We start from the raw sequence: 57,671 nt of genomic DNA on the forward strand, positions 1-57,671 counted from the left end.
TACCGGTACCTATGATGGCTTGCCAGTAAATATAGACATGTCTATCCCCACATTTAGAATAAGCGGTGTACTTGGTGATAAAATAGAAGGGGTAATGAGCGCTTCTGTTATTAATGGCGATACGCGCTTAGATGTTGATGTAAGTGAATTGCTGGTGGAATTTGATGGGGTAAGTGAGCAAAGTGAATTATTACCCGATGCACAAACAGGCATTGCTAATATTACCACTGATGTAGTTATTGCTAAGCAATCAGGCGAGCTTACTGGTGAGATATCATTAGATCTAAATCGATTTGTTACTGCGTTTGCACAGGAAGTTACGTCTTTATCTGCCTTTGATTTTGCTGGCCAATATCAAAGTGATATTCAAACTACGCCTTTTCATATTACAGCATTAGAAGCTTCGCCACTGACGGGTGAGGAAAACGATGATTTAATGTTTGGCCTAGAACTGGCTCTGCCATTAGGTGGTGCGAGTGACTTTAGCTTAGCGTATGTAGGTGATGTTATTGATTTATCGCAGCTTACCAGTAGTGATGTATTTATTAGCGTAAAGCAAAAAGCTTTAGATTTACGCATTAGAGAAGTAAATAGCAATATTAGTTTAACCGCAAAAGGTGAAAACGGTCGCTGGCTTGATGTAAAACAAGCTGGCAGCAACTACAGCGGTGGCTTGTATTTAGGCGATACAAAAATTGCGGATGTAACCGCAGTACGTGGTATTCCTGGGGTATTATTTCCTAATGGTGATTTTGAGTCGTTATTTTAATAGCGGTTTAAACCTAAACTTAAGCCCAGCAAGTTGAACATACTTGCTGGGCTTTTTTATTACTCGTGCTTATATACTACCTAACTAAGCAAATTGGCATAAGTTATAGTAGCTCTATTTCTACGGTTTCGTCTTTTGCAATATTGCCACTTTCGGCGGGCACCACAATAAGGCAGTTAGCGTGGCTAAGCGATGAGAGTACCCCTGAACCTTGCTTATTTATAGGCGTTACCAGTAGGTTATTGTTTTCGTCGGTACTGGCAATACCGCGTTGAAAGTCGGTACGGCCGGGGCGCTTTTTAATCAGCGCTGTGGTGGTTGCTTTTAAACGTAACTTAGCAGTATGTTCATTTCCTGAAAGCTTTGTAAGGGCTGGCTTTACAAGTCGCTCAAGCGTAACGGCTGCCGATACGGGGTTACCTGGTAAACCAAAAAAGTAGCTGTTAGGTAATTTACCAAAAGCAAAGGGTTTGCCCGGCTTCATGGCAATTTTCCAAAAATGGATATCGCCAATTTCATTTAATACTTCTTTAGTAAAATCGGCTTCGCCGACTGATACACCACCAGAGCTTATTACGGCATCGGCTTGCTCGTTTGCTTTTAAAAACGTATTTTTAATGAGCGTTTTATCATCGGCAATTATCCCCAAATCAATCACTTCTATATTGTTATCATTAAGCTCGCTTAATATAACAGCGCGATTACTTTCATAAATAGCACCTGCTGGAAGTGAATTGCCAGGCTCTATAAGTTCATCCCCTGTAGAAAAAACCGCGACCTTTAGTGTCTCATATACACTTACTTGGTTAATACCAATAGAGGCAAGTAAGCCTACATCGACTGCTTTTAGTTTTCTGCCTGCTTTAAAAACAACACTATTTTTTGCAATGTCTTCACCTGCAAAGCGCACATTATTTTTGAGCTCAATATGACCTGTAAACGATATTTTATCATTATCTACGCTGGCGTTTTCTTGCATAACTACCGCATTAGCGCCAGGGGGCAGGGCAGCGCCGGTCATAATTCTAACGCATTGCCCAGGTGTTAAGGTGTTTTTAAAGGTTTGCCCAGCAAATACACTGCCTACTTGCTGATAAGTTGTTAACCCTTCGCTTAGGCAAAGTGCATAGCCATCCATTGCCGAATTATCGTGAGCAGGCACATTTATATTGGATTTAATATCGCTTGCTAAAACACGGCCAACACTGTGCATTATTGAAATGGTTTCTGCGGCTTTATTAAAGTTAATAGCGCTTAGCATGTTACTAATTGCGGTTTCTACTGGTAATAAACCAGGTGCATTGCATACATCGTTCATATATATTGTTTTTTATAATGTGTCTGATTTTTAAAACAATACTTATAATGTTAAAGCTTTACAATACATGGTGTGGTTATTTGTTATTACTGTTAGTGGTATTTAGCAATCCTCTTAACGCAAAAGAAACGCTGCATATAGCCGTTGCGAGCAATTTTAAACCTGTGCTGCAAACGCTGGTAACTAACCCAGCCCTGAAAAATATTAATATTAAAATATCAGCTGCTTCTAGCGGCGTATTACACTCTCAAATTATGCACGGTGCACCGTACGATATATTTTTATCAGCCGACGCTGCACGCCCACACGCACTGATCAAAGACGGCTTTGCACTCAAAAATAGCTTAACCACCTATGCGATAGGTTTATTAGCCCTGTGGCAGCCAAGCAGCTCAGTTATTAATAATAAATTAGCCATTGCTAATCCGCGGTTTTCGCCATATGGGCAATCATCGGCGCATTATGCTAAAAACTATATAAAAACACCGTATGAATTTGTGTATGCAAATAATATTACCCATGCGTTTCAATTTGTAGAAACAGGCAATGCCGCTAAAGGCTTGGTCGCGCTATCTACGTTAAAGTCGGCGTATCGCAAAACTAAAAATAAAAAATATTTAAATTACACGCTTATCGAACCTGAAAAACACCCTGAAATAACGCAGCAAGGCGTTATCATAAGCGCGACTAAGCATTTAACGACAGCTAAAAAGTTTATGGCTTTTTTAAATGACCCCTCAACCGCAAAAACATTATTAGAGCTTGGTTATAAAGCAAAGGAAAGTGATGTTAGCAAGTGATGTAACAGCGCTGTGGCTTACAATTAAACTTGCCTTTATAACGGCTGCTATTTTGTTGATTATATGCATTCCGCTTGCATGGCAGCTAGCCAGTTATAAAGGTAAGTTAAAGCCTATATTAGAAGCACTTATAGCAATGCCTTTGGTGCTGCCGCCTACGCTAATGGGCTTTTATTTATTGGTATTGTTTTCACCTACTCATGCATTTGGCCAGTTTTGGTTTTGGCTAACGGGTACACAGCTCGCGTTTAGTTTTCAAGGGGTGGTTATTGGCTCGTTATTTTACTCTCTCCCTTTTGTGATGCAGCCGTTACTGGCGGGCTTTAAACAAATAAATACTACTTATAATCAAGCTGCTATTGCCTTAGGAATAAGTCCATTTAAACGTTTTATGTATTTAACGTTACCGCTATTAAAGCCAAGCATAGGCAGTGCCTTTGCACTGGGCTTTGCCCATACATTGGGAGAATTTGGTTTAGTGCTAATGATTGGTGGCAATATACAAGGCGAAACCCAAGTGGTGTCTATTGCGTTGTACGACCATGTAGAGTCGCTTAATTATGGGGCTGCGCATCAATTGTCGTTGGTATTGCTAGCAATCTCGTTTGCGTGTTTAGTGTTGTTGTTTAAATTTAATAAAACCGTGATAAACGGAGCTGCTAATCGTGCTTAAAATACAATGCCATCAACGTTTGGAGGATTTTGAATTACATGTTGATTTAGCTATAAATCAATTTGATATTTTAGGGGTGTTTGGCCCTTCGGGCTCGGGCAAATCTAGCTTATTACAGGCGATAGCAGGGCTTACTACGGCGCAAAATGTGTGTATAAATAATCATAATATTACCCATTTAAAGCCCGATAAACGCCTACTTACTTTACAGCTGCAGTCGTGCCCGTTATTTCCACATTTAAATGTGATGGGTAATTTACTGTTTACTCACAAGCATTGTAAAAATAAAAGTAACAACCTAACGCCTGATCAGGTAATTGATTTATTAGCACTAAACCCATTACTAAATCGTGATGTGTCGGGGCTTTCGGGCGGGGAGAGCCAGCGCGTAATTTTTGCAAGAACACTACTAAGTGGGCAATCTGTTGTTTTACTTGATGAGCCATTTAGCGCCTTAGATTGGTCAACGCGTTTTACTATGTTGGGGGCTGTTCAACAACTTAATAAATCCCATGGTATTAAATTTATTATTGTTAGCCACTCTTTAAAAGAGCTACTTTATTGCAGCGATACATTACTTCATATAGCGAAAGGCAACGTGCTCCAGTGCGGTGCAACACAAGAAGTGGTGCAAAGTATTTATACAAATAAGAGCCAAACGCCACTTAGTATACTTAGTTATAGTAAGCCTGAATTTAATGAGGCTTTTGGTCTTTACCAGCTTACTCTTAGTAATAGCCAACAGCATTTATATGCAGTGCCTTCGCTGGTAAAACAAAACCATAAGTTAATTATAGAAAGCAGCCAAATAACCTACAATAAAGTAAAACCAATTAACGAGAGCAGTGCAAACGTGCTAAAAGGTATGCTTGAAAATGCCCAGCAGCTTGATGAGCAATGGCTGCTAACTGTTAACGTAGATACGCAATTACTGTATTGCACGGTGTCTAAAAGGCAATGGCAGCAAAGTGCTGTAAGCCTAGGCGAGCAGATTTATTTAACAATAAATAACCTAGAAACGCTAAATTAGGCTCTAAAAAGCAGTCATGTATTTACCATGTACTAAATTAAGCACTGCAAACAGGGCAGTGCTTATTTTTAACAATGTTAAAACGGTTAAACTCCATACTCAAACCATCTACAAGTAATAGCTGCTCGGTAAGTTTACTAGGCAGTCCTGCAATAATTTTAAGTGCTTCAGTCGCTTGAATACTACCAATAAGCCCCACAATAGGAGAGAGCACGCCTGACTCTGAACAGCTTTGAGTTTGTTCGCCAAAAAGCTGTGACACACACCCGTAGCAATGGCTATTAGGCGCCATTGTAAAGCAAGCTACTTGTCCCTCTAACCTTATGGCAGAGCCAGAAACCAAGGGCGTACGGGTGTTATAGCAGGCGCTGTTGAGCAGATTACGTGTTGCTAAGTTATCAGTGCAGTCAATAACTACATCTACTTTGCTAAGTAATTGTTCAAGGTGCGAATTTTCATTTAAAAATTCATCAATAGTATGGATCTCTATTTCATTATTTAACTGAGTTAACTGTTTTTTTGCACTGTGGGTTTTAAAGCACCCAACATCACTTTGTTTATAGAGCACCTGCCTTTGCAAGTTAGTTGCATCAATCACATCGTTATCTACAAGCGTTAACGTACCTACGCCCGATGCTGCTAAGTACTGCGCAACTGGGCAGCCTAATCCACCTAACCCCACAATAAGAGCATGACTTTGCCAAATTTTTTCTTGTCCATCTATATCAAGCTGAGGAAGCATAATATGGCGAGAATAGCGTAATTGCTGCTGATACGTTAAAGGGGGTTTTTGCATTAAAGAGTTCTCATAATTTTTTTTAACAATACCAATTAGTTAAAACCTAGAGCAAGTAAAGCTTAAAAATTCTTTGCACTGTTTACGCCCAACAAAGCTGCTTAAATAGTGCAAAGCGAAATAAATATTAATTCCCAAAAATATAAGTAACTGAAAAACCTACCTATTAATTGTTGGCTTAGTAATTGCTGAAGGCGGTTAACGTTAATTTAACAATCGTCGCAGTGTTATTACTACCAAAGTCGTACTCACTGCTTAAAATAATAATCGTTACAAGGAAAAAAACATGCAACCGAGTTCTGGGTTTAATCTCATATCGTTTAGCGGAAAAATGAAAATACTACATTTAAGCTGGATGGTGTTTTTTATCTCTTTTTTTGTATGGTTTAACCATGCTCCATTATTAGGGGCAATAGCGGGCTCGCTAGGTATAACTATGGCACAGGTAAAAACGCTGCTCATTTTAAATGTGGCCTTAACCATTCCCGCGCGTGTTGTTGTTGGCATGCTGACAGATAAATTTGGCCCGCGTATTGTTTATGCCGCTTTACTTATTTTATGTAGCATACCGTGTTTTATGTTTGCTATGGCCACCACATTTGAGCAAGCCGCTATCGCGCGTTTTGCACTAGGCTTTATTGGAGCAGGCTTTGTAGTGGGCATTCGTATGGTGAGCGAGTGGTTCCCGGCTAATGAGCTTGGTACGGCAGAAGGTATTTATGGAGGCTGGGGTAATTTTGGCTCGGCTGCCGCTGCCATGTTACTACCTGTATTAGCGCTTATGTTTGGCGGCGACGATGGCTGGCGTTATGCCGTTGGTTTAACGGGCGTACTTAGCGTTATTTTTGGTGTTATTTGGTACATAAACGTAACCGATACACCAAAAGGGGGGACGTACTTTAAGCCTAAAAAAGTAGGCGCAATGGAAGTAACCAGTAAAGGTGACTTTGTATTATTGCTTATTATGAAATTACCTATGTATGGCGCACTGGCTTTACTTACTTGGAAGTTGTCTCCTACAGGCGCTAATTTAATTTCTGCCAATTTTGTTTTAGCCGTTTATGCATTTTTAGTGCTGTTATACGCCTACGAGGTATATAAAACCTTTGATATAAACGGACATATATTTAAACAACCCGTGCCAGAATCACACCGCTACGAATTTAAACAAGTAGCTGTACTTAATATTTTATATTTTACCACCTTTGGCTCAGAGCTGGCCGTTGTATCTATGCTGCCATTATTTTTTATGGAAGTGTTTGGCCTAGATATGGTGTACGCAGGTTTACTCGCCTCTGCTTATGCGTTTATGAATTTGGCCTCGCGCCCAGGTGGTGGTTGGATCTCAGATAGAATGGGCCGTCGTAAAACACTTATTGTTCTTACCTCAGGGTTAGCTGTTGGCTACTTTGTTATGGGCTTAGTTGACGCTAGCTGGCCACTTTGGCTTGCTGTAGCTGCTGCCATGGCGTGTTCGTTCTTTGTGCAAGCTGGTGAGGGAGCGGTTTTTGCTGCTGTGCCACTTATTAAACGTCGCTTAACAGGGCAAATTGCAGGTATGACAGGCGCTTACGGTAACGTTGGCGCGGTGGTGTATTTAACGGCGCTCTCATTAGTGGATTACCAAACTTTCTTTATGATTATTGCTGCCAGTGCATTGTTAGGTTTAGGGGCGTTATTTTTCATGAAAGAGCCAGATGGGCACATCACAGAAGTAAACGAAGATGGCTCTGTTGAACTTATTTCAGTGACTTAAGGCAGCGTTAACCATGTTTGATGAAACCCAACACGCTCAAGTTCGTAATAATACGCTAGATGTTTCTTTTGGTGGGCACAGTGCCGCGGGCATAAAAGATGAAAATCAAGATGCGTTTGCTGCTTTAAATACTGAGCACGAACAACAAGAAACAAAAGGCGCTATTGCGTGCTTAGCAGATGGGTGTTCATCAGCTAAAAATGCCAAACAAGCATCGCAGCTAAGTGTTACTCATTTTATAAATGAGTATTTAAATACACCCGACAGCTGGGCGGTCAAAAAATCGGTTTCTAAGGTTTTAGCTAGCTTAAATCAGTGGTTATATTCGCAATCAGTCAACTATAACCACTTAGGGCAACGCCAAGCAGATTGGATGACCACCTTTACGGCGCTTATATTAAAATCAGCTACGGGGTATATATTTCATTTAGGCGATACTCGCATTACGCGTTTACGCGATAATCAAATGGAAGCGATAACGCGGGATCATAAAGTAAACGATACGCTCACTCGTGCTTTAGGCGCGCAGTCACATCAAGAAATTGATGTTTACGAAGTTGATCTAAAAGCCGGTGATATTTACATACTGACTTGCGATGGTGTGCATGATGTATTGCCCTATAGTGAAATTGCCAACGAAATAAACGCCCATAACAACTTAGAGCAGGCAGCAAGTGCCATTACCTCACGCGCTATAGCACAAGGCAGTGATGATAATGTGAGTTGTTTATTAGTGAAGGTAAATAGCATTGCACAGCAAAATCTAGATGAGCTTTATCAATCGTTAACGCAGCGCAAAATACCACCCGCATTAGAGGTTGGCCAAATAATTGATGGATATACGGTTATTCGTAAAATCAACGAAAGCAGCCGATCGCACATTTATTTGGTACAACAAGCACCTGATGCACCCCCCGTTGTATTAAAGGCACCCTCGGTTAATTTTGAAGACGATATACACTACCTTCAAGGGTTTATACGCGAAGGGTGGGTAGGGCAACGTATTAATCATCCTAATGTAATGAAGGTTTTAAATACGCAATCGCAAAGCCGATTTTTATATCATATTTGCGAGTACATGGACGGACAAACCCTCAGTGACTATAAGCACGACGTCCCTTATTTAGAAATAGCGCAAGTGCGCAGTATTGTAGAGCAAATAGTGCATGCGCTAAGGGCATTTCAGCGATTAGATATGGTACATCGTGATTTAAAGCTCGATAACGTGATGATAGATGCTCACGGTAAAGTTACGTTAATTGATTACGGTACTGTAAGTGTTGCGGCTATGGATGAGTCGGTTAAGCAAATAGCCGATGAATGCCCGCAAGGGACTATAGATTATACGGCTCCTGAAACACTTATTTCGCTGCATGCCGATTTTAAAAGCGATATGTTTTCACTTGGGGTGATTGCTTATGAGTTATTGTGCTCGAAGCTGCCTTATAAAACATTACCGGCAAGTCATACCCCTATTGATTACAGCCACTGGCAATACATAAGTATTCGCAAGTACCGAGCAGATATACCCTTTTGGTTAGATCAGGCTTTAATGAAAGCACTTGCGCCAAAACCAGAGCTCAGATACCACGCATTTTCTGAGTTTTTAACAGATATTAGTAAACCTAATCCACATTTACAGAGCTCAGCCAACAAAATTTCAATAATGAAACGCGATCCAGTATTACTCTGGAAGAGCATTTCGCTGTGTTTATTTATTATTTTATTGTGCGTGCTCATAATTAAAAACTAAGAGACCAACATGTTAAATTATAAAAATAACTTACCTATTATTTTAATGATAGGGTGCATTGCTGCGCCTTCAATTAGTGTTGCAGCGCAAACCGACCTTAATTTTAGGCTGCGTTATGAAAGTGCAGAGCAAGATAACGCACTAAAAGATGCCAGTAGCTTAACGCTGCGTACACGCCTTACTCATAAAACCGATGAAGTGAATAGCTTTTCTGCTTTATTAGAGGTCGAAGATAGCCGAAGCCTATTAGGTGTAGACGATTACAACAATACACTGGGTAAAAATACAAATTACTCAGTAATAGCCGACCCTGAAACCACAGAGGTAGATCAGGCTTTTGTTAAATACGCAAAAGATGCTTTATCAATTAAAGTAGGTAGGCAAGTAATAGCGCTTGATGGACAGCGTTTTGTAGGTCACGTTGGCTTTAGGCAAGACAGGCAAACCTTTGATGCTGCAACAGTAAATTACACCTTTAATGATATTAACTTGCACTATAGCTACATAAGTAAGCGCAACCGTATATTTGCCGATAGCAAAGATATTGATGCATCCGATCATCTTATCAATGCAAGCTTTAAAACAAGCCTAGGTATGATGGTTTTATACAGCTATTTATTAAGTGACGACGCAATAGATAATGACAGCTTAGATACTTATGGTGTTTCTTTTAATGGTAATAAAACGCTCAGCGATATTAAATTTTACTATAAAGCACAGTACGCCACGCAATCAGCATCAACGAGCATGAGTGATTTTGACGCTGATTACTATGCATTTGAAGGGGGGATAGATTTAGGCGGTTTAGGCATTGAAACCGTTACATTAAAAGCCGGTATTGAGTCACTGGGTTCTGATAACGGCGATTATGGTTTTGCCACGCCGCTTGCCACAATGCATAAATTTAATGGCTGGGCCGATACGTTTTTAGCAACCCCAGCACAAGGGCTTGATGACACTTATATAAGTTTAAATGGTAAAGCATACGGCGGTAAATGGCTGTTGGCGTATCACAGCTTTGATGCCAACGATAGCGCCAATGGCGTTGATGATTTAGGCACAGAGCTAAACGTACAATACGTAAAGCCTATTAATAAAACCTATGCCGTAGGCGCAAAATATGCCGATTATTCAGCAGGCGATAGCGCTGCAGGCAAAGTTGATACCCAAAAACTGTGGGTATGGGTAAGCGCTAAATTTTAAGTATTTAACCTAAACCCTCGTTATTTAATTTAAAGCGTTACAAGTTGGTGCAATAGCGCCAGCTTGTGGTGCTTTCACTTCTTTTTCACTGTATTAAATTAGTTAAGTTGTTGAAATATATTGTTTATATATCTGGCTTGCATATTGCTATAACCAACACATAATAAATTATACATTTAAAGTACCCATCTAAAGTTAAGTGTATTTTAAATCAAACAGGTGATTTTAATGCCAAGCAAGCAGCGTGTTGTAGTTGTCGGAAATGGAATGGTTGGCCATCATTTTGTACAACAGCTAGTATCACAACAAGGTGATACTCAAAATATGGAGATTACCGTACTCAGCGGTGAAGACCGACTCGCTTATGACCGCGTACAGCTTTCGTCTTTTTTTAAAGGCAAAACCGAAGATGATTTAGCGCTTACCTGCAGTAAAACCTATCAAGATTGGCAAGTGTGCTTTCATACTCATTCTAAAGTGATTGATATAAACCGCGATGCAAAAACAGTCACTACTGCAAAAGGCAAAACATTTGAATACGACAAGTTAATATTGGCTACCGGTTCATTTGCATTTGTACCACCCATTCCAGGAAAAGACCGTGAGCATTGCCTAGTTTACAGAACCATTAACGATTTACACGCCATAAAAAAATCTGCACATGCCAGCAAAGTGGGCGTAGTAATTGGCGGCGGTTTATTAGGGCTTGAAGCAGCCAACGCGTTAAAGCAGCTTGGCTTGCAAACCCATGTAATAGAATTTGCACCACAACTTATGGGCGTACAAATAGATGGTGCTGGTGGTCGATTGCTTAAAAATAAAATTACCGAGCTGGGCGTTACAGTGCATACATCAGTGGCGACAGAGCAAATTATAGAAGGTGAAAACAGCCGTTATAAAATGTGCTTTAAAGGGGGGCAAACCCTAGAAACAGACATGATTGTATTCTCGGCCGGCATTCGCCCATACGATAACCTAGCTCGTGAGTTTAATTTAGAAATAGGTGAGCGCGGCGGCATCGTAATAAACAACCATTGCCAAACGAGTGATAAAAACATATACGCCATAGGCGAATGCGCCCTTTGGAATAACTTTATTTTTGGCCTTGTAGCACCGGGCTACGCGATGGCAAAAGTAGCGGCGGGGCATGTTTTACAACAGTGGTCTTCAAACAAAGCTTTACACACTACCTCTAACAATTCCTCAAATAGTGCTGATGAATTTAGCGGTGCCGATATGAGCACCAAGCTTAAATTAATGGGTGTTGAAGTAGGCTCAATTGGTGATGCCCATGCACGCAGTGAAGGCGCAATTAGCTATTACTTTGAAGATCAACTAAGCGGTATTTACAAAAAAGTAGTCACTAATGAGCAAGGGAATAAGCTCATAGGTGCTGTACTGGTTGGCGATACCAGTGATTACGATAATTTATTGCAGTATCACTTAAATGGCATTGAGCTTAGTGTGCCCGCAGAGTCATTAATAATGCCGCTTGCAGGTGACGCGGGCGAGCTAAACGCTGATGATTTGCCACGTGATGCCATTATTTGTGCGTGCCACAAAGTGACAAAACACACTATTGAACAAGCGGTTATACAAGGTTGTAGCGATTTAAATAAAGTGCAGCAAGCCACTAAAGCAAGTACTGGTTGTGGAGGCTGTGAAAAACTAGTGCAAAGCGTTATTAGCAGTGCACTTAATAATAAAATAGCCACGCTAACCCCAGTAGATGAGCCAGTATCACAGAGCGCTTAACGCAAATAATAAGAGAGCAGTATGGAAACATTAAACACATGTTCAAACACACCTTTGCTTAAACAAACCACCTGCGCTTATTGTGGTGTAGGCTGTGGGGTTGATATTTCATTATTAAATAATACCCCAACAAAACTTGAAGGCACGCGCGAGCACCCCGCTAATTTTGGCCGCTTGTGTGTTAAAGGCACGCATTTGCTTGACACCACCGGCAGTGATAATCGCTTAACATCGCCCCTTATTGATAACGAACCCGCCAGCTGGGATACGGCAACTGATTACGTTGCCAAGAAATTTAACGCCATTATTAAAGAGCATGGACCGGAGTCGGTTGCGTTTTATGTATCGGGGCAGTTACTTACTGAAGATTACTACGTTGCCAATAAATTAATGAAAGGCTACATAGGCTCAGGCAATATAGATACAAACTCAAGGCTGTGTATGTCATCGGCGGTTGCCGGTTATAAACGTGCGTTTGGAGAGGACGTAGTACCATGTACCTACGACGATTTAGAGCAAACGGAGCTACTTATTTTAATTGGCTCAAATGCAGCGTGGACACATCCGGTGCTTTACCAGCGTATGGAGCGCGCAAAAAAGCTTAATCCAAACATGAAAGTAGTGGTTATCGACCCGCGAAAAACAGATACAGCCGAACTTGCCGATACCTTTTTAAATATAAAACCAGGCAGCGACGGAGCTCTTTATAACGGCTTACTTACTTATTTAAGTGAACATAACTATTTAGATACGCAATTTATAAACGCGCATACAAACGGCTTTGAAACAGCGCTTGCAGAGGCTAAAAAGTGGAGTATTAAAGCGGTCAGTGATTTTTGTGATATTGACGCGCAGCTAGTCAGTGACTTTTACGCCTTATTTGCACAAAGCCCAACCGCTATTAGTTTTTATTCAATGGGTATTAACCAATCAAGCTCAGGGGTTGATAAGTGTAATGCCATTATAAATGCGCATTTAGCGTCGGGTAAATTGTTAAAACCTGGATGTGGCCCGTTTTCTATAACTGGGCAGCCTAATGCTATGGGTGGGCGTGAAGTAGGGGGGTTGGCAAATCAATTAGCAGCACATTTAGACATTGAAAACGACGCGCATCAACAGTTAGTGCAGCGTTTTTGGCAATCGCCAACAATAGCTAAAAAAGCAGGGTGTAATGCGATTGATATGTTTGATGAAATCGCCAAAGGGAAAATAAAAGCTATTTGGGTAATGGCAACCAACCCGATGGTGAGCCTACCTAATAACGCAGCCATACAAAATGCACTTGAGCAATGTGAGCTGGTGGTTGTGTCTGACTGTATTGCTAAAAGTGATACGCTAAAATTTGCTGATGTGGCGTTCCCATCAACCGGATGGGGCGAAAAAAACGGCACAGTGACTAATTCAGAGCGAAGAATATCGAGGCAGCGCCCGCTAGTTGAGCCATTTTCGGGGGCTAAAAACGATTGGCAAATCATGTGTTTAGTTGCTCAAAAAATGGGTTTTGAAGGATTTGACTTTACAGACCCAAGTGGTATTTTTGAAGAATGGGCACAACTGACTGATTTTGAAAATAACGGTGATAGGCTATTAAATTTATCAGCCTTAGTTGGGCTTTCGCAGCAGCAGTACGATAACTTAAAACCGGTTATGTGGCCGGTACTAAAAAATGAGCCATATAAAAACGGGCAGGTTTTTGTTAATAATCAATTTAGCACCGCAGATAAAAAAGCCCGCTTTATACCTATAACGCCCAAACTTCCTGTGCAGCAAACATCAAGCGATTACCCGTTTGTAATGAACTCAGGGCGAATACGCGACCAATGGCATACAATGAGTCGCACTGGGAAAAGTACAGCCCTTTCTACTCATATAACGCGCCCATATATTGAAATAAACCCCATAGATGCCTGCAAATTAAACATAAAAGCAAACGATTTAATAACTGCCAATGCTAAAACTGGGCAAGTGACGGCTCATGCAAAAGTGACGAAGGCCGTGCGAAAAGGCGAATGTTTTATGCCTATTCACTGGAACAAGCAATTTGCCTCATCCGCTACGGTAAGTGGGCTCTATCAATCGGTTGTTGACCCTATTTCGGGCCAGGCTGAGTGTAAGCATGGTGCTGTTAATTTAGTTAAAGCGCAGTTTGCTCAGTACATGCAAGTTTTTAGCAAAACAGAGCTTAAAATAACCAGTGATTTTTGGCTTAAAGTTAACGCAAGCAAATGTATTAACTACCAGTTAGCGCTCAATGAGCCGCAAAATGATTTGCTTTATTATTGTCAAACACTGACAGGGTTACAAGGGCAGTGGTCGGCAATGGGCAGTGCAAAAGCAATGCATGTTCAATGTATTCAAAACCAGCAGTTAGTGTTTGTTGCGGTTATTTCGTTAGCTCAAAAAGACATATCACTTGAGTGGATAAATCACTTATTTGCAGAGCCTTTAATAACCTTTAGCCAATTACAGTCATTGTTGTATGCCACGCCTGATGAAGAATTTACCCAAGGCGCACAAGTATGTAGTTGCTTTAAAGTACGTGAACAACCCATTATAAACGCCATTAAAAGTGGTGAAAATACAGTAGAACAATTGGGGTCTAAACTAAAATGCGGCACTAACTGTGGGTCGTGTAAAACCCAGTTAAGCCAATTAATAAAGCAGCATACTACGCAAAACGCTAACAGTATTGATGTTGCAGTTGAAATGTAAATAAATAAGGAAGCATATGCTTTATGATCAATTTGGTCGGCAGTTTAACTATTTGCGCCTCTCAATTACCGATGTGTGTAACTTTAGTTGCACCTACTGTTTACCAAACGGGTATCAGTGCGATACCCCGCGTAACTTTTTAAATAAAAGCGAAATAAACACCTTAGTAAGTGCGTTTGCGCAATTAGGCACAAAAAAAGTGCGCATTACGGGCGGTGAGCCGTGTTTACGCAGTGACGTAACCGACATTATAAAGCAGTGTAAAAACACCCCAGGCATAGAAAAAGTCGCCATAACAACCAATGGTTTTAACTTACTTAATAAAATTGATGAGTTTTACAGTGCTGGCCTAGATGCGCTAAACATTAGTATAGATAGCTTAAACCCGAGCATGTTTAAATTAATTACAGGACACGACAAGCTAACTCATATTTTAAAAGGGATAGACCGGGCAATTGAGCTGGGCATAAAAGATATAAAAATAAATGCAGTGCTGGCTAAACAATTTAATAAAAACCAATTAAATGATTTTTTAGACTGGGTAAAACATAAAAAAGTAACGGTACGCTTTATTGAATTAATGGAAACAGGTAATGGTGCCACCTTTTTTGAACAAAACCATTTAAGCGGGCAAAGTGTTAAAACGCAGCTTTTAGCACAAGGTTGGTTACAGGTAGTAAGAGGTAAATTAAACGGCCCTGCAGAGGAGTTTTGTCACCCTGATTTTGAGGGGCGCATTGGCTTAATTATGCCCTACAGTAAAGGTTTTTGTAAAAGCTGTAACCGATTAAGAGTATCGTCACTAGGCAAACTACATTTGTGCCTCTTTGCCGAGCAGGGTATAGATTTACGCCCGCATTTAAATGCGCAAGATACGGCAGCCACTGTAAACGCAATTCAAGCAGCAATGGGCAATAAAACCATTAGCCATGAGCTTGATAAGCGCTTAACGGGCGCCACAACCCATTTAGCTATGTTGGGCGGCTAAAATGAGTAATAAAGCCGTGTTTACAGGGGTTGTACTCGCTGGTGGGCAATCATCCAGAATGGGCAGCGATAAAGCTAACCTCATTTTAAAAAATAAAACCTTACTGCAAAATGCATGTGAGTTATTAACAGCAGCAGGAGCAAGTGATGTACTTATAAGCCGTAATGTACAAAGTGCTACTGCGCAATACATAGCTGATATATACCCAGGTTCTGGCCCGCTTGGGGGGATTTATTCAACCTTAATGGCAACGGAGCAGGATATACTTGTAACTGCTGTTGATATGCCATTGCTTACTTGCACGTTGTTATCGCAAATTGCATCAGCAGCAAGCGATAACCCCCACTTTCAAACAAATCAGCCACAAATACATGCGTGGCACTTTGAAAATGAGCCGTTACCCCTGTATATTCGTAACACCCAAAGCGTTAAACGTCATTTAAAACAATTACTCATAAACGTAAATAGTCATAAATCAATTAAACAGTTTACCCGTAGTATTGGTGTGCAAACGCTAAAATGTAATAAAGCGCACGCACTTGTTAATACCAATACACCGGCGCAATTTAAAGCTGTTAACGAGCAATTTGACCAACACAAATCTAATTTATTGAGAAGAACCCTATGAGCCACACAACTGAGTCACAAATAGCATTAAACATTGCCGTAATGACAGTAAGCGATACACGCGATGAAATTACGGATACTTCAGGCCATTATTTAATTAAAGCCCTTACTGAAGCAGGCCATCACTTAGCGGATAAAGACATAGTTAAAGATGATGTTTACCAAATGCGAGCAGTTGCATCGCAGTGGATTGCCGATGACACCATTCACGCCATTTTAGTAACCGGAGGTACGGGCTTTACCGAGCGCGACTCAACACCAGAGGCATTTGCACCGCTGTTTGATAAAAGCGTAGATGGATTTGGAGAGCTATTTAGGCATATTTCGTACGGTGAAATTGGTAACTCAACTATTCAATCGCGTGCGTTGGCGGGTCTTGCCAATAACACCGTTATTTTTTGTATGCCTGGCTCTACGGGCGCATGTAAAACAGCCTGGACAGGTATTATAAAAGATCAGTTAGACTCAATGCACAAGCCATGTAACTTTGCCCCGCATATTACTATTGGTAAAAAATGCGAATCGCGAGAGCAATAATATGCTGAGCCACGTAGATGAAAACGGCCAAGCAAACATGGTTGATGTATCGCTAAAAGAGGTCACTCTGCGCGATGCATCTGCCGAGGCCTACATTAAAATGAGCAAACAGGCTTTTGAGCAAGTGTTGCTTAATCAAAATAAAAAAGGTGACGTGTTAGGCGTAGCCCGAATTGCGGGTATTCAGGGCGCTAAAAAGTGCGCTGATTTAATTCCGCTTTGTCACCCGCTGGCACTGAGTAAAGTAGCCGTTGATTTTGAACTTGATGAAGCAAATAGCCAAATTAAAGTTACTAGCTACTGTAAATTGGCGGGCAAAACGGGCGTTGAAATGGAAGCACTCACCGCTGTATCTGTAGCGACCCTTACATTATTTGATATGTGTAAAGCCGCCGACCCGCTTATGGAAATACACGGTATGCGTGTAACGCAAAAAGCAGGAGGCAAACATGGTAGCTGGCAGCGAGACTAATTTAAATGATACTGATGCAGCGGCAGGGCATGTAAACGTACTGTTTTTTGGCCAACTAAAAGAGCGCCTAAAGTGCGATAAGTTAACCGTTGATATAGCGTATACCCTTAGCATTAAAGCGTTTAAACACATGCTGGTTGAGCAAAACCCACATTGGCAGGCATGGCTTGAAGAGCGTGATGTATTGTGTGCGCTTAATCAAACTATGTCATCAAGCGATGAGCTTGTAAAAGCAGGGGATGAACTTGCTTTTTTCCCACCAGTGACAGGTGGCTAATGAGTATAAGCATTAAAGTACAAACGCAGGATTTTTCAGTAGGCGAGCAACATGACGCACTTTGCAGTAATAACAAAAGTGATGGTGCCGTAGTGACGTTTACAGGGCTGGTGCGAGAATTTAGCAGCGGCGATAACGTAATCGCCCTTGAGCTTGAACACTACCCAGGGATGACTGAGCAACTACTGAAATCTATAGCTGAGCAAGCCCAAACACGCTGGCAACTTGCCCACATAAGCATTATTCATCGAGTAGGTTATTTAGCTCTTGGTGAGCAAATTGTATTTGTTGGCGTAACCAGCCGCCACCGCGAAGCCGCGTTTGAAGGCGCACAGTTTATTATGGATTACTTAAAAAACCACGCCACGTTTTGGAAAAAAGAGCATTTTAAAGACTCCTCAAACTGGGTTGAGTTTAAACAAAGCGACAAGGAAGCACTGGATAAATGGCAAAGTATCGAACAGGATGCAATTAAGTAAATGCATATAATCTCTACCAACATCTCTAAAATAAAAACGGTTGAGCATAACGGCAAAGCCATTAAAACAGGTATATTTAAAACGCCAACCAATGAGCCGGTTGTTATTGAAAAGCTAAATATAATAGGTGATGAACAAGCCGATTTAGTTAATCATGGCGGGGTGGATAAAGCGGTTTATGCGTTTTCGCACAATCATTATGATTATTGGAAGCGCACCCTTAAAAATGATGATTTAGCAGTCGGTGCCTTTGGCGAAAACTTCACAATTTCAGACCTTGATGAGCAAAACATTCATATAGGAGATCGTATTCGTTTAGGTACTGCACTGCTTGAGGTAAGCCAGCCCCGTGTGCCGTGCTTTAAATTGGCTATTGCACTTAATAATAAACAAAGCCTAAAACTGTTCACTCAGTATTACCACACGGGTGTTTATTTTAGAGTGCTTGAGGAAGGTGTTGCTAAAACGGGCGATGCAGTGACTATTGAACATAAAGCTGAGCATAACATTTCGGTTAAAACGTTGTTTCAGGCCTTTTTTGATAAACAATACCCAGATTATGAAAACTTATTATTAGCAGCACTTGAACTACCCGAGCTTGCACTTGAGTGGCAAACTAAAATCAAAAAGAAGTTAGGTAGTTAAAAGAGCGTTATTAAAGCTATATTACCCTTAATAAAAGCTCACTTTTAGCTGTATTATTTAGTTTGTTAAGTGAGCAACCGCTGATATGTATTTGCACACCAATTGGCTTAATGTGTCGTATTGCTGTTTGTTATTTACCGGCTTACTAAAATCACTACTTACCGCCACTGCGCATGCCCCCGCTGCAAACCAATGTGCTAGGTTGTCTAAATTAATGCCGCCTACGGGCATTAATGGCACATCAGAAAAAGGCCCCGCTAGCGCTTTAAAGTAATTAATCCCCATACTGCCTGCAGGAAAAACTTTAATAATATCGGCGTTATACTCTATGGCATTGGCAATATCGGTAGGGGTGAGTGCACCCATTAACACAGGTAAACCATGGCGGTGGGCAAGCTCTACCACTGCTTGATTAGTATTTGGTGTAACTATAAATTGCGCACCGGCATCAATCGCTTGTTGCGCAAGGGCGGTGTTAATTATTGTGCCAGCGCCAATGAGTGTATTTTTATAAGCAGCGCGTGCTTTTGCTATTTCTTGCTCAAAGCCAGGTGTATTTGAGGTGATTTCTAGCACGTTAATGCCTGCATTAACTAAGCAATTAATTAAAGGGGCTACATCGCTTTGTTGCTTTAAGCGAAGTATAGGAACTAGCTTATGTTGCTTTATTTGGTTGCTTATTTTTATTCTGTTGGCATTTAAAATTTGGCTCATAATGTCACTTTACTTTATTTAATACAGAGTCACACGTGTAACAGCAATCGGCAATAATACTTAATCATTTTGGGGCTAAACGCGTTAAAAAGCTCTCACTTTGATCATTTTGAATAATTAAATAGCGAGTTTTTGTCTAGTTATCAACACGCTTTTGCACCCTCAAAATAGCACACTTAATTAAAGGAATTGGTATAAACGTTTTTTTCTCATAAAAAAACCGCTGAAATATCAGCGGTTTTTTATAAGTAATAAATTACATTACACGCATGCCAGGCTCAGAACCATCGTCTGGGTTAAGAATGTAAATTTCTTTACCGCCAGGGCCTGCAGCTAATACCATACCCTCTGACATACCAAAGCGCATTTTACGAGGTTTAAGGTTTGCAACCATTACAGTCAGTTTGCCTTCAATGTCTTCTGGTGCGTAAGCCGATTTAATACCAGCAAACACTTGGCGTGTTTCGCCGCCTAAATCCAGCGTAAGTTTAAGTAGCTTATCGGCGCCTTCAACATGCTCTGCTTTAGCAATTTTAGCAACACGTAGGTCTACTTTTGCAAAGTCATCAAATTCAATTTCATCCGCAATTGGCTCTTTTGCAAGTGGGCTATTAGGGTCAATTGTTACTTTTGATTCTAGGCTTTCTTTTGATTCTTCAACCATTTTGTTCACTTTATCCATTTCTACACGTTGCATGAGCGGCTTAAATTTATTGATAGGGTGTGCAACAAGTGCATTTTGAACGCCATCCCATGCTAAGTCGTCATTTAAAAAGGCTTCTACGTTTGCAGCCATACCTGGTAATACAGGTTTTAAATAGGTAATTAAAACACGGAACAAGTTAAGGCCAAGCGAGCACACTTCGTGCGCTTCTTGCTGTTTTGCTTCATCTTTAATGAGTACCCATGGCGCTGCGGCATCAATAAATTGGTTTGCTTTGTCGGCTAGGGCCATAATTTCACGAATCGCGCGGCTGTATTCACGGTTTTCATAGTGGGCAGTAATGCTCGGTGCAGCAGCTTGAAATTCTTCAAGTAGTTCTGGCTGCATAATTGTGCTACTTAATTTACCGTCAAACTTTTTAGTAATAAAGCCTGCACAGCGGCTTGCTATGTTTACTACTTTACCAACTAGGTCTGAATTTACACGTTGTGCAAAGTCTTCTAGGTTTAAATCAAGGTCAATAATACCGCTGTTTAATTTAGCTGCGTAGTAATAACGTAAGTACTCTGGGTCTAGGTTATCAAGGTAAGTACGTGCTTTTATAAACGTACCCTTTGATTTAGACATTTTCTCGCCATTGACGGTTACAAAGCCATGTGCAAACACGTTAGTTGGCTTTCTAAAATTAGCGCCCTCTAGCATGGCTGGCCAAAATAAGCTGTGGAAGTAAATAATGTCTTTACCAATAAAGTGATAAAGCTCAGCATCAGAACCTTCAGCCCAAAATGCATCAAAGTCGAGGCCTTTTTCGTCACATAGGTTTTTAAAGCTTGCCATGTAGCCAATTGGCGCATCTAGCCATACGTAAAAGTATTTGCCCGGTGCATTTGGAATTTCAAAACCAAAGTAAGGCGCATCGCGGCTAATATCCCACTGTTGCAGGCCATCGGTAAACCACTCATCTAACTTATTCGCCATTTCTTGCTGAATAGAGCCCGAGTGTAGCCATTCTTTAAGCATGCCTTCAAATGCTGGCAGGTCAAAAAAGTAATGCTCTGAATCTTTTAAAATTGGCTCTGCACCTGACATTACTGAGCGCGGGTTTATTAATTCGGTTGGGCTGTAAGTTGCGCCACACGAGTCACAGCTATCGCCATTTTGGTTTTCAGACTTACACGTTGGGCAAGTACCTGTTACAAAGCGATCTGGTAAAAATATGCCTTTTTCAGGGTCGAATAACTGTGAAATAGTGTGCTTTTTAATATGGCCCGCATCATTAAGGCGGTTATAAATAAGCTCACTCAGCTCTTTATTTTCTGAGCTGTGGGTGCTGTGGTATTTATCAAACTTGATGTTAAAGTCGGCAAAGTCGCGCTGGCGTTCAATGCTTACATTTTTAACCATTTCTTCAGGCGTGATCCCTTGCTTTTGCGCATTAAGCATAATTGGCGTGCCGTGAGCATCGTCGGCGCAAACATAATAAGCTTCGTGGCCTTGTAGCTTTTGAAAACGTGACCAAATATCAGTTTGAATATATTCCAATAAATGGCCTAAGTGAGTAGGGCCATTTGCATAAGGTAATGCGCTGGTAATGAGGATCTTTCGCTGCGTCATAATCATTCCGAATTGAGGATAAACCACCATTTTTACTACAAAAAAGGCGGTTATCATTAATTTATCCATAAGCTTTGGACTAACGGTACGCGCAGCTTATGGATTTTTGTTAATTGACTGGTGTTAATGCCCTGAATGTTACATAATTCTGTGGCACTTTTCATCAAAGAAACGCTATTTAATTGCTATGTTTGGACTGTCGAAACTATTCTCCTCTAAATCGGTGCAAAAACAACCGATTATTACTGCCTTAGCGGCGTATCGAAGCGCGGCATTTGCCGTAGGTATTGATGAAAGTTTTATTGATACCATTTCGCAAAATGACGATAAATCAATACACATTAAAATAACGCTGCCATTTGCGGCTCAATCAGAAATGCAGTTAGTTGAGCAGCACGTAAGTGAAAGTATAAATACACCGGTTACCATAGACTCTGTGGTGAGTATAAAAGAGCCTGCAAAGTTTAAAGCCATTAAACACATTGTGCTGATTGCCTCAGGTAAAGGGGGGGTAGGAAAATCCACTACCGCTGTAAATTTAGCTGGGGCGCTGAAAAGCGAAGGCGCAAAAGTAGGGATTTTAGATGCTGATATTTATGGGCCATCTATTCCTATGCTTTTAGGGCTTGTGGGTGCAGAGCCACAAACCAAAGATAACAAACTACTACAGCCATTTGATGCCAACGGCATTAAAGCGCAATCAATCGGCTTTTTAGTGCCAAGTGATGACGCAACGGTATGGCGAGGGCCAATGGCATCGGGAGCGCTCAACCAATTATTAAACGAAACCGATTGGGGCGAACTTGATTACTTAATCGTTGATATGCCACCGGGTACGGGCGATATACAGCTAACAATGAGCCAAAAAGTGCCTGCCAGCGGCACTGTTATTGTGACTACTCCACAAGATTTAGCCCTTGCTGATGCGCAAAAAGGCATTGCAATGTTTAATAAAGTAAACGTACCTGTGCTTGGGCTTATTGAAAATATGAGTCACTACATTTGTAGCCACTGCGGAGAAGCCAACCATGTGTTTGGCAAAGATGGCGCAGAAAAACTTGCTCATAAACACGGCGTACCGGTGTTAAGCCATATTCCACTTGCCATAGATATTCGTGAATACTCAGAGCAAGGTAAATTAATCGCCAGCGATACCAGCGCGGCTATTAGCAACACATACAGCGCAGCGGCAAGACTGATTGCCAGCACGCTTTTTTATCAGCAGCACCAACACAGTGTTGAGATAGTGATAACGCAGGACTAAGAAAAAATGAGACTCTCAGATACCCATATTAAAGAATATTTAAGCGATGGCCGCATAGTGATTGAGCCTGCGCCGACTAACGAAATGATTTCGGGTGTGACAGCCGATTTGCGTTTAGGGAACAAATTTAGAACCTTTAACGCACATAACGCAGCGTACGTAGATTTAAGTGGCCCTAAAGATCAGTTAAATAAGGCTATGGAATCAATCATGAGTGAAGAGATTGAGCTTGCCGACGGCGAAGCTTTCTTTTTACACCCAGGTGAACTGGCATTGGCCATTACCCATGAAAAAGTAACACTTCCTGCCGACATAGTAGGCTGGTTAGATGGTCGTTCATCACTTGCCCGCTTAGGTTTAATGGTGCATGTAACAGCGCACAGAATCGACCCAGGTTGGAGTGGTAATATTGTTTTAGAATTTTATAACTCAGGTAAGTTACCACTGGCGCTGCGCCCAATGATGAAAATTGGTGCAATGAGCTTTGAAATGCTTTCAGGACCCTGCGAAAACCCATACAACATTCGTAAAGACGCAAAATATAAAGATCAAAGTAGTGCGGTAGCAAGCCGCATTAGCGACGATAACCTATAACAATATAAAACTATTAAGCGTTTAAATGGCTTTGTTTTGCTAGCTTAAACGCTTAATAACTTATATCAATGTGCATTATTGCTTACACTGATATTAAATGTGTTTTTTATTTCTGGCTTTATAAACGAGTAAAAACTCGACTAATATAGATAATAAAATAACTATAATTACAATGCCTTGAATAGTGTGTAGCCTTTTAACCCTGTCAACACTCTCTTTTTCGTACTGCATAACCACCGTATTAAACGATTTTAAAAGCGGCTCTTTTGCTAAAGAAAAAAAGCTTTCTTGCGCTGTATCTAAATTAAGTGTTTGTGTTTTTAACTTTAGTACTTCTTCAACTCTATCTGAAAACATACTTAATTTTTTATCGACATTAATAGGCTCTTTAAAATACATTGCTAACAACTCCTTAGATAGCGGGCTTTCATCGCCTAATACTTGCGCCCCATAATGCTCACTTAATAAGTATTTATGATTATTTTTTAAAGAGTTTAAAGCATTAATGGCCAGTAATTTAGAATCCTGCGAGCCATACATTAAGTACTCTAAAGTAAACATGCTCACCCGTTGCGAAAGCATTCTTTGTTGACCACTTACATTTACGAGTTTTCCAGTATCGGTTTGCGCTTCAATGACTTCATCAAGCATAAAGTGAATACAGATAGATAAAATTGCAATTACAGTTAAGGGAACAATATAAACAAAAGAGATAGCGCCATGCTTTTTATTTGAAAAATCAGTATTTACCATTTAATTGCTACTTATTTTAAAATTATTAATGCTTTAGGATAGGATAGATTAAATATAAGATTTTTCACGTAATTAAAGTTTACAAGGTAGTTTGTGGCTTATTGAGATTTATGAAGTGCATAACCTAGTAGTTCAAAATACTTATTAAGGGCTTTATTTGCTTTATTAACATGTTGAGCACTTGGGTATATCAAGTTACTGCTTTTTAAGCCACTGACTAAAAAGCTATTTTGAATAGTGCTGTGAGCATCTATGCAAGCTTCAAAGCAGCGCGCTGCTAACTCCTCAGGCATACTCATGTAATTCATGTTGTGCGCTTGGTCGTGTTTTATGCACGTTTGTACAAATTCATTCGCATCTTCCCCATCAAAATCTAAAAACACGTTTTTGTAAAAATCGTTTAGCGCACTATTAAGTGGGTGAGATAAATTTGGCGTATTTGAAAGCCACAGCTTTGAGGCAAAACCAAAGCGAGGTTTTGCATTAAATAAATGCTCGCTTATATGGTGATCAAACGCATGAAACCATTCGTGAGCCAATGCGCCACCGCCCGCATTTTTTGCTAAAGCAAGGGTTTGTGAAGCTGCGTTATAATGCGCTTGTACGCCTTTTTGACCGCCATGCCCAAAGGCAAAATTTAGTTTGCCGCGCAGGCCAATGGCTTTGGGTGGTAAATGTAATATTTGAGCAAGGTCGGCGAGTGCATCGTAAATTAAGTTTGCACTAATAAGATGCTCTTCTTTGGTTACCCATTTTCCTACAACCATAGATCTAAAGCCAAAGGTGTCTCTAATATCGCTAAAGTCAACTTGGTCGTCAAAGCGGTAGTCTGGCCCTTTACGAGTGAATCCGCGTTTTAATCTGTTTGGGTAATTACGCATTTAAATTTAATGGTGGCTAACTTAAGTAACGTGCTTTTACGTGTTCGGGCATGTGTTGGGTTTGTTTTTGTATTAATTCGTCTAATAAATTATAAAGCGGAGCAGGGTTTTGCTGCTCTATTAACAACAAACTATGTGCAACGGCCTCAAGTGTTGAAAGGCTATCGGCTCTAGGGGCTTTTCTAATAGCGTAACGGTTTTGCGGTAACTGCTTAAAGCTCACTGTTTTAAATTTAGTGAGTAGCGGGGTCAGCTGCAAAATTTTATAGGCTTTTTTCCAGGTGCCATCAATCACGATTAAGTGCGTAATTTTACTTAAGGCTGGCTTTGGGTTTGTATCATCTAAGTTGGTGGCGTGCTCGTTAGGGTAGAGCAGTACCGTAGACTCCACAGGTAAAGAGTTGAGCATGGCAAAGTCTGTGTTATTTTCCCCTTTGATTATTTTGCAGTCAGTTAGGCTCAAATTCAGCAATTTTGCCGTGTTTTTCGCTATTTTTTCTTCACTGGGGTGTTGTAGAATAACCACGCTAACTTTATTTGTTAAACGTTTAATGGCCCCGCATATACAGGTAGAGGGCGTAAACAAACAGCGTTCACAAACTTGGCGAGTCATTAATTAAACTTTTTATTGCGAGTGTATTTTGATAATTATACATTTATAAAGTAATAAAGTTGGATTTTTTTACGCATAGATATACAGTAATACTATTAATTATAAAATGACACGGAATGTTTAGAAGGGCTTAAAATATGACAGAAGTACAAATAGATGAGGCTGCTTTAGAAAGTATGCAGTCGTTACTTGGTGAGCAGTTTAAAGATACACTTGAATTTTGCTGCAGTGAATTTGAGCGCCTTGGTAATGAAGTAATTGCAACCATTGGTAACGATAAAGAAGCGGCGATTCGTCATGCCCATAGTTTAAAGTCGAACGCGGCACAGTTTGGTGCCACGAGTTTATCTGATGTAGCCCGTGATATTGAGCTTAATCTCAATCAAGATAACTTAGCGCAAGCTATTACGGCATCTACAGATTTATTGGCGCAAGTAAGTGGTTCGCAGGCCCAATTAAGAGCGTGGGTAGAGTCTAATTAACTTTATTTGTTAACGTGAATTTATTTCAGTATTAAGCAACTAATTACGCTGGCATTTTACGCCTTTACTAGGGTAGTCTTAGACTTTACTAGGGCGTGTTTGGCCTCTCGATAATAAATTTGATCACGCATTGCCCAAGGGCCACCCTTGGGCTAGTAACACAATTTTACCGAGCCCATTAGGTTATAACCCTCACATTGAACAAACCCACTCCTAGTTAATTATTTTTTTCCATAAAGCCAGTTCGCCCCAAAGAGGTAAAAATGTCAGATATTAAAAAGAGTCACAAATTAGAAGGTGTATGTTATGACATTCGTGGACCGGTTTTAGCGCAAGCCAAAAAAATGGAAGACGAAGGTCAAAAGGTACTAAAGCTTAATATTGGTAACCCTGCGGCGTTTGGTTTTGATATGCCAGAGGACATGCACCGCGATATTATTCGTAATTTGTATTCGGCCCAAGGCTACTGCGACTCTAAGGGGTTATATTCAGCCCGTGTAGCGGTTTATCAGCATTACCAGCAACGAGGTTTACATAACTTAGATGTAGATAATATTTATATTGGTAATGGGGTGAGCGAGCTTATCCAAATGATCACCCAGGCGTTATTAAATAACGATGATGAAGTGCTTATTCCTGCGCCTGATTACCCACTGTGGACCGCGTCAGTTAAATTAGCAGGGGGCAACCCTGTTCATTATTTATGTGATGAAGAGCAAGATTGGTTTCCGGATATTGCTGATATAAAAAGTAAAATTACGTCTAAAACAAAAGCGCTCGTACTAATTAACCCTAATAACCCAACCGGCGCGGTTTATAGTGACGATTTACTTTTAGAGTTAATTAATGTGGCGCGCGAGCATAAGCTGTTATTGCTTAGCGATGAAATTTACGAAAAGATTTTATACGATGGCATCACTCACACCTCAATTGGTGCGCTATGCGACGATGTGCCCATTATTACCTTTAATGGCTTAGCTAAAACTTACCGTGCAGCGGGTATTCGTATGGGCTGGATGGTACTAAGCGGGCGCACCCCAGCAATGGAAGATTTACGCAAAGGGCTAGATATTTTATCGTCTATGCGTTTGTGTGCCAATGTACCCGCGCAATATGCGATACAACAAGCGCTAGGGGGCGTGCAATCAATAGATAGCTTAATCGACCCAGGCGGGCGATTATATGTTCAGCGCGATATTGCTTGGCGTGGGCTTAATGCTATTGAAGGGATAAGCTGTAAAAAGCCAAAAGGGGCGCTTTACGCCTTTGCTAAAGTAGACACGGCTCATTTTAATGTCACTGATGATGAAAAAATGATGTTTGATTTACTAAAAGCAGAAAAAATATTATTAGTGCATGGGCGTGCATTTAATTGGCCAGAGCCAGATCACTTTAGGTTAGTGTTTTTACCTAACAAAGACGATTTATCGAGTGCGATGCTTAAAATGCAGCGCTTTTTTAAAGACTATCGCCAAGTTTAGTTAATTCCAACTAATACGCTGTAAAATAAAAAACGAGCTTAATTAGCTCGTTTTTTATTTACGCGATAATGCTGATACGGGCTTATTAGTACGCGCGGTCAACTCTTACGGTATTATCACTTAAATAGACCAACCGTACGTTATCACCTTTACTAAAGCGCATTGACTGGTCTTGGTCTTGTACCACCATGTATTGATCGCCGTTTTCTACCTGAATCAATAACTCTACTAGGTGTGTTTGCTTATAATAGCTTTTTTGCTGATTATTATGCGCCACGCTTCCGCCAATGACTGAGCCTAAAATAGTGGCGACGGTACGACCGCTCCCACCACCAAATTGATTACCGACAACACCCCCGAGTAGGGCGCCGCCAAAGGTTTTCCAGCCATTGTTTTTGTCTTGCACAAGCTCTTGTTCGGTAATTTTACGTACAGATTTTACATCGCCAAATAAAACCTGTTGTACAGGCACGGCTTTGTTTCGCTCATAGTTAGCAAAACTTGGTGCACTGAGTGTAAGCAATGCACACATTGCTATGGTTAAGGCTTTCATAGATGTCTCCTATTGGTGTTACGCAAAGGCGATATTTTGCCTTTGCGTGGATATGTATACCAATGCTCAAAAAAACTTAATCATTTTGCGGCTAAACGTGTCACTACCTGCGTTAAAGATTCTCATTTAAAACAAATAAATAGCAATTTTTCCTAGCTATCAACGCGTTTATCCAGCCTCAAAATAGATCAGTTAATTAAGCTAATTGGTACTATTACCAACCAAATGTCGATTTTTCTTTCGTTTTACGAATTTCAGTTTCGTCTGCCCACTCGACTAGGCCGCTTTGCATATCCATTAAGCGCATTGTAAATTTGTAATACACATCTGATTTATCAGCATTTGATTTAACAATGCTCGATAAGTTGCCGTACAGCATGTATTGCGCACCAATTTGTTTACCAAAGGCAACTGCGGTGGCAGGGTTTACAAGGGCATCTTCGTTTTGAAAGTTAAGCTGCTCACGTACTGATTCAACACGGGTCATGTCAACAAAACGAAACTTACCGCTGCGCAACAGTTGCGTAGAGATTGAGTCGGTAATAGATTCAGTGTCTATGTGTTCACTGGTTTTATTTTTAATGCGCTCAACAAATACCACAGGGCGTTTGTTTTGGGTCATTGTGCCAATAACCGGCGAGCTAAGTAGTGAGTCGGTCATTTGGCTGGCTACTTTTTGTAAATCGGTAGAGCCAAAGTTTATATCGGTGGTTTCTACTGCTTGCGCGTCGCCATAACTAACTACGGCTTTATTGGCACAACCACTTAAAATGAGTGCGCTGAGGCCAATAACTGCATAACTCGATAACGTTTTAAATTGTGTAGTGATCATTTTTATAACCCTTATTCTTTAAATTCTTGTGCGTCGGTAGACACTTCTCTTACAGCGAGCGAAAATGTAACCGCATCCGGTGTTGGCGCTAAGCCGGGTAATTGTGTTTTAGAAAAACCAAACAGTGTTAAGGCTTGCCAAGGTGAGTGGTTTCCTTTAATTACAAACCCGTCTTTGTCGTACCAATTAAACTGATACTGTAAATATTGCGACTTTTTATATTGGCTGCTTAGTGTTACTACCACGTCGGTTAACTGGTTTGTTTGGCGTGTTTTAACATCGGTAATGGCAAGCTTTTCACCTAGAGCAGGATTATCAACATGTAACTGCTCGTTAAATGTATTTTTGCTTTGCTCAACCGAAATGCCTGATGTATCAGGTTGGCTTGCACATGCCCCAAGCATTAATGCAGCCACTAATGGCAAAGTATATTTCATGATGACTCCTAGAGTTGAACCACATGGTAGTTAAAATAGTTATTAATAGAGGTTAGGTAAATTAAGGTTAACCCTTGCTTACTAACGGTAAAATTAATAGGCGCATGGTTGCCTATTAAAAGTGTATGCGACCCTGCATTTAAACTGCTACGTGCCATGCTTATTTGATTAGGTAAAGTGAGCCAGCTACGTGTATCAGCCTGCTCAGACGCCAAATTATAAATATTAGCAATGATATTGCCTACATCGCCTGTGCTACGTGCAAGCTCTGCGCGCACTTTTTCTTTGGCTACCAAGCGTAATACTTGCCTAGATACGCGAGCCGGTATTTGTTGCTCTAATGTTTTAGCCGCTAATGCTTCTATATGCACTAACGGGTTTAGCTCTAAATTTTGCGGACCTATATTTACGCCATTAATGTTAGCTATAAACGCATTATCTTTATAAACCGGCATTGCTAAACTGTAAAAACGCGCATCGCCACCTGAGGTATAAATAGGCAAGCGTAATTTAAATTCATCTTGTTTAGGCACTAAGCCTTGTTCAACCAATATAACCACTTCACCGTGATTAGCATGAAGGGGCTTTAATGGGCTAAAGCGGCGCTCAAACTCTTCTAAATCTTGGTTAAAACCTTGCTTTTTAGCTAATCGCATTACATCTTGCTGTAAGTAGTGATTGTCAGGTTGAATCTCTAATGCTTTTTTATAATCAATGTAGGCATCATCGTATTGTTTATCACTTTGGTACAACAGCGCAGATAAATAAAACGTAAAGGCATTTTGAAAACCATTTTTAATACCGCGTGTCACATTACTCATACTTGGGTAATGCTGTTGTGCTTGCTCTATTGTGTCGTTTATTTGTGTTTTATTATCTGCAAGCGCATCGACTTGTACTTTGTTAGCACGACGTATTTCAACCAAGGCGCCTTCTAAATCACTGTTGTATACATAATTAAGTGCTTTGTAGCTATGTAGCATGCTCATTTCATATGCCGGTGGTACATAGGTAATGGCAGAGTCGTTAGTAAATAAGGCGTTACTTTGTTCAAGCCCTGCACTTAATTGAATTTTTGCTGCTTCTCGTTTTGTTTGTACCTGGGCGTATACGTTTTCAAATTGTTGTTGTGAAAGACTTTGCTCGTTAGCAAGGTCTTTTAAACGGGCTTGCTCTAATTGGTTAAGTAAATAGCTACTGTGTAACTTACTATTGTTGGCAATAAGTGATTGAGCCTGTTCAATATTGTTATTTTGAATTGCGTTTCTTACAGGCGTCATTTGGCTTGCATAGTCGTTAAATAAATCATTAAAGCCTATGGTGCTGCATCCACTTAATATAAAACAAACACTTAAAATTATACTTTGGCGCACTGAGCACTCCTATATAGTTAGGTTTTAAAGATTAACATACTCTGGTTTTGGATTTGTGTGAAATAGTGTAAAAAAGCGTAGCCTAATTTAGGGCATATAGACCTGTGAAGATTGAAAATTATTCTCCCCAAGGTCATCGCGCGTTAGTTAAATTACGTGTATTTAAGGTAGGCAAATCATCATGAATAGCTTGTGAATACCAGAGGATAGACGCTTAATTACAGCAATTTAGCAGTATATAAAGTTATAATGCTGCGAATAAGAATAGAGTAATTACAACAATGCCGCTTTACAGCTAAATGGCTCAGCTGTTTAAATACAGCGCTGGCTGAGCAAGCCAATTTAAAGCATCTCATTATAAGGTTTTAGTTAAGGAGCGATTTTGAAAGCCACTTTATACACCCTCGTTGCATTAATAGCCTTTGCGGCAAATTCTTTACTTTGCCGTATGGCGTTAGCGCAAGGTTATATTGATGCGTGGAATTTTACAATTATCAGGCTCGTAAGTGGTGCCGTGTGTTTAGGCTTAATTATGGCTGTATATACGTATAACCTTAAGCGTAAGGGGGCGCTTAATGACGCTATTTTAAGTGATACCGGAAGTTGGCGAAGCAGTATTAGTTTATTGGTATATGCACTTTGTTTTTCTATTGCTTATATAGAGCTAGATACAGGCACCGGTGCGCTTATTTTATTTTCGGCGGTGCAACTTACCATGATTGGTTGGGGCATATATAAAAAAGAGCAGCTGAGTAAATTGCAGAGGGGGGCTTTTTTTGTCGCGTTAGCTGGATTTGTGTATTTAATGTTGCCCTCTGCCGCTGTGCCTTCTTTGTTAGGGGCATCGCTTATGGCGTTAAGTGGTGTTGCATGGGGCGTTTACAGTATACGTGGTAAAGCGTGTGTATCGCCGCTGCGGACCACCGCCTTTAACTTTATAAGAAGCTTAGTGGCTATTCCTGTTTTATTACTTGTAGCAATAGGCTATTTAAAAACAGTAAGTATGCAAGGGGTGTTACTAGCGTGCGCCTCGGGCGCCATTGCATCAGGCATTGGTTACAGTATTTGGTATGTGGCCATGCCGCTACTAAAAAGCACGCAAGCGGCGGTTGTACAGTTATGTGTGCCTGTTCTAGCTGCTATTGCAGGTATGTTGTTTTTATCTGAGCAGGTAACAGTGGAGTTTATTATTGCAAGCTCACTTATACTTGGCTCGGTATTGGTGTTTATATTAAATAAGCATACAGCGCGGTAATGCCAAGAAAAGCCCGCTATTAAGGCGGGCTTACATTTGTTATAAAACGTTTATATAGCGCGGGTAAATTATCTAAAATAGCTGACTTACCCTCTAAATCGCTGTTGCTTATACATTCGTAAAGCATCGCTTCGCTCAATGTGTTTACTAACCGCTGAGATTGCTTAATATGGCTAATATGCCAAAGTTCAGGTGCTACGCCGCCTAAATCCTGTTTGTAGGGGCGATAAAAACCATATTTAGCTAGATTTTTATCAAGCCACTGGCTGAGTGGCGCAAATGGCCCACCATGTTGGTATTCATCAGGGGTAAGTTGCAGCTTATAGTCATCGTTAATTGCAGCGGTATCATACACATCAAGGTCGGTACCTAAATGATGCCGACTAGCCCCTGGCAAGGCAGAGTAGAGCATAATAGCCGTGCATTTTTCCAACTCATTTAGTTGGCTTAAATCCACTATCTGTTGCTGTTTATTAAAAACAGGGCGTATACCTAAAAACTTGTTATTCCAAATCATAGCTTGGCGATTAAAATCGCGAAAACTTGAGGCAATAGTCAGCTCAAAACCAGCGTTTTTAGCGCCATTTTGCAGGGCTAAAAAGTCATCAATAATATCAGTATGTAACCGATGCGATTGAATCTCAGTGAGGTGTGTATCACTTTGTCCAGTGATACACATTGCTAATGTATTGGTATCGAGTGCCATTAGGTTAACAGTTGCTCTAAAATTTGCTCGTAAATATCAGCTAAAGCGATTAAATCATCGGTGCTTACACATTCATCTACTTTATGAATAGTGGCGTTGCGGGGGCCTAGTTCAATCACTTTTGCGCCTGTTTGCGCTATAAAGCGCCCATCTGACGTACCCCCGGTGGTTTCGAGGTTAGTGGTTAAGCCCGTGACAGATTTAATCGCATTTACGGTGGCATCAACTAACGGGCCATGCTCGGTTATAAACGGCAAGCCGTTTACTATCCAGCTTAATTCGTAGTTTAATTCATGCGTTTGTAAAATAGCATTAACCCGTTCTTGTAGTTGCTGATGAGTTACTTCGGTACTAAATCTAAAATTAAATTGCACCTCAAGCTCGCCCGGTATGACATTACCGGCTCCCGTGCCACCATTTATATTTGATACCTGAAAGCTGGTTGCAGGGAAAAATTCATTGCCGTTGTCCCACACGGTTTGGCTAAGTTCAGTAATGGCGGGGGCAGCCAAATGAATTGGGTTTTGTGCTAAGTGGGGGTAGGCTACATGGCCTTGCACACCTTTTACTTTTAAAAAGCCAGTAAGGGAGCCACGACGGCCATTTTTTACTACATCACCGAGTACATCTCGCGATGAAGGCTCACCCACTAAGCACATATCAATTTTTTCGCCGCGTGCTTCAAGCGTGTCTATTACTTTGGTTGTGCCGTTGATAAAGGGGCCTTCTTCATCGGAGGTAATTAAAAATGAGATAGAGCCTTTGTGATCAGGGTTTTTAGCCACAAAGCGCTCAGTAGCAACAAGCATTGCCGCCAGAGAGCCCTTCATATCAGCTGCGCCTCGGCCATGCAGCAAACCATCTTCAATTAAGCCTGAAAATGGCGGGTGCTGCCAGTTTTGTGCAGGTCCTGTAGGGACTACATCGGTATGACCAGCAAAACAAAAGTGTGGCGACTCGTTTCCTTTTCGGGCCCATGTATTGAGTGTATCGGTAAAAAATAACGACTCAATATTAAAGCCTAGGGCTTTTAAACGCTCGTTCATCATTGATTGGCAACCCGCATCTTCAGGGGTTACCGACTCGCGCTGAATAAGCGCTTGTGCAAGTGCAATTACTTCATGGGTCATTATTTAAATATCTCATCGTATTGCGCAGCTTTAAAGCCTAAGTGGTAGCTGTTGTTATTTACAAGCACTGGGCGCTTGATCATAGCTGGTTGCTCTACAAGTAATGTTATAGCCGTGTCTTTGCTTAGGTTTTGCTTTTGCTCATCACAGAGTGCGCGATAGGTTGTGCCACGCTTATTAACTAATTGTTCCCAGTCAATATGCTCAGCAAATTCGCTTACAAGCTGCTCGTTTATACCGTCTTTTCGGTAATCGTGAAAGGTAAAATCTATGTTGTTGTCGGCGAGGTATTTTTTGGCTTTTTTAATGGTGTCGCAATTACTAATGCCGTAAAGAGTGATCATAGGTTTAGTTCTTCTTAATAATAGTTAAAAGGGGGTCTACACCCGCATTTACTTGCGTGTGTGAATAATGAAAAGTGCCTAAGTTATGGCCATTTAATAGCACCAAGCTGGCCAGTAAGGGCGATTTAAGTTCGCGTAAATCAAAGTAAGCTAAGCGCTGCCCTTTGCTTATTTTGCTGCCATTTAGCTGTGCAATATGTGTGTGTGTAATAGGCTGCTGCGCCGGTAGTGACAAGTTAATGAGAACCTTTAAACCGTTATTTGCTTGGAGAATAAATTCACATCCTGCATTTTTAACCTGTACTAAAGTGCCATCAAAGGGCGCTAAAATTTTATGATTACTTAATGCAACCAACATAGTTGGCCCAAGGGTAGAAAATTTAAAAAAGGGCTCAGGGTGCAGGTTCAAATCAATGACTTTGCCGCTAAAGGGGCTGGTAATTTTTAATGCGCTGGCGGGGAGTTTATTTTGCGCTAAAAACTCGATAGAGGCTGCTCTCATTTATTGATCTACTACTAAATTGTAACCATCGTTTTTAAGTGCAGTGATGGCTTGCTGCGCAGTGTGTTTTTTTACCAAAATATAGTCTGTGTCGTAGGTTGAGATAGAAAAAATAGAAATATTAGCCTTTGCAAGCACGCCAGATATATTGGCCATAATCCCCGTTAAAGAAAACCCCAACGGGCCAACCACTTCAAGTGCTTGCCAATCAGGCTCTGTATCTAAACACTCAATAGCAAAATGACTAGGGCAAACAATAGAAAGCTCATCGTGAGTTTTAGAAATAAAAAATAGGGGTAATTTTAATAGCGCTACAGGAATGTCTGCATCCACTTCTAAACTATGAATTGACAACAGCGTGCTGTGTAATTGTAATGTTTGTTTTGACATTAATAACCTGCAAACAGCGTATAGAGTCAGTTAATAGTATAGATTATTGGCTTTAAATTAAAGGTGTAACAGCCACTAAAATAAAGGCTGTGTGACTGTGGGTAATAAGGATTTAAAACTTACCCACAATTTCTGTGGATAAGTATGGGAATTGGTAGGTATAAATAGCCTAACTAACTAATTAATAAGTAAATATTAGCTAGGCTATAAAAAGCACTAGTTTAATTTAGGCGTTTTCGAGCGCTTCAACTTGAGCTGCTTGAATAGCTGTAAGTGCAATGGTGTACACTATGTCATCGACTAATGCGCCACGGCTTAAATCGTTAACGGGCTTTCGCATACCTTGTAACATAGGCCCTATGCTGATTAAATCGGCACTACGTTGTACGGCTTTGTAGGTTGTGTTACCGGTATTAAGGTCTGGGAAAATAAATACCGTAGCTTTACCGGCTACTGGGCTATTTGGTGCTTTTTTAAGAGCAACATTTTCCATAATCGCAGCGTCGTATTGCAATGGCCCATCAATAATTAAATCTGGACGTTTTTGTTGAGCAATTTGCGTGGCTTCACGCACTTTTTCAACATCGGCGCCAGAGCCAGAAGTACCTGTGCTGTAGCTTATCATGGCAACACGTGGCTCTATGCCAAACGCAGCTGCAGAATCGGCTGACTGAATAGCGATATCTGCTAATTGTTCTGCATTAGGGTCAGGGTTAATTGCACAGTCGCCGTATACCAGTACTTGGTCGGGCAGCAGCATAAAAAACACAGACGATACAAGTGATGACCCTGGAGCGGTTTTAATTAGCTGTAGCGGTGGGCGAATTGTATTAGCGGTTGTGTTAACAGCGCCAGATACTAAGCCATCGACTTTACCTTGCTCAAGCATCATAGTGCCCAGTACAACATTATCTTGTAATTGCTCTTGTGCTACGACTTCTGTTAAGCCTTTGCTTTTACGAATTTCGACCATAGGTGCAACATAGTCGTTAATCACCGATTTTGGCTCAACAATACTTACATGTTCGTTAAGCTCAATACCTTGTTGCTCGGCAATACGCATTATTTCATCGCGATCGCCAAGTAATACTGTTTTTGCAATACCACGTTGTCCACAAATAGCCGCGGCTTTAATAGTACGCGGCTCATTTCCTTCAGGAAGTACCACTGTTTTAGCCGCTTTACGGGCTTTATCTGTAAGTAAATAACGAAACGCAGGAGGAGAGAGCTTACGTGTTTTGCCAACATTTTTTGCAAGCGTATCGAGCCAATCAGAATCGATATATTCTGCGTTGTGATCTTTTACTTTTTCAATACGTTGGTCATCATCGCTTGGTACTTCCATATTAAAATTATGCAGTAGTAATGATGTACGCCAAGTATCGGCCTCTGTGGCTAAAATAGGCAAGCCTGTTTGCATTGCTTGTTCACACAGCGCCATTATACGCGGCTCTGGTTCAAAACCACCGGTAAGTAAAATAGCACCAATTTTAGTGCCGTTCATGGCCGACAAACACGCAGCGACTAAAATATCTGAACGATCGCCCGGGGTGACTAATAATGCGCCCGGTGTAAAGTGGTTCAAAATGTTTGATACAGTACGCGCACAAAATGTAATACGGCGTAAGCGACGGTGTAGCATGTCGCCTTCGTTAATTATGGTGGCTTTTAAATACGCGCTTAAATCTTTAACGCGCGGCGCAACTAAATCAAAGTCCCACGGGATGGCGCCTAACAGCATAAATGGGTTTTTTCTAAAAATAGGTAAAGAAGCTAAACGGTTTAATTCGTTATCGAGCTCTTCTGCTTTGTATGAATCGACCAAATCAGCGCGGGCGCGGCCTTCTTCATCAAGTGGGGCATTCACTTTGTTAAAAATACAGCCTAAAACACGCGGGTGATCAATGCCACCATAATACCCAGCAGCAATTTCTAAACGGTCTTCAATTTGCGTAATGGTGTAATTACCAGGGGTTAGTACAAATACAATATCGGCACCCAGAGTTTGGGCTATTTCGCGGTTTACACGCCCTGCATAAGGTTGGCGGCGAGTAGGCACCATACCTTCAATAATAGCTACTTCGTCATCGTTAATTTTACTTTCAAAGCGCTCTACTATTTCTTCAAGTAAATCATCGCCTTTACCATCGCCAATCATTTGCTCTGCATAGCTTAATGCAAAGGGAGTTGGTGGGGTAATTGATGAGCCTTGCATAATAATTTGAGTCGACTTTTCAGGGCCTGTTTCACCCGTACGTGGTTGGGCAATTGGCTTGAAAAAGTTAACTTTCACGGTTTTTTGCTCAAGCGCACGCACTAACCCGACAGAAACAGATGTTAAACCAACACCCGTAGAAACCGGAATTAACATAATACGACGTGCCATAATTAAAGCTCCTTCACAATGTTAGCGGCATCAAGGGCAATTACCCATTCTTCATTAGTTGGCATTACAACCGCTTTAGTGATCGCGTTGTCAGAGCTAATAATGCCTTCATTACCAAATCGCGCATCTAAGTTGGCTTGTTTATCGCAATCTAGGCCTAAAAACGTTAGTTGTGTGATTACTTTTTCGCGGATAATATCTGAGTTTTCGCCTATACCACCGGTAAAAATAAGCGCATCTAACTGCTGTAATGGCACCATGTAGGCGGCAATTTGTTTAGCAAGGCGGTAGCAAAAAATGTCAAGTGCAAGGGCGGCTTTTTCATGGCCAGCTACAGCGGCTTCTTCTATGGTTCTGCAGTCGTTAGACAGTTCACTAATACCTAACAAACCACTTTCTTTATTCAGTAAGTTGTCGATTTGTTTTGCATCGTAATTAAGTTGTGTCGTTAAAAAGTTAAATAAACCAGGGTCGATATCACCGCTGCGGGTGCCCATTACTAACCCAGCAAGCGGGGTTAAGCCCATGCTAGTATCTACACTTTTACCGCCTTTAATTGCACACACAGAACAACCATTACCTAAATGCGCACTAATAAAGTTGCTTTGCTCAACAGGCTTATTAATTAATTTAGCGGTTTGGCCTGCTACATAATAGTGGCTTGTGCCGTGCATACCGTAACGGCGAACACCGTGCTCTGTGTATAGCTTGTAAGGGAGTGCATATAAGTAGGCTACTTTATCCATGGTTTGATGAAATGCAGTGTCAAAAACAGCAACCTGTGGCAAACCAGCAAACGAAGCCTGCGCTGATGAAATACCCAGTAAGTTTGCATGGCCATGTAAAGGGGCAAGGCTTGAAGCATCTGAAATACCCGCTATGACTTTTTCATCCACTAATGCAGATTGAGTAAAGTGCTCACCACCGTGAACAACACGATGGCCTACGGCAATTAAATGCTCATCTAAGTGGTGATCTTTAATTAGGCTCACAAGCGTATTAATTGCTTCACCATGCGCTTGATTAGCAGCTAAGGTGATAACGGTTTTATTACCTTGGTATTTATATTTGATAGATGGATTTTTTGAACCTAGGCGTTCAGCTAAGCCCGAAATAATTTCATGCCCGTTATCAGCATCAATAATGGCAAATTTTAAACTCGAACTACCACAGTTTAATACTAAAACGTGTTGTGATTTAGAGGGCGTAGTTGGCATAGATACAGTTTCCATAAACAATAAATTTAGTAAGTGTACGTTAAGATATGAACAATACACTTAAGGTGCAAATTAAAGGTAAACTTAGCCACCATATAGGTGATAAAAAAGCGACTAAAGTCTAATTTATAAGATGAGTATTTTAACCCAGTTAATAAATTTAGTTTAGTGTTTAGTTGCTTATATACAAAAACAATAACTTTTACTGCTAAAGTGTGAAGCTATTTATTTGTGTTACACTTACAGGCAGTGGCAAGCAGGCGCTACGGGTTTAAAAGTTTAGATGTGAGGAGTCATGATGCAAAAAAGTGTGATGTCACAATTACAAACGGGTAGGGCATATGCAAAAAAATGGCCTATGCGTAAAGAGTTAGCACCGTTGTTTAACGAATTTAAAGTAATTAAGGCAACCGAGCTGGCAATTACTGTAATGCCAATATTAGCCATGCTTACGTTATTTTTTCAGCTTAACTATTTAGGCCCCGATTTTTTACCGCAAGCGATTGCCAGTGCATTGTTTTTTTTATCGTTGCCGTTGCAAGGCTTGTTTTGGTTAGGTAAGCGAGCCGAAACACCATTAGAACCGAGCATGCAAAAATGGTACAACGAGTTATATACCAAAATGGTGGCAAATGGCTATCAAGCCCAAATAAGCGAAAACAAGCCCCGTTATATGGAGCTTGCACACTTATTAAAAGACATGTTTGATAAAATGGATAAAGCGTTTACTAAAGAGCAATTTTAGAGCGCGTTTATCTGTAAGTGTATGAGCAGAGCGCACGCTTTGCTCCATTTATTCATAACACTCCCTCTGACATATGAGCTTACTCAATATAGCCGGGCAGTAACTTCCTCACTAACACTCGTTATTAAAACATCAATCGGCTTTACTAAACTCGGTAATGTAAAACGATAGGGTGACGCTTTGGGCGCCTTTTTCTTCAAGAGTTTGCCAATGTTCAGGTCTAAATTTCCACGCAAATGGTGTCATCATTATTAAATTTTTAATATCTGAAAAATTAAGCGTAACCTGCTCTGTAATGAGCTTTTGATCTGCTTTTATAAAGCCGCTTGGCGTGTCAATTTCAGTGTGTTTTGCTACATCTGCATAAATATATTCTTTAAGCTCTTTTAAATGCCACGGCCCAGGGCTTGCAACTACTAATGTGGCATTTGGCGCTGCTAAACGCGCCAGCTCTTGCTCAAACAAAGGCGCAAAAACACTCAGTAATACGTCAGCAGTGCCTGACTTAAAAGGCGTCTGGCTAATTGATGCAACGCTAAAATGACATTGTGGGTATCGCTTTGCTGCATATTTTACGGCTGATTTAGAAATATCGACGCCGTATACCTGCGCCTCTATTTTATCGGCAATGGCATGAGTATAAAATCCTTCGCCGCAGCCTAAATCTATTAGCACGTTTGGTTTACGCTCACTAATTATATTACTTAATGCGCGCTGTAAAAATGCGTAAAAGCCTTGCTCTAAAAAAGCACGCCTTGCTTGTACCATTTCGAGCGAATCACCCGGTTGCTTTGAGTTTTTGTGTTGCACCGGTAATAAATTTACATAGCCTTCTTTGGCAAAGTCGAAGGTGTGATTATTGTCACATCGAAGTGATGAATTATGTTTTAAAAGTGCGTGGTTACATAAAGGGCATTGGTATTGCAGACTCATGAGTCTAGGTAGTCCTTATCATAAAAAGTTTTGACCCAGTGTGGCCGATAAGTGATCAAAAGCGTAATGGCCATACCGTTGAGCATTGCCTCAGGAAACCAAATGATAGCACTTAGGTATACGTAATTATCTGCCAATTCCTGCCAATTATATTGCCCTATAAGCAAATAAAACAAAGCCCCAAAGCTTATTTTTAGACATGCAATAAAGCCTGCCAATATAAAAGAGCATACAAAAATATAAACAAAAAAGTGACGCGGTAAATACTGATAACTCATTATAAAGCCAAGGTAGCTTAATAATGTAGGAATAAATGCACCAAACAGTATTTGCATGGGCAAAAGATTAAGATCAATGTTTGCAAAAGCCGCCAATAGGGCACTAGCCAGCAGGCTACTTAAAATAGCAAGGCGCCACCCTAAAATTAGCGTTGCGGCAGTTACACCTAAAATGTGTAAATCAAGACCGCTTAAAATACCCGCTTTAATTTGCCATAACATGGCAAACACTAACGCACACGCAAGTACCCCTATTTGCCGTGCAGGCGTTTTATAAAGTGCTTTATAGGTATTTTTTTCTACGCTTATAAAGGTAATAATTAAAACAAGGGCCCAAAGTAGCCCTTGCATTTTAAGCGTTAACATAGCAATTATTTAAAGGTTGACCAAATTGGCGCATGGTCAGAGGGCTTTTCTATGCCGCGTAATTCGTAATCTATGCCGGTATCAATACAGCGCTCGGCAAGGGCATGGGTAGCAAGCACAACATCAATGCGTAGGCCACGATTATCTACAAACCCTTTAGAGCGATAATCAAACCACGAGTATTTGTCGCTTGTATCAGGGTTTTGCTCTCTGAAGGTATCTTTAAATCCCCAATTTAATAATTTAGCAAGCCATTCGCGCTCCTCTGGTTGAAACGAGCACTTACCTGTTTTAAGCCAGCGTTTAGCGTTTACTTCACCAATACCAATATCTAAATCGGTAGGCGAAATATTGATATCGCCCATAACGATAACGTCTTCATCGGGCGTGTGGTTTGTTTCTAAATGGGTCATTAAATCTTTGTAAAACTGGCGCTTATAAGGGAATTTTGTTTCGTGATTTATATTATCGCCTTGTGGGAAATAACCATTCATTACCGTTAGGTCGCGGCCATTTTCTTGCTCAACTGTCACACTTATCATGCGTTTCTGTGCTTCTTCAGTGTCGCTGGCAAAACCTTTTAAGACCGATTTAGGCTTATTTTTGCATAACATTGCCACACCGTAGTGCGCTTTTTGACCATGAAAATAAACGTGGTAACCCATTTTTTGTACGTCCTCGAGGGGGAACGCCTCATCATGAACTTTAATTTCTTGCAAACCAATAATGTCTGGCTGGTGTTTATCTATAATTGCTTGTAACTGGTGTAAGCGAGCTCGCAGACCATTGATATTGAAAGAAATAACCTTCATAAAATTTACCTTTAATTAGACTCTGTTTTTATAACTAAATTGTATCAGTAAATAAGCCTACATAACATGATCGAAATGAGAAAATAGCTGCGCAAATGTTGATCAATTGGTGCGCAAAGTTTAAACATTGTAAATGCTTTATTAATTATTTAAATAAATAAAAAATTCAATTGATCTCGTGATTATTGAATATATAATGCGCAAAAATTACTTGTTTAGTCGTTCAAATAGGATCTCTCTCATGAAAACACAATTACTTTTAGCTACTGCTTTATTAGCCTCTGTGTCTGTATCAGCAAAAAGCAACACTTACTTTAGCCAAGATAATAAACTTGAATCTAAATTATGTGTATTAAGTGCAAATGAAGGCTTTAGCGCAGCGCGTAAAGAAGCAGCACAACACGGTGTATACTTATCGCGTTTTTCTAAAAGTGTTTTATGTAATGGTCAAGATATTCGCGACATTGCTAAAAAAGTAACGTCTAACCAAGCTGCTGAATCAAAAGTTGAAGTGTTTGCAAAAGATGCACACCAAGAAACACAGTTATGTATCACAGCGTTAAAGCAAGGCCTTGCGCCTGTTCGCCAAAAAATTGGTAACTTAAACTCGTTAAAGTGTAACGGACAAAACGTAACTGAATTTGTAAAGCGTTACCAAAACGCAGCAATCTAATTTCGCGGTAACATATAGATTAAAGTAATGCCCAGTTTGTACTGGGTATTTTTTTGCAAAAATTACAAGGTATGCAGCAATCATTGCAAAGCTAAGTAATTGATTAATGTATATAAAATAAGCTAAATACACGTAACTTATTGATTGTTGGCGGCTTGTGCACTTTGGCATTGGACTTGTATTAGTTAAAGTGACATTTACTAACTACAAGGATACGTCTTATGAAAAAGTTAACACTCGCAACAACTATTTTAGCTTCTTTAAGTTTAGCCGCTTGTGCCTCAAACCAAGGCCTTGAAAAAATCGATAGCGATTTTGCAAGTTTAGATAACGACAGTGATGGTTATATTTCAAAAGTAGAAGCAGATGACGATAGCATCTGGGGCCACTTTTCAAATATTGATACCAATATGGATAACGAGATCAGTCGTAAAGAATTTAACACTTACATGCAGTTAAATACCGGTAAGGTAGCGACTGACAGCGAAGTAAGTGAGTCGGCATTTAAAGCTAAAATAGCTAAATTTGATAAAATCGAAAATGATTTTAGAAGTTTAGATAACGACAAAAATGGTTACATCTCAGTAGAAGAAGCTGACGATGATGATATTTCAAACCATTTTGGTTACATGGATGGCAACAATGATAAACGCATCAGTAAAGGTGAGTTTAAAGGCTACATTAGCAAATACGGTAAAGCCGTTGCTGAAGATGATGCACTAAAGCATTATAAAAACAGCTAATATTAGCTAAATACGCTACACATAAGAGCCAGCATTAATTGCTGGCTTTTTTGTGCATTTAATTTGTTTTAAAAGCAGATATATTTTCCCCCTTTTGCGATGTTCTGTCATAATAGATGGCTACGTATTTTAAAGGGCAAAGCAAAATATTATGGCGGGTCGTCGAATTAGTGATGAACAATTAATTGAGATCATTGAAGCGGCTATATTTGTTGCAGACAAACCTGTTAGCAAACGCCACTTAAAAGATACTGTATTGGCTGATTTAGCTATTTCTATGTCACGAATTAACACTGCAATAGACGCTATACATACCCACTATCAAACACGTGGCATTAAGCTAGTTGAAGTAGGCAGTGGCTATCGCTTTCAAGCGTGTAGTAGTTTAAGCCCTTGGCTTAGTAATTTATGGCAAGAACGGGCACCTAAGTACTCTCGCGCACTACTAGAAACATTGTCGTTAATTGCCTACAGGCAACCAATAACGCGTGGTGAAATAGAGCAAGTACGAGGCGTAACAACCGGATCAGCAATTATTAAAACCCTCCTTGAGCGAGAGTGGGTTAAAGTAGTAGGGCATAAAGAAGTACCTGGTAAACCAGCGCTTTATGCCACAACAAAATTATTTTTAGATTATTTTTCGTTAACCGGTTTAGATGAACTCCCTGCATTGCCAGCGCAACAGGAAAGTAAAATAAACCAGTTATTAAGTGATCCTTCTGTGAGAGAACCATCCGAATGAGTATTCAAGGTGAAAAGTTACAAAAAGTCCTAGCCCGTGCAGGGGTAGGCTCACGACGTGAAATGGAAAAATACATTAATGCAAACCGCGTTAGTGTTAATGGTAAAGTGGCTAAATTAGGTGACCGTGTTGAGGAAACAGACTTAATACGTGTTGATGGCCACAGCGTAAAAATTGAAGAAAAAGCCGACCGTATTTGTCGTGTAATTATGTACAACAAGCCAGAAGGGGAGTTAAGTACACGTAAAGACCCAGAAGGACGTCGTACTGTTTTTGATCGTTTACCACGCATAGAGGGTGAGCGTTGGATTGCTGTTGGTCGACTAGATATTAACACGGCAGGTTTAATGTTATTTACCAATGATGGTGAGTTAGCGAACCGCTTAATGCACCCAAGTTATGAAGTTGAGCGTGAATATTCAGCCCGTGTATTTGGTGAAGTGACCAATGAAACCATTAAAAACCTAACGCGTGGCGTAGAGCTTGAAGATGGTCCTGCTAAATTTTTAACGGTTAAATCTTTGGGTGGTGAAGGCATTAACCGCTGGTACAATGTAACGCTAAACGAAGGACGTAACCGCGAAGTTCGCCGCTTATGGCAATCGCAGGATGTAGAAGTATCGCGCCTTATTCGTATTCGTTACGGAAAATTAGAGCTAGATAAGCGCCTTCCTCAAGGTGGTTGGGCTGAACTTGATTTAGAAACCGTTAACTATTTACGCAAAACCGTTAAATTAGGCCGCGAAACACAAACTAAACTGTCGGTTATGCCTGAAAAACGCAAAGACAAGCGTGCTAAAATTAACCAAATTCGTAAAGCGGTTAAAAAGCATAACCAGCGTGTTAAACAAACTAAGCGTAAGTAATACCAATCCGTAATAATACTTAATCATTTTGCGGGGCTAAACATGTCGCTACCTAGGTAAAAAAATGCTCATTTAGCACAGCTAAATAGCGAATTTTTTGCCTAGCGAACAACACGTTTTTCTAGCCTTAAAATAGATAATTTAATTAAGCGAATTGGTATAATTACAAAAAATTACCGACAAAAAAGCCGCAATGTATGCGGCTTTTTTTATAATTAAAAATGTAGTTTACTTTTTTTGTTGCGCATCGAGAGATTCACCGTTTACATCGCTCGAGTCATCACTCATTAAATATAAATACGTTGGCATTAAATCTTCGGGGGTAGCAAGCTTATCGCGATCCTCCCCTGGATACGCTGATGCGCGCATAGAGGTACGCGTTGCGCCAGGGTTTATACAATTTACACGGATATTGGTTTTACCTACTTCGCAGGCCCATGTTTGCATCATGCCTTCAACTGCAAATTTAGATATTGCATAAGGCCCCCAAAATTCGCGCCCTTTACGGCCAACGCTTGATGAAGTGAAAACAATAGAGGCATTTTCTGATTTACGCAGCACAGGGAATAGCGCTTTGGTGATCATTGCTTGCGCAGTAACATTCACTTTCATGATATTTTCAAACGTAGAAGAGCAAAAGTGCTCAAGTGGCCCGAGCGAACCTAAAATACCGGCATTATTTAATAAGCCGTCTAATCGGCCAAATTGACTTTCGATTGTAGCTGCTAAATCGCGGTAGTTTTGTTTTGTCGCGCCTTTTAAGTCCATTGGCACAATAGCAGGCTGAGGGTAACCAGCATTGACAATCTCATCGTAAACGCATTCGAGCTTATTTGTTGTTTTACCAAGTAAAATCACTGTCGCGCCATGCTTTGCGTAGGTAATTGCTGCTACGCGGCCAATACCATCGCCGGCACCTGTAATTAAAATTACTTTATTTTGAAGTGCATTTGGAGTTGCTTGATAAGTTTGCATATAAATACCAATTTATAAAATTTTTTTGATTTTAACATAGCAAATCGTCAAGTAATCGAATTTATTGAAAATTTAGGTGGCGGAATTATAAACTTTACGTTAAGTTTAACTGGTCTAATGTCTCATTAATAAACTGATTACATTGTTTTAACTTTACTACACTGATTAAACACACTTACTTTGAACGAACACACTATAAAAATAAAGATATGTGCGGAGCCAACAATATGAAAAAAATGCTACTCTCACTCTCGGTTACAGCTGCGTTAGCAGGTTGTGGCGGCGGAGAAACATTAGAAGATGTTAAAAACGATACTGCAACCATAATACCTAATGCCACGGTGACCTTTGACCCTGCGAATGGGGTTTTATCTGTCCCTAACGATTTATTAATGAGCGGCACTCAAGACGGCACAATTAATATTCCAGGTGAATTAGACGATGATAACGTCTCTGTGCCTCGCACTGCTTATGCAGATCCGCAATTAGCGCTAGGTGCGTTAGATGGCTGGTCATCGCAAGTGCCTTACAAAATTGATTTAACTTTCCCTACAGGCGTATCGCTTGATGAAACCTCTGCAGCGTCGCCTGGTACAGTAAGAATTTTTGAAGTGGTTATGGGCGCAAGCTTAACTGACGCAGAATGTGCTGTTGTTACAGCTGGTTCAGCGTGTAAATTGGTAGGTGAATTAACCTACGGCGTAGACTTCATTTCTCAAGCCTCTGGCGATGCAGTTGCTATTATCCCATTAAAACCTTTCACACCAGGAAGTTCATACATAAATGTATTAACCACTGGATTAAAAGACTCTCAAGGGCGTTCTATTCAGCCTTCTTCTACTTACGCTTCTGTAAGTGAAGAAGCTCCATTGATTACTGATGCTCAGCTTGGTCTTCAAGCGGCAGTAAATAGCTATGAGAATGTGGTTGTAAGCTCAGGTGATATTACAAAAGATGATATTATATTTTCTGCTGCTATGACCATTCAATCAGCGGGTCCTGTGCTTGGCACAATTAAAAACTTACTGGCAGCTAGCTTACAAAATGATGCATTACCAACACCAATGGTAAGTGTACCTGAACAAGCAATGGTAAATGTGCAGCAAGTATTTGCAGCAGCGGGTGTTAGCGTATCGGATGCGTTCTCTGGTGTGCAATATTTAAAAGGTAGCGTTATGTTACCTATGTATTTAGGCACCCCATCAGGCACTGAAATAAGTGATTTAAATGATACATATTGGCAAGGTATGTGTGACAACGCGGTAGCTGTTTTAGGTTACAAAGCTGCAGCAGGCGAAGCTTTCCCTGCAGAGCCAATTAGCGATAATGATGGGCTTTGTGCTGCGTTAAGTGACGGACAGTTGCGTGATTTAGGTTTAGACACTACGCGCCATTTAACTAAGTATAACTCTATTCCTAAAGTGCAAAGCATGGCGAATGTGCCAGTGCAAATAACCAAACCTATTTTACCGGTTATTAATTTTATTCGTGATTCACAAGGTCTTGATCCAATTGAAATGCCAGAAACTGGCTGGCCAGTTGTTATTATGCAACACGGTATAACAACAGACAAAGAAAGCATGTTGGCGCTAACTGCACAACTTTCAATTCAAGGTTTTGCCACAGCGGCGATTGATCATCCTCGCCATGGTGAGCGTGGTGTAGATGTTGATGCTGATGGGACAGATGACTTTAATGCAACGACGGGTTCAGTACTAAGTTACATGAACTTAAACTCATTATTAGTGGCTCGTGATAGCTTGCGTCAATCATCAGCAGATTTATTAGGCTTACGCTTAGGTCTAAACTTTATTAATGATGAGACAATTAACGCACAAGATGTAACCTATGTAGGGCATTCTTTAGGCTCTATTGTTGCACCTGCATTTATAGCTCAGGCTAATACTCCGCTTGCAGATACAGTTGACCCATTATTTAAGGTAAACACGGTAGCACTTGCCAGTGGCGGTGGCGGTATAGCAAGCTTTTTACTTGAATCGGCTGCATTTGGGCCATTTATTCAAGGCTCTGTATTATCGCAAGCTGGCACAGCAGAGTCGCAAGAGTTTAACGAGTTTTTACAAGCGGATGCTATTTCAAACTGTGGTACATTATTACCAGATATGGAAGCGTTTTTAACTTGTGGCTATCAGGCGTATGTAACCTCACTTACTACGGCAGGGGAAACTACAAAACTTGCTAACATTCAAGCGGTAATGACCGAGTTTGCTTTTGCAGCGCAAACCGCACTTGATAGCGGAGACCCAACAAACTATGCAGCAGCGGTAAATGCATTAGGTACACCTGTATACACTAATGTAGTTGTAGGCGATGGCGCAGATAACAAACCAGACCAAGTTATTCCGCCAGCGGCAGCAAATAACCCTATATCGGGCACAATTCCGTTAGCAACATTAATGGGGCTTGAAACAGTAAGCACTTCACAAGCACTAAGTGAAACCCCAGCGAGTTATTTGGTGAAATTTACAAAAGGGCACCATGGCTCAATTTTAACGCCAGCACAAGACGACGCCCAAGCGGCAACTGTTGAGGGCAGTGCAGCAGCAAACGCTGAAATGCAGCTCCAAGTAGCTACTTATTTAGCTGCACGCGGGCGTATGTTATTAGTCAGTAACCCAGAGGTTGTGACTGATTAATCAGCAAATACCTTATTAACCTTGAAAAGCCACTGTTTAGTGGCTTTTTTTTGTTATAAAGCATGATAAATTAGCTTAAATTTATAAATGGAGAGACCAGTTGGAATTTTTATACGAATACGGTTTGTTTTTTGCTAAAACGGTTACCTTTGTTATTGCTATTGCAATTATTTTAACCCTTATTGTGGGTTCAGCAGTAAAACCTAAAGCTAAAAAAGGAGCCATAGAAATAGACGATTTGTCTGAGCAACTAGATGACTTAAAACACAGTTTTTTAGAGAATACTTTAACTAAAAAAGAGTTAAAGGCGCATCATAAAGCGCAAAAAGTCGAGTCTAAAAAAGCGGCAAATGATGAGCCGAAGCCACGCCTATATGTTATTGATTTTATAGGTAGTATGGACGCTCATGAAGTTGAAAGCCTACGCGAAGAAGTGACCGCAATTATTGCCATTGCTAATCCTGAGAAAGATAAAGTATTAGTTCGCTTAGAAAGTGGGGGCGGCGTGGTGCATGGCTATGGTTTAGCTGCATCGCAATTACAGCGTTTTAAAACTGCAGGTATTAAGCTTTCGGTTTCTATTGATAAAGTAGCAGCGAGTGGCGGTTACATGATGGCCTGTGTGGCAGATGAAATATTAGCGGCTCCTTTTGCTATTGTTGGCTCTATTGGTGTAATTGCACAAATACCTAACTTTAATAAAATTTTAAAGAAAAACGATGTAGAGTTTGAGCAAATTACAGCTGGCGAATTTAAACGTACGTTAACCTTGTTCGGCGAAAACACAGATAAAGCCCGCGAAAAGTTTCGTGATGAAATAGAGCAAACACATGGTTTGTTTAAAGAGTTTGTAAGCAGCCAACGGCCAACACTTAATATTGATAATGTGGCAACGGGTGAGCATTGGTTTGCAACACAAGCAATTGAAAAGGGCTTAGTTGATGTAATTAAAACCAGTGATGATGCGTTATTAGAGCAACAAGCTGAGCGTCAAATATACAAAGTAAAATACAAAATTAAGAAAGGGTTAAGTGATAAGTTAGCAATTGGCCTAAGTAGCTCTGTAAATAAAGCAGGCGTTAATTTAATGTCGCGTTTTAAAGCAATGAACCCATAAAACGTTATTAAAGGTAATAAAAAACCCTTGCATAGCAAGGGTTTTTTTATGGGCTAAAATAATTACTCAGTAGATTTGTGGTAATCTTCTAAGTCTTTAGCTGCGTTCGGGTCGTTAAATATTGTTTCATCTAATTGACCTTCTGATTTAGCAACCACACAAGTTACCATACAGTCACCCGTTATATTAACGGCTGTGCGCGTCATATCGAGTAATCTGTCAACACCAATAATAATTGCAATCCCTTCTACTGGTAAACCTACTTGGTTAAGTACCATTGCAAGCATAATTAAACCCACACCAGGTACACCCGCGGTGCCTACCGAGGCAAGCGTTGCGGTTAGAATAACCATTAAGTAATCAGAAATCGTTAAATCAACAGCAAACACTTGTGCAATAAATACTGTTGCCACGCCTTGCATAATAGCTGTGCCATCCATGTTAATGGTAGCGCCTAGCGGAATAGTAAAAGAGGCAACCGAGTTATTAGCGCCGAGTTTTTTGGTCGCAGTTTCAAGTGTAATAGGCATAGTCGCGCTTGAGCTTGAAGTGCTAAAACCAAATAAACACGCGTGTTTCATTTTAGCTAAAAAGGTAAGTGGGTTAAGGCCTGTTAATACTTTTAAAATAATACTGTAATTAATAAATGCGTGAATTAATAACGCTGCCACGACTACAAGGAAGTACTTAGCCAGGCTGAGTATTAACCCCATTTCGATAGTGGTAAAAAGTTTAGCCATTAAAAAGAACACACCGTAAGGTGCAATGTTCATTAGTAGCGTTACTAGTTTTAAAATAACCGTGTTTAAATCTTCAAATACTGCGGCTACACGTTTACCTGCTTTGCCACTTAGCGCCATTGATACACCAAATAAAAGCGCAAACACAATAACTTGTAGCATGTTCCCTTTAGCCATTGCTTCGAATGGGTTAGTAGGGAACATATCGATAATCACTCGCGCTAAGGTTGGGGCTTCTTTAGCATTGAAGCTTGCATCTGATGGCAGTGCAATGCCTTGACCTGGGTTAAATAATAACGCCAGTGAAATAGCTACGGTAATTGCCACGGCAGTTGTAACTAAATATAAGCCAATCGATTTACCACCTAAACGGCCTAATTTTTTAGGATCGCTTAAGCTACACGTACCACATACAAGCGATACAAATACCAGCGGCACAACCAACATTTTTAAGCTGGCAATAAAAATTTGTCCGCCAACATGGAAAAGGCCATCTACAAAAAAAGCTTTAATTGGCAAAGAGAATAACCCAAGAGGAATTAGATAATCGTCTTCACCAGCTAATATAGCCTGAAATAAAAAGCCTACAGCAATACCCAGTGCCATGCCAATCATGATACGGGTAGTTAAACTCATTGAACGTATTTTAGACATATTCCCTAATCTATTTTTTCAAATTTGCCATAGACTACCAGCAAGGAAATATTTACTACAGAAAAAAATAGCCTTTGCGGAATTATTTACATAAAAAAGTGACAAAAAACTGTGATATTAGACTAAGTTATAGGTTAATATTAGGTAAACAACTATTAGTAAATAATAACAACGCTAGGGAGAGGTCCATGCCTTTAACGCGACTACTCAGCATTACACTATTTAGCATTTTGCTTTGCGCTTGTGGTGGTGGTGGAACAATCGAAAAAGACGGCACCATCGGAGATGATGACGATTCTACTACAGAAACATCCACTTACACGGTAACTTTAAAAGGTTACTTACAATCTAGTGACACTGAGTCAAACACGGTCACAGCGGCTGCTCCTTTAGAGCTTAGAGCTACTTTAGAAGATGAAGATGGCGATGCAGTATCAGGTGAGCGTATTACTTTTACCCTTGCTGACTCAATCGGTGAACTAAACCCTACAGCAGGTACAGCGTTAACCCAATCAGATGGTATAGCGATACTGGAACTTACCGCGGGTGAAAATGCAGGAGCTGGTGAAGTAACAGCAACCTATACAGTAGATGGCGAAAGTTACACCGATACGTTTGCATTTGAGTCGGATGGCGCACAATCAACAGATCCACAATTGAGTGTAACGCTTGTTGATTCATCTGGGGCTACGACTCGAAGTGTTGATTATTTAAACCCTGTTACCGCGCAGGTTGAACTATTAATTGATAATGAACCCGCTGCTTACCAATTAATTGAGTTTGTACTTACTGGTTTAGGTAGTATAAATCCTACAAACGGTACAGCTTTAACAAACGAACAAGGCATTGCAACAATTAGCTTGCTTGCAGGGACTGAAGCTGGGGCTGGCTCTATTGTGGCCACCTACACCGATAACGAAAATACTGTTTATAGCTCTGAAGGTTATACATTTACAACTGAAGGGGATGCGCCCATTCAAGGTGAATCATTAGACTTTTCTATCGGTTTAAGCCTTACCTCTTCAACGACGTTATCAGAAATTAGCACAATCAGCGCCGCAGATAGCGCAGTTGTTAAAGCAACTATTCTTGACGGAGATGGCGTTGAAGTTGAAGGGGCAGTTGTAAACTTCTCATCAACTTTAGGTAACTTAATCCCAAGTATTGGTACTGCACTAACGAATGAGAGTGGTGTTGCATCAATTAACTTAACTTCGGGTACTGTAGAAGGTGCAGGCGTTATAACAGCCCAGTACGAAGGTGTTGAGCAAACGCTGGGTTTTTATACAAAAGGTGATGCTGTAAACCCAGACCAAAGTACTGCAGATATTAGTTTTTCAATCCTAGAAAACTGTCCAGCAGACTTTAAATCTCAAAGAGATGCAAGCCAGTGTGATCTAGTAACTAGTATCTCAGGTGATTCAACGGCGATTCTTTATATCGAAGTGACTAACGAGAATTCGACAACTCCTCTTACGCAGACCCTAGTAACAGCGAGTACAACAATTGGCTCAATTACACCTTCAACTGGCACGGCTATTACCGATGCAAATGGTATCGCACTTTTAGATATAGTTCCTGGTCAAGATGTAGGCGCCGGTGAAATTACTGTGTCAGTGCTCGATAGCGATTTAACTAAGGCATTTCAAATTGCTGCTGTAGATGTTGAAATTGCTATTAGCAGCTCGGTTGCAGACGATGAGCTATTAGCTGCAGGTGCAACAGCACTTATCTCAATTGAAATTTCAAAAGATGGTGAGCTATATACTACACCACTTACTGTTGAATTTTCATCTGGTTGTGTTGGCTCTGGCCAAGCACTTATAGACGAAACAGTAACCAGTATTGGCGGCTTTGCGCGCTCTACATACCGTCCGCTTACTTGTGTGGGTGGGGATATAATTACGGCTACCGTGATCACCGGTGGCGATACGGTTTCTGCTAGTACTACTATAAATGTATCACCTGCCAATATTGGCTTTTTACAATTTGTAGAAGTGACTGAGCCAGTAATTGCATTAAAAGGTACGGGTGGTGCTGACAGAACTGAAATCTCTGAAGTAACATTTAAACTTGTGGATTCAAATGGCAATGATTTAGCTTCAAGAACGGTTAACTTTGAGCTGTCAACGGCAGTCGGTGGTATAACGTTAGGCACAGCCAGTGCAATTACTAATGCCAGCGGTGAAGTGACTACCTCAGTTCAATCGGGCTCAATTGCTACGCCTGTGCGTGTTATCGCATCTAGCGAAGAAGACGTAGATGGCGATACGGTTATTGTAACCGCCCCTTCAGATATTCTTGTAATTAGTACAGGTATTGCTGATCAAAATAGCTTTTCGCTATCGCGTTCTATATTTAACCCTCATGCGTTAAATGTTGATGGTAATACGGTATCGGTTAATGCTCGCCTAGCTGATCACTTTAACAACCCTGTGCCAGATGGAACAGCTGTTAGCTTTATCACAGAAGGGGGTGTAATAGAGCCAAGTTGTACAACAACCAATGGTACGTGTAGCGTAACGTGGACTAGCAGTAACCCACGCCCGTTTACTGATTCAATGTACGAAAATACCATTACGCAAAAGTGTGATGGTGGCTTACCATGCCCATTAGGAATTTTAAATAATGACTTAACGGTAGATTTACCGCTAGGTGGTCGCGCCACTGTACATGCCTATGCAATTGGTGAAGAAACGTTCTCTGATTTAAATGGCAACGGCTACTTTGACAGTGAAGATTTTTTTGATGATTTATTTGATATTCCAGAAGCCTTTATCGATAACAATGAAGATGGCACCTATGGCGGTAAAGACTGTAATGATGGAACCGACCCATGTTCACGTGATAACTCAACCGGTGATGAGTTTGAAGAATTTGTCGATTTTGATGGCAATGGTACATGGACCACAGAAAACGGCCTATACAACGGCTTACTGTGTCGTGAAGAAGACGAAGCCGCAGGTATTTGTAGTCGTCAAATGGTTAATGTATTTCAAAACCAAGAAATCGTAATGTCGGGTGATACTGCATTCTTTAGGCTAGTTACATACGCGGATGATTGTTCTGCTATCGCGGGTGCAACCGCTTCAGAGGTACGTGTAAACAGCGACCCTGCAAGTCCACTTGTTCGCCGTGTGCAAAACGACCCCACTAGCGCAATAATGTGTCAGGTTGATGCAATAGATTTAACACAAACTGCATCAGGTACTGCTAGCCTAGGGCTTACGGTATTTATAGCAGATATATATAACAACCCAATGCCTGCTGAAACAACCATCTCTATTGACACAGACAACGGTATTTTAACAGGTAGTGATAATTACACTTACCCTAATACAACAAGTATTGTTCCTGTTGGTTTATCATTTGGTATTACGCGTGAAGACTTAGATGGAGGAAATGAGCAGTTTAGTGGTATTTTAACCGTTACTGCCGAAGCGCCTTCAGGGTTAGAAAGTACGCTTTCTGTTAGCGTAATCGACGATTTATAATCGGTAGAATGTAAAAAATGCCAACCTTAAGGTTGGCTTTTTTATTTGTGTTCTATATATTCCACAGCAATTATTTTAAAAACACCGGTTTGTATAATTTAACAACAGAAATTGTTTGTTTATTCAGTAAATACTGAAAAGTTTGTATTAAAAGCTTGTAACAATAGGTGTTTGTAGATATACCTATAAATATTCGCGCCGTTTATGTCGGCAAAACACATTTAAATATTTGGTTAGAAATAGGCAACTATGGGCAAATCGCTAGTAATTGTAGAGTCACCTGCTAAGGCTAAAACAATTAATAAATACTTAGGTAAAGACTTCATCGTAAAGTCCAGTATTGGACATGTGCGTGATTTACCTACTTCAGGTTCGAACAAAGCTAAAGTACCGGCGACTAAAACGCCAGCTGAAGTTCGTAAAATGGAGCCTGAAGAAAAGGCAGCGTATAAACAGCAACGAGATTACACTAACTTAGTTGCACGTATGGGTATTGATCCTGAAAAAGGGTGGGAGCCACATTACGAAATTTTGCCAGGTAAAGAGAAAGTAGTTCAAGAGTTAAAAAAGCTGGCCGAAAATGCAGACCAAGTTTATCTCGCAACGGATTTGGATAGAGAAGGGGAAGCAATTGCTTGGCACCTTCAAGAAATTATTGGTGGTGAGCCTGAAAAATATAAACGCGTTGTATTTAACGAAATTACAAAAAATGCGATTCAACAAGCGTTTGAAACACCTGGTGAACTAAATACCGACATGGTATATGCACAACAAACACGCCGCTTCTTAGACCGTGTAGTTGGCTTTATGGTATCGCCATTATTATGGGCTAAAGTAGCGCGCGGGCTTTCTGCTGGGCGTGTGCAATCGGTTGCGGTACGTTTATTAGTAGAGCGCGAACGTGAAATTAAAGCGTTTATTCCAGAAGAGTTTTGGGATATACACGCCGATGTTAAAAATACTGAGTCACAATTACGCTTAGAAGTCACCAAACAAGCAGATAAGCCATTTAAGCCGGTAAATGAGGCTCAGGCTACAGCCGCAGTTAAAAGCCTTGAGACAGCCGAATATAAAGTAATAAGTGTTGAAGAAAAACCAAGCAAAAGCCGCCCAAGTGCGCCTTTTATTACTTCAACCATGCAACAAGCCGCCAGTACACGTTTAGGCTATGGCGTTAAAAAAACAATGATGCTTGCACAGCGCCTCTACGAAGGCGGTTACATTACTTATATGCGTACCGATTCAACTAATCTGTCAAAAGATGCAGTTGAAATGTGTCGTGATTATGTAACCCAAGAGTTTGGCGCAAAGTACTTACCTAAAGACCCAATTAGCTACAGCTCTAAAGGCAACGCACAAGAAGCGCACGAAGCGATCCGTCCTTCAAGTGTAACTGTACTTTCTGGGCATGTTGAAGGTGTTGATGCCGATGCCAAAAAACTGTACGAATTAATTTGGCGTCAGTTTGTTGCCTGTCAAATGATGCCTGCAGAGTACGACTTAACAACACTTACTGTGGCCGCTGATGAGTTTCAACTAAAAGCAAAAGGGCGAGTACTTCGCTTTGATGGTTGGACAAAAGTGCAACCTGCGGTACGTAAAAAGAATGAAGAAGATCAATCGCTGCCAGCAGTAAAAGAAGGCGAAGTACTTAGTTTAATTGAGCTTGACCCTAAGCAGCACTTTACTAAACCGCCAGCGCGCTTTAGTGAAGCAAGTTTAGTAAAAGAGCTTGAAAAACGTGGTATTGGTCGTCCATCTACGTACGCATCAATTATTTCAACAATTCAAGACCGTGGTTATGTACGGGTAGAAAACCGTCGTTTCTTCGCTGAAAAAATGGGCGAAATTGTTACCGACCGTTTGGTTGAAAACTTCACTGATTTAATGAACTTTGACTTTACAGCAAAAATGGAAGGTCGTTTAGATGATATCGCTGAAGGCGAGCGTGTATGGACCCAAGTTCTTGATAAGTTTTATGCTGATTTTTCTACGCAATTAAACATAGCCAAAGATGAGCCAGAGCAAGGCGGAATGCGCCTTAATCAAATGGTCGAAACCGATATTGACTGCCCTACGTGTGGCAGAAAAATGGGTATTCGCACGGCATCTACAGGGGTGTTTTTAGGGTGTACAGGTTATAACTTACCGCCTAAAGAGCGTTGTACAACCACTATGAACCTAGTGTCAGGGGATGAAGCGGTTGCGGCAGATGTTGAGGACATTGAAACTGAAACATTAATGCAAATGAAGCGCTGTCCAATCTGTGAAACGGCTATGGACTCTTACCTAATAGACGAAACCCGTAAATTACATGTTTGTGGTAATAACCCTGCATGTGAAGGGTATATCGTTGAGCAAGGTACCTTTAAAATTAAAGGATACGATGGGCCTATTATCGAATGTGATAAATGTGGTTCAGACATGGAGCTTAAATCGGGCCGTTTTGGTAAGTATTTTGGCTGTAACAACGAAGAGTGTAAAAATACGCGTAAGTTACTTAAAAACGGCGAAGCTGCGCCACCAAAAGAAGATCCTGTGCACATACCTGAACTTGAATGTGAAAAGTCAGAAGCTTATTTTGTTTTACGTGACGGGGCTGCAGGTATTTTCTTGGCGGCTAACACTTTCCCTAAATCACGCGAGACGCGCGCGCCTAAAGTGGCTGAGCTAAAGCGTTTTAGAGAGCGTATTTCACCTAAGTTTTATTACTTAGCTGATGCGCCAGAAAAAGATCCTGATGGTAATTTAGCCGTAGTACGTTATAGCCGTAAAAATAAAGCGCAATACGTGATGACGGAAGTTGACGGAAAAGCCACAGGCTGGACTGCTCACTACGAAGCGGGTAAATGGGTAGAAGAAGCGAAGAAAAAAGCAGCGCCTAAAAAGAAAGCGGCTGCAAAAAAATCGCCAGCTAAACCTAAAGCAAAAAAAGAAGCTGAATAAACCTTAAAATTAATCTAGTTTAAGACAAATAAAAACCGGAATGCACAGCTTGTGTCATTCCGGTTTTTTTATGATTATATGCGTCGCAATGGCTTTATTAGCCGCATATTTTTTATTGTTTAGATTTGTACAGTAGATACTTTTTTGTAGCCTTC

Annotated in this window: 54 protein-coding genes (2 of these 54 running past the window's edge); 30 read left to right on the top strand and 24 right to left on the bottom strand. The window is 40.6% G+C overall.

Annotated features, from left to right (window positions below; genetic code table 11):
• Positions 1 to 769: the 3' end of a hypothetical protein gene (locus PSH54_RS07875; RefSeq protein WP_273605877.1), read on the top strand. Its footprint begins 1,109 nt before the window's first position; the window shows 769 of its 1,878 coding nt (coding positions 1,110-1,878); its start codon lies beyond the left edge, outside the window; the stop codon is at positions 767 to 769.
• Between the two features lie 103 nt (positions 770 to 872).
• Here the strand turns inward: PSH54_RS07875 and moeA are convergent, their stop codons facing one another.
• Complete coding sequence (gene moeA / locus PSH54_RS07880; protein WP_273605878.1) at positions 873 to 2,087, bottom strand: molybdopterin molybdotransferase MoeA; 1,215 nt, start codon at positions 2,085 to 2,087, stop codon at positions 873 to 875.
• A gap of 47 nt (positions 2,088 to 2,134) precedes the next feature.
• On the opposite strand from moeA, the gene modA reads away from it, so the two are divergent.
• The 3 genes from modA to PSH54_RS07895 are packed head-to-tail and all read left to right on the top strand — an operon-like array spanning position 2,135 to position 4,590.
• Positions 2,135 to 2,887 carry a molybdate ABC transporter substrate-binding protein gene (gene modA, locus PSH54_RS07885; protein WP_273605879.1) on the top strand — a complete coding sequence of 251 codons (753 nt, stop codon included), beginning with the start codon at positions 2,135 to 2,137 and terminating at the stop codon, positions 2,885 to 2,887.
• Complete coding sequence (gene modB / locus PSH54_RS07890) at positions 2,874 to 3,560, top strand: molybdate ABC transporter permease subunit (protein ID WP_004587743.1); 687 nt, start codon at positions 2,874 to 2,876, stop codon at positions 3,558 to 3,560. The genes modA and modB overlap by 14 nt, the downstream gene beginning before the upstream one ends.
• Positions 3,553 to 4,590 (top strand): ATP-binding cassette domain-containing protein, encoded by a 1,038-nt coding sequence (locus PSH54_RS07895; RefSeq protein ID WP_273605880.1) that lies wholly within the window; start codon positions 3,553 to 3,555, stop codon positions 4,588 to 4,590. The genes modB and PSH54_RS07895 overlap by 8 nt, the downstream gene beginning before the upstream one ends.
• Before the next feature lie 37 nt (positions 4,591 to 4,627).
• On the opposite strand, the gene PSH54_RS07900 is transcribed toward PSH54_RS07895, so the two are convergent.
• Positions 4,628 to 5,386, bottom strand: coding sequence for a HesA/MoeB/ThiF family protein (locus PSH54_RS07900; RefSeq protein ID WP_273605881.1), 759 nt, complete (start codon positions 5,384 to 5,386; stop codon positions 4,628 to 4,630).
• A gap of 286 nt (positions 5,387 to 5,672) precedes the next feature.
• Here PSH54_RS07900 and PSH54_RS07905 point away from each other — a divergent pair, with 286 nt between their 5' ends.
• The 12 genes from PSH54_RS07905 to PSH54_RS07960 all read left to right on the top strand — a co-directional run bounded on the left by PSH54_RS07905 (position 5,673) and on the right by PSH54_RS07960 (position 18,590).
• Positions 5,673 to 7,142 carry a NarK family nitrate/nitrite MFS transporter gene (locus PSH54_RS07905; protein ID WP_096041872.1) on the top strand — a complete coding sequence of 490 codons (1,470 nt, stop codon included), beginning with the start codon at positions 5,673 to 5,675 and terminating at the stop codon, positions 7,140 to 7,142.
• A gap of 13 nt (positions 7,143 to 7,155) precedes the next feature.
• Positions 7,156 to 8,895, top strand: a complete 1,740-nt coding sequence (locus PSH54_RS07910; RefSeq protein ID WP_273605882.1) for a bifunctional protein-serine/threonine kinase/phosphatase — start codon at positions 7,156 to 7,158, stop codon at positions 8,893 to 8,895.
• 9 nt (positions 8,896 to 8,904) lie between these two features.
• A complete protein-coding gene (locus tag PSH54_RS07915) occupies positions 8,905 to 10,098 on the top strand; it encodes an alginate export family protein (RefSeq protein ID WP_273605883.1) in 1,194 nt (397 codons plus the stop codon).
• A 228-nt stretch (positions 10,099 to 10,326) separates the two neighbouring features.
• Positions 10,327 to 11,853, top strand: coding sequence for an FAD-dependent oxidoreductase (locus tag PSH54_RS07920; RefSeq protein WP_273605884.1), 1,527 nt, complete (start codon positions 10,327 to 10,329; stop codon positions 11,851 to 11,853).
• 21 nt (positions 11,854 to 11,874) lie between these two features.
• Positions 11,875 to 14,565: a nitrate reductase gene (locus PSH54_RS07925; protein WP_273605885.1), complete on the top strand. Its 2,691-nt coding sequence runs from the start codon at positions 11,875 to 11,877 to the stop codon at positions 14,563 to 14,565.
• A 16-nt stretch (positions 14,566 to 14,581) separates the two neighbouring features.
• Positions 14,582 to 15,553 (top strand): GTP 3',8-cyclase MoaA, encoded by a 972-nt coding sequence (gene moaA / locus PSH54_RS07930; protein WP_273605886.1) that lies wholly within the window; start codon positions 14,582 to 14,584, stop codon positions 15,551 to 15,553.
• A 1-nt stretch (position 15,554) separates the two neighbouring features.
• Complete coding sequence (locus tag PSH54_RS07935; protein WP_273605887.1) at positions 15,555 to 16,181, top strand: molybdenum cofactor guanylyltransferase; 627 nt, start codon at positions 15,555 to 15,557, stop codon at positions 16,179 to 16,181.
• On the top strand, positions 16,178 to 16,717 hold the full coding sequence (gene moaB, locus PSH54_RS07940; protein WP_004587753.1) for a molybdenum cofactor biosynthesis protein B: 540 nt from the start codon (positions 16,178 to 16,180) through the stop codon (positions 16,715 to 16,717). The genes PSH54_RS07935 and moaB overlap by 4 nt, the downstream gene beginning before the upstream one ends.
• Position 16,718: 1 nt before the next feature.
• Positions 16,719 to 17,189, top strand: coding sequence for a cyclic pyranopterin monophosphate synthase MoaC (moaC, locus tag PSH54_RS07945; RefSeq protein WP_004587754.1), 471 nt, complete (start codon positions 16,719 to 16,721; stop codon positions 17,187 to 17,189).
• Positions 17,167 to 17,466 (top strand): MoaD/ThiS family protein, encoded by a 300-nt coding sequence (locus PSH54_RS07950; protein ID WP_273605888.1) that lies wholly within the window; start codon positions 17,167 to 17,169, stop codon positions 17,464 to 17,466. The genes moaC and PSH54_RS07950 overlap by 23 nt, the downstream gene beginning before the upstream one ends.
• Positions 17,466 to 17,945, top strand: coding sequence for a molybdopterin synthase catalytic subunit MoaE (gene moaE / locus PSH54_RS07955; protein WP_273605889.1), 480 nt, complete (start codon positions 17,466 to 17,468; stop codon positions 17,943 to 17,945). Before PSH54_RS07950 ends, moaE begins: the two co-directional genes overlap by 1 nt.
• Positions 17,946 to 18,590 (top strand): MOSC domain-containing protein, encoded by a 645-nt coding sequence (locus PSH54_RS07960; protein ID WP_273605890.1) that lies wholly within the window; start codon positions 17,946 to 17,948, stop codon positions 18,588 to 18,590.
• Positions 18,591 to 18,647: 57 nt separating this feature from the next.
• Here the strand turns inward: PSH54_RS07960 and PSH54_RS07965 are convergent, their stop codons facing one another.
• Positions 18,648 to 19,304: a bifunctional 4-hydroxy-2-oxoglutarate aldolase/2-dehydro-3-deoxy-phosphogluconate aldolase gene (locus PSH54_RS07965; RefSeq protein ID WP_273605891.1), complete on the bottom strand. Its 657-nt coding sequence runs from the start codon at positions 19,302 to 19,304 to the stop codon at positions 18,648 to 18,650.
• A 256-nt stretch (positions 19,305 to 19,560) separates the two neighbouring features.
• Complete coding sequence (gene metG / locus PSH54_RS07970; protein WP_064385641.1) at positions 19,561 to 21,582, bottom strand: methionine--tRNA ligase; 2,022 nt, start codon at positions 21,580 to 21,582, stop codon at positions 19,561 to 19,563.
• Between the two features lie 187 nt (positions 21,583 to 21,769).
• Between metG and apbC the strand changes: the two genes are divergently transcribed.
• Both apbC and dcd read left to right on the top strand, forming a co-directional pair.
• Positions 21,770 to 22,846: an iron-sulfur cluster carrier protein ApbC gene (gene apbC / locus PSH54_RS07975; RefSeq protein ID WP_273605892.1), complete on the top strand. Its 1,077-nt coding sequence runs from the start codon at positions 21,770 to 21,772 to the stop codon at positions 22,844 to 22,846.
• Positions 22,847 to 22,852: 6 nt separating this feature from the next.
• Positions 22,853 to 23,440 (top strand): dCTP deaminase, encoded by a 588-nt coding sequence (gene dcd, locus PSH54_RS07980; protein ID WP_004587761.1) that lies wholly within the window; start codon positions 22,853 to 22,855, stop codon positions 23,438 to 23,440.
• A gap of 93 nt (positions 23,441 to 23,533) precedes the next feature.
• Here the strand turns inward: dcd and PSH54_RS07985 are convergent, their stop codons facing one another.
• From PSH54_RS07985 to PSH54_RS07995, 3 genes are all read right to left on the bottom strand, one after another.
• A complete protein-coding gene (locus PSH54_RS07985; protein WP_273605893.1) occupies positions 23,534 to 24,193 on the bottom strand; it encodes a type IV pili methyl-accepting chemotaxis transducer N-terminal domain-containing protein in 660 nt (219 codons plus the stop codon).
• A gap of 98 nt (positions 24,194 to 24,291) precedes the next feature.
• Positions 24,292 to 25,074, bottom strand: a complete 783-nt coding sequence (locus PSH54_RS07990) for a CLCA_X family protein (RefSeq protein WP_273605894.1) — start codon at positions 25,072 to 25,074, stop codon at positions 24,292 to 24,294.
• 16 nt (positions 25,075 to 25,090) lie between these two features.
• On the bottom strand, positions 25,091 to 25,687 hold the full coding sequence (locus tag PSH54_RS07995; protein ID WP_273605895.1) for a tRNA-uridine aminocarboxypropyltransferase: 597 nt from the start codon (positions 25,685 to 25,687) through the stop codon (positions 25,091 to 25,093).
• 137 nt (positions 25,688 to 25,824) lie between these two features.
• Here PSH54_RS07995 and PSH54_RS08000 point away from each other — a divergent pair, with 137 nt between their 5' ends.
• Together PSH54_RS08000 and PSH54_RS08005 are read left to right on the top strand one after the other, a co-directional pair.
• Positions 25,825 to 26,169 (top strand): Hpt domain-containing protein, encoded by a 345-nt coding sequence (locus tag PSH54_RS08000; RefSeq protein ID WP_273605896.1) that lies wholly within the window; start codon positions 25,825 to 25,827, stop codon positions 26,167 to 26,169.
• A gap of 263 nt (positions 26,170 to 26,432) precedes the next feature.
• The gene (locus PSH54_RS08005) at positions 26,433 to 27,650 is read left to right on the top strand and encodes a pyridoxal phosphate-dependent aminotransferase (RefSeq protein ID WP_273605897.1); all 1,218 of its coding nucleotides are present in this window, start codon (positions 26,433 to 26,435) and stop codon (positions 27,648 to 27,650) included.
• Positions 27,651 to 27,735: 85 nt separating this feature from the next.
• Here PSH54_RS08005 and PSH54_RS08010 read toward each other — a convergent pair whose 3' ends face one another.
• The 4 genes from PSH54_RS08010 to PSH54_RS08025 all read right to left on the bottom strand — a co-directional run bounded on the left by PSH54_RS08010 (position 27,736) and on the right by PSH54_RS08025 (position 30,845).
• Positions 27,736 to 28,203, bottom strand: a complete 468-nt coding sequence (locus PSH54_RS08010; protein WP_004587767.1) for a glycine zipper 2TM domain-containing protein — start codon at positions 28,201 to 28,203, stop codon at positions 27,736 to 27,738.
• A 214-nt stretch (positions 28,204 to 28,417) separates the two neighbouring features.
• Entirely contained in the window at positions 28,418 to 29,035 is a 618-nt protein-coding gene (lpoB, locus tag PSH54_RS08015) for a penicillin-binding protein activator LpoB (protein ID WP_024032666.1), read from the bottom strand.
• 11 nt (positions 29,036 to 29,046) lie between these two features.
• Positions 29,047 to 29,472, bottom strand: coding sequence for a YcfL family protein (locus tag PSH54_RS08020; protein ID WP_024032667.1), 426 nt, complete (start codon positions 29,470 to 29,472; stop codon positions 29,047 to 29,049).
• 8 nt (positions 29,473 to 29,480) lie between these two features.
• Entirely contained in the window at positions 29,481 to 30,845 is a 1,365-nt protein-coding gene (locus PSH54_RS08025; RefSeq protein ID WP_273605898.1) for a COG3014 family protein, read from the bottom strand.
• 382 nt (positions 30,846 to 31,227) lie between these two features.
• Here PSH54_RS08025 and PSH54_RS08030 point away from each other — a divergent pair, with 382 nt between their 5' ends.
• Positions 31,228 to 32,100 carry a DMT family transporter gene (locus PSH54_RS08030; RefSeq protein ID WP_273605899.1) on the top strand — a complete coding sequence of 291 codons (873 nt, stop codon included), beginning with the start codon at positions 31,228 to 31,230 and terminating at the stop codon, positions 32,098 to 32,100.
• A gap of 19 nt (positions 32,101 to 32,119) precedes the next feature.
• Here PSH54_RS08030 and PSH54_RS08035 read toward each other — a convergent pair whose 3' ends face one another.
• The 7 genes from PSH54_RS08035 to PSH54_RS08065 all read right to left on the bottom strand — a co-directional run bounded on the left by PSH54_RS08035 (position 32,120) and on the right by PSH54_RS08065 (position 38,775).
• The gene (locus tag PSH54_RS08035) at positions 32,120 to 32,806 is read right to left on the bottom strand and encodes a M15 family metallopeptidase (RefSeq protein WP_264389630.1); all 687 of its coding nucleotides are present in this window, start codon (positions 32,804 to 32,806) and stop codon (positions 32,120 to 32,122) included.
• Positions 32,806 to 33,936 carry a succinyl-diaminopimelate desuccinylase gene (gene dapE / locus PSH54_RS08040; protein WP_273605900.1) on the bottom strand — a complete coding sequence of 377 codons (1,131 nt, stop codon included), beginning with the start codon at positions 33,934 to 33,936 and terminating at the stop codon, positions 32,806 to 32,808. The genes PSH54_RS08035 and dapE overlap by 1 nt, the downstream gene beginning before the upstream one ends.
• Entirely contained in the window at positions 33,936 to 34,280 is a 345-nt protein-coding gene (locus tag PSH54_RS08045) for an ArsC family reductase (protein WP_273605901.1), read from the bottom strand. The genes dapE and PSH54_RS08045 overlap by 1 nt, the downstream gene beginning before the upstream one ends.
• A gap of 4 nt (positions 34,281 to 34,284) precedes the next feature.
• Positions 34,285 to 34,782, bottom strand: coding sequence for a PTS glucose transporter subunit IIA (locus tag PSH54_RS08050; RefSeq protein ID WP_004587775.1), 498 nt, complete (start codon positions 34,780 to 34,782; stop codon positions 34,285 to 34,287).
• Positions 34,783 to 35,172 (bottom strand): ACT domain-containing protein, encoded by a 390-nt coding sequence (locus PSH54_RS08055; RefSeq protein WP_004587776.1) that lies wholly within the window; start codon positions 35,170 to 35,172, stop codon positions 34,783 to 34,785. It abuts the gene before it with no gap.
• A 226-nt stretch (positions 35,173 to 35,398) separates the two neighbouring features.
• A complete protein-coding gene (pta, locus tag PSH54_RS08060; protein WP_004587777.1) occupies positions 35,399 to 37,558 on the bottom strand; it encodes a phosphate acetyltransferase in 2,160 nt (719 codons plus the stop codon).
• Between the two features lie 2 nt (positions 37,559 to 37,560).
• Entirely contained in the window at positions 37,561 to 38,775 is a 1,215-nt protein-coding gene (locus tag PSH54_RS08065; protein WP_273605948.1) for an acetate kinase, read from the bottom strand.
• A 298-nt stretch (positions 38,776 to 39,073) separates the two neighbouring features.
• Between PSH54_RS08065 and yfbV the strand changes: the two genes are divergently transcribed.
• Positions 39,074 to 39,520, top strand: a complete 447-nt coding sequence (gene yfbV, locus PSH54_RS08070) for a terminus macrodomain insulation protein YfbV (RefSeq protein ID WP_024034026.1) — start codon at positions 39,074 to 39,076, stop codon at positions 39,518 to 39,520.
• Positions 39,521 to 39,652: 132 nt separating this feature from the next.
• Here the strand turns inward: yfbV and PSH54_RS08075 are convergent, their stop codons facing one another.
• Genes PSH54_RS08075 through xthA form a run of 3 tightly spaced genes read right to left on the bottom strand, consistent with a single transcriptional unit; the run spans position 39,653 to position 41,909 of the window.
• Positions 39,653 to 40,453 carry a putative RNA methyltransferase gene (locus PSH54_RS08075; protein ID WP_273605902.1) on the bottom strand — a complete coding sequence of 267 codons (801 nt, stop codon included), beginning with the start codon at positions 40,451 to 40,453 and terminating at the stop codon, positions 39,653 to 39,655.
• Complete coding sequence (locus tag PSH54_RS08080; RefSeq protein WP_138578216.1) at positions 40,450 to 41,097, bottom strand: energy-coupling factor ABC transporter permease; 648 nt, start codon at positions 41,095 to 41,097, stop codon at positions 40,450 to 40,452. Before PSH54_RS08080 ends, PSH54_RS08075 begins: the two co-directional genes overlap by 4 nt.
• Before the next feature lie 5 nt (positions 41,098 to 41,102).
• Positions 41,103 to 41,909 carry an exodeoxyribonuclease III gene (gene xthA / locus PSH54_RS08085; RefSeq protein WP_054982403.1) on the bottom strand — a complete coding sequence of 269 codons (807 nt, stop codon included), beginning with the start codon at positions 41,907 to 41,909 and terminating at the stop codon, positions 41,103 to 41,105.
• Between the two features lie 241 nt (positions 41,910 to 42,150).
• Between xthA and PSH54_RS08090 the strand changes: the two genes are divergently transcribed.
• From PSH54_RS08090 to rluB, 4 genes are all read left to right on the top strand, one after another.
• Positions 42,151 to 42,582, top strand: coding sequence for a hypothetical protein (locus tag PSH54_RS08090; protein WP_024034030.1), 432 nt, complete (start codon positions 42,151 to 42,153; stop codon positions 42,580 to 42,582).
• Positions 42,583 to 42,803: 221 nt separating this feature from the next.
• A complete protein-coding gene (locus PSH54_RS08095; RefSeq protein ID WP_004587784.1) occupies positions 42,804 to 43,325 on the top strand; it encodes an EF-hand domain-containing protein in 522 nt (173 codons plus the stop codon).
• Positions 43,326 to 43,476: 151 nt separating this feature from the next.
• Complete coding sequence (gene scpB / locus PSH54_RS08100; protein ID WP_024034031.1) at positions 43,477 to 44,067, top strand: SMC-Scp complex subunit ScpB; 591 nt, start codon at positions 43,477 to 43,479, stop codon at positions 44,065 to 44,067.
• Entirely contained in the window at positions 44,064 to 44,933 is an 870-nt protein-coding gene (gene rluB, locus PSH54_RS08105; RefSeq protein ID WP_273605903.1) for a 23S rRNA pseudouridine(2605) synthase RluB, read from the top strand. The genes scpB and rluB overlap by 4 nt, the downstream gene beginning before the upstream one ends.
• 228 nt (positions 44,934 to 45,161) lie before the next feature.
• Here the strand turns inward: rluB and PSH54_RS08110 are convergent, their stop codons facing one another.
• Positions 45,162 to 45,908, bottom strand: a complete 747-nt coding sequence (locus tag PSH54_RS08110; RefSeq protein ID WP_004587787.1) for a YciK family oxidoreductase — start codon at positions 45,906 to 45,908, stop codon at positions 45,162 to 45,164.
• 227 nt (positions 45,909 to 46,135) lie between these two features.
• On the opposite strand from PSH54_RS08110, the gene PSH54_RS08115 reads away from it, so the two are divergent.
• Positions 46,136 to 48,565 (top strand): VolA/Pla-1 family phospholipase, encoded by a 2,430-nt coding sequence (locus tag PSH54_RS08115; protein ID WP_273605904.1) that lies wholly within the window; start codon positions 46,136 to 46,138, stop codon positions 48,563 to 48,565.
• Positions 48,566 to 48,665: 100 nt separating this feature from the next.
• On the top strand, positions 48,666 to 49,682 hold the full coding sequence (gene sohB, locus PSH54_RS08120) for a protease SohB (protein WP_029772521.1): 1,017 nt from the start codon (positions 48,666 to 48,668) through the stop codon (positions 49,680 to 49,682).
• Positions 49,683 to 49,744: 62 nt separating this feature from the next.
• On the opposite strand, the gene PSH54_RS08125 is transcribed toward sohB, so the two are convergent.
• Positions 49,745 to 51,076, bottom strand: a complete 1,332-nt coding sequence (locus PSH54_RS08125; RefSeq protein ID WP_004587790.1) for a dicarboxylate/amino acid:cation symporter — start codon at positions 51,074 to 51,076, stop codon at positions 49,745 to 49,747.
• A gap of 188 nt (positions 51,077 to 51,264) precedes the next feature.
• Between PSH54_RS08125 and PSH54_RS08130 the strand changes: the two genes are divergently transcribed.
• On the top strand, positions 51,265 to 54,570 hold the full coding sequence (locus PSH54_RS08130; RefSeq protein WP_273605905.1) for an Ig-like domain-containing protein: 3,306 nt from the start codon (positions 51,265 to 51,267) through the stop codon (positions 54,568 to 54,570).
• Positions 54,571 to 54,819: 249 nt separating this feature from the next.
• Positions 54,820 to 57,516, top strand: coding sequence for a type I DNA topoisomerase (gene topA / locus PSH54_RS08135; RefSeq protein ID WP_096041842.1), 2,697 nt, complete (start codon positions 54,820 to 54,822; stop codon positions 57,514 to 57,516).
• A 119-nt stretch (positions 57,517 to 57,635) separates the two neighbouring features.
• Here topA and PSH54_RS08140 read toward each other — a convergent pair whose 3' ends face one another.
• Positions 57,636 to 57,671, bottom strand: partial view of a hypothetical protein gene (locus PSH54_RS08140; RefSeq protein ID WP_004587793.1) — the 3' portion only. Its footprint extends 207 nt past the window's final position; only the last 36 of its 243 coding nucleotides appear in the window; the start codon falls outside the window, past its right edge — the gene reads right to left on this strand; the stop codon is at positions 57,636 to 57,638.

Origin of the sequence: Pseudoalteromonas sp. Angola-30, from assembly GCF_028599215.1 — a bacterium.
GTDB lineage: Bacteria > Pseudomonadota > Gammaproteobacteria > Enterobacterales > Alteromonadaceae > Pseudoalteromonas > Pseudoalteromonas atlantica.

Coding starts and splice junctions, on each gene's coding strand:
- yfbV (WP_024034026.1), top strand. CDS start 39,074: ATGCAAAAAAGTGTGATGTCACAATTACAAACGGGTAGGGCATATGCA.
- PSH54_RS07950 (WP_273605888.1), top strand. CDS start 17,167: ATGGTAGCTGGCAGCGAGACTAATTTAAATGATACTGATGCAGCGGCA.
- PSH54_RS07995 (WP_273605895.1), bottom strand. CDS start 25,687: ATGACTCGCCAAGTTTGTGAACGCTGTTTGTTTACGCCCTCTACCTGT.
- xthA (WP_054982403.1), bottom strand. CDS start 41,909: ATGAAGGTTATTTCTTTCAATATCAATGGTCTGCGAGCTCGCTTACAC.
- PSH54_RS07960 (WP_273605890.1), top strand. CDS start 17,946: ATGCATATAATCTCTACCAACATCTCTAAAATAAAAACGGTTGAGCAT.
- scpB (WP_024034031.1), top strand. CDS start 43,477: ATGGCGGGTCGTCGAATTAGTGATGAACAATTAATTGAGATCATTGAA.
- lpoB (WP_024032666.1), bottom strand. CDS start 29,035: ATGATCACTACACAATTTAAAACGTTATCGAGTTATGCAGTTATTGGC.
- PSH54_RS07910 (WP_273605882.1), top strand. CDS start 7,156: ATGTTTGATGAAACCCAACACGCTCAAGTTCGTAATAATACGCTAGAT.
- PSH54_RS08055 (WP_004587776.1), bottom strand. CDS start 35,172: ATGTCAAAACAAACATTACAATTACACAGCACGCTGTTGTCAATTCAT.
- PSH54_RS08130 (WP_273605905.1), top strand. CDS start 51,265: ATGCCTTTAACGCGACTACTCAGCATTACACTATTTAGCATTTTGCTT.
- PSH54_RS08095 (WP_004587784.1), top strand. CDS start 42,804: ATGAAAAAGTTAACACTCGCAACAACTATTTTAGCTTCTTTAAGTTTA.
- moaC (WP_004587754.1), top strand. CDS start 16,719: ATGCTGAGCCACGTAGATGAAAACGGCCAAGCAAACATGGTTGATGTA.
- moeA (WP_273605878.1), bottom strand. CDS start 2,087: ATGAACGATGTATGCAATGCACCTGGTTTATTACCAGTAGAAACCGCA.
- PSH54_RS08005 (WP_273605897.1), top strand. CDS start 26,433: ATGTCAGATATTAAAAAGAGTCACAAATTAGAAGGTGTATGTTATGAC.
- moaB (WP_004587753.1), top strand. CDS start 16,178: ATGAGCCACACAACTGAGTCACAAATAGCATTAAACATTGCCGTAATG.
- PSH54_RS07990 (WP_273605894.1), bottom strand. CDS start 25,074: ATGCGTAATTACCCAAACAGATTAAAACGCGGATTCACTCGTAAAGGG.
- modB (WP_004587743.1), top strand. CDS start 2,874: ATGTTAGCAAGTGATGTAACAGCGCTGTGGCTTACAATTAAACTTGCC.
- moaE (WP_273605889.1), top strand. CDS start 17,466: ATGAGTATAAGCATTAAAGTACAAACGCAGGATTTTTCAGTAGGCGAG.
- rluB (WP_273605903.1), top strand. CDS start 44,064: ATGAGTATTCAAGGTGAAAAGTTACAAAAAGTCCTAGCCCGTGCAGGG.
- PSH54_RS07900 (WP_273605881.1), bottom strand. CDS start 5,386: ATGCAAAAACCCCCTTTAACGTATCAGCAGCAATTACGCTATTCTCGC.
- pta (WP_004587777.1), bottom strand. CDS start 37,558: ATGGCACGTCGTATTATGTTAATTCCGGTTTCTACGGGTGTTGGTTTA.
- PSH54_RS08110 (WP_004587787.1), bottom strand. CDS start 45,908: ATGCAAACTTATCAAGCAACTCCAAATGCACTTCAAAATAAAGTAATT.
- PSH54_RS07915 (WP_273605883.1), top strand. CDS start 8,905: ATGTTAAATTATAAAAATAACTTACCTATTATTTTAATGATAGGGTGC.
- PSH54_RS07965 (WP_273605891.1), bottom strand. CDS start 19,304: ATGAGCCAAATTTTAAATGCCAACAGAATAAAAATAAGCAACCAAATA.
- PSH54_RS08010 (WP_004587767.1), bottom strand. CDS start 28,203: ATGAAAGCCTTAACCATAGCAATGTGTGCATTGCTTACACTCAGTGCA.
- topA (WP_096041842.1), top strand. CDS start 54,820: ATGGGCAAATCGCTAGTAATTGTAGAGTCACCTGCTAAGGCTAAAACA.
- PSH54_RS08090 (WP_024034030.1), top strand. CDS start 42,151: ATGAAAACACAATTACTTTTAGCTACTGCTTTATTAGCCTCTGTGTCT.
- PSH54_RS08020 (WP_024032667.1), bottom strand. CDS start 29,472: ATGAAATATACTTTGCCATTAGTGGCTGCATTAATGCTTGGGGCATGT.
- PSH54_RS08065 (WP_273605948.1), bottom strand. CDS start 38,775: ATGCCAACTACGCCCTCTAAATCACAACACGTTTTAGTATTAAACTGT.
- PSH54_RS08000 (WP_273605896.1), top strand. CDS start 25,825: ATGACAGAAGTACAAATAGATGAGGCTGCTTTAGAAAGTATGCAGTCG.
- PSH54_RS07925 (WP_273605885.1), top strand. CDS start 11,875: ATGGAAACATTAAACACATGTTCAAACACACCTTTGCTTAAACAAACC.
- PSH54_RS08115 (WP_273605904.1), top strand. CDS start 46,136: ATGAAAAAAATGCTACTCTCACTCTCGGTTACAGCTGCGTTAGCAGGT.
- PSH54_RS08035 (WP_264389630.1), bottom strand. CDS start 32,806: ATGGCACTCGATACCAATACATTAGCAATGTGTATCACTGGACAAAGT.
- PSH54_RS08075 (WP_273605902.1), bottom strand. CDS start 40,453: ATGAGTCTGCAATACCAATGCCCTTTATGTAACCACGCACTTTTAAAA.
- metG (WP_064385641.1), bottom strand. CDS start 21,582: ATGACGCAGCGAAAGATCCTCATTACCAGCGCATTACCTTATGCAAAT.
- PSH54_RS08080 (WP_138578216.1), bottom strand. CDS start 41,097: ATGTTAACGCTTAAAATGCAAGGGCTACTTTGGGCCCTTGTTTTAATT.
- apbC (WP_273605892.1), top strand. CDS start 21,770: ATGTTTGGACTGTCGAAACTATTCTCCTCTAAATCGGTGCAAAAACAA.
- PSH54_RS07920 (WP_273605884.1), top strand. CDS start 10,327: ATGCCAAGCAAGCAGCGTGTTGTAGTTGTCGGAAATGGAATGGTTGGC.
- PSH54_RS07985 (WP_273605893.1), bottom strand. CDS start 24,193: ATGGTAAATACTGATTTTTCAAATAAAAAGCATGGCGCTATCTCTTTT.
- PSH54_RS07935 (WP_273605887.1), top strand. CDS start 15,555: ATGAGTAATAAAGCCGTGTTTACAGGGGTTGTACTCGCTGGTGGGCAA.
- dapE (WP_273605900.1), bottom strand. CDS start 33,936: ATGACCCATGAAGTAATTGCACTTGCACAAGCGCTTATTCAGCGCGAG.
- PSH54_RS08050 (WP_004587775.1), bottom strand. CDS start 34,782: ATGAGAGCAGCCTCTATCGAGTTTTTAGCGCAAAATAAACTCCCCGCC.
- PSH54_RS07905 (WP_096041872.1), top strand. CDS start 5,673: ATGCAACCGAGTTCTGGGTTTAATCTCATATCGTTTAGCGGAAAAATG.
- moaA (WP_273605886.1), top strand. CDS start 14,582: ATGCTTTATGATCAATTTGGTCGGCAGTTTAACTATTTGCGCCTCTCA.
- PSH54_RS08125 (WP_004587790.1), bottom strand. CDS start 51,076: ATGTCTAAAATACGTTCAATGAGTTTAACTACCCGTATCATGATTGGC.
- modA (WP_273605879.1), top strand. CDS start 2,135: ATGTTAAAGCTTTACAATACATGGTGTGGTTATTTGTTATTACTGTTA.
- dcd (WP_004587761.1), top strand. CDS start 22,853: ATGAGACTCTCAGATACCCATATTAAAGAATATTTAAGCGATGGCCGC.
- PSH54_RS08045 (WP_273605901.1), bottom strand. CDS start 34,280: ATGATCACTCTTTACGGCATTAGTAATTGCGACACCATTAAAAAAGCC.